Source organism: Pseudomonas sp. NFACC37-1 (assembly GCF_900101575.1).
Taxonomy (GTDB): domain Bacteria; phylum Pseudomonadota; class Gammaproteobacteria; order Pseudomonadales; family Pseudomonadaceae; genus Aquipseudomonas; species Aquipseudomonas fluorescens_AA.
In genome coordinates, this window is the sequence record NZ_FMUZ01000030.1 from 1 (window position 1) to 57,671 (window position 57,671).

Consider the following 57,671-nt stretch of genomic DNA (forward strand, 5'->3'; position numbering starts at 1 on the left):
GAACGCTGTTGGGTTTCAAACCCTCGCAGGAGCGTTTGATGGATAAATCATTCACGGCATTCTGGCAGGACCGGTCGGCGCTCATTGCCTGGGACAAAAACATGGACAGCGTTTCGGTCGGGGGAAATAGCCGCTGGCGATGCTTGGGTATCGATGACTCGACACCCCGCAATAACTCAGGATCGGAGAGCAGCTTGAAGAAAGCATGAGCATTGCTGTTCGTGGCGTGCTGGCGCATACGGTGCTGTTGATGTCGGACGATTTGGCGTCTACGATTCACTCGGGCTGTGTCCTTGCTTGATCGGTGTGTGTTCGCAACTATCACCGTAGACCAAGGCCAGCCTTTTTTCATTTTTTCGCAGTCGTATCAGCTAGTTAGCTGTTAAGTAAGTGCCATTCAAATCTGTCCTCTTTTTCAACCCCCTTTTTCACGTACCTTTTAATCATGATTCAAATGCTTAGCCGCCTGATTCAAAAGGGTCATGAACTCTTCTAACTCAAAACTCCAACTCCCGCCTTTAACAGGGGGGTAAATTTCGATCTCAACTGATCTGCCAGGCTCGCAGGTTACTTCAGCCAGCTGGTCAGTTCCCGCCCATATTTCAAATACCAAATTTTCACGATCTGGCGGGCTAGTTATCATTGAAGACAAATGATTCATGGTTTTGGTGGCTCCAATAGACCAATAAATTTCCCATTAGCATCATAACGTAGCCCCCGACCGTCGGGAGCGATTACATCCATTACCTTTCCAAATCTCCCCGTATCCTTATAGGCTACAGTTGTCGCAGGATTGCTCAGAATTTCATCAGCTATTTTTTGACCTTGAGCGTTAATTTCGGAGGGACTTCCTTTAACGCTTGGGAACGCACTGCCTTCACGGCTACCGTGTTTCTGAAGAGCTCGGCCAGCTAGCGAAAGCTGTCCAGACTTATCCGCCGGATCCAACAGTTTTCCCGCATTCGACAAATCTTCGATGCTCTTCCCTGCAAACGAGCCTTTTGCACCGCCTATACCACCGCTCTTCTCCGGCAAATCACAAGGCCCAGTGTTATGCACCCAGGTCTTGAGCTCTCCCACATAGAACGTGTGGCCGATATCGACCGTCAGGTTATATGTTTTGCCGATTGGCGCGTAAAGCTCCAAGGACTCGACTTCCGACGAGGTATTTTCTGTCTCTCCGTCGGCCAGCGATTGCAGCAAGTCGCCAGGCTTCAGGTCGATAACGGGGATGAAGTCACGTTTGGCCGGTACGTAAAACGGATGGCTTGGCGTGACCAGCAGTGTTTCGCCTTGCGCGGAGCCATCGTGACGCACGCTTTTGAGTTTGAGGCGGTAAATTGGCTGGTCGCTACGCTGGTGAGTAGCGAGGATCGCAGCCGCAAAGGGCTTGCCGCCTTTTTCCGGTTTGCTCCATACCACGTCGCCGACTTGCAACGTTTCGATGGCTCGGTCGCCCTCTGGCGTCGATACCATCGTCCCGGCGGCAAAGCAGCAGGGGCCTTTATTTCCTGCGGTTGGGTTACTCACCAGTGGGCCTTTTGACCCCTTCCCATCCGCTACCACAACGGGCGTAGGCTCTTTCGAACCTCTATTTTTCGAAAGTACCCCCGTCAACACCGAGGCCATAAACTGACCGCCGCCGATCAGGTATTTGTCCGTTTCAAACTTTGGATCGAGCGTTGTATCTTCTATCTCATCCGCGATTTCTTTCCCCATGGCTTCGCTGAATTGTTCGGTTTTCTCAAGCAGTGCTTTACCCGGCTCGGTTTCGGAGGCCGCGTTGATGACAGCCAGTTGCACGAGCCCTTTAGGGCCTTGTGCCATAGCAATGACCACGGAAATCGCTTGCTTCTCGTCCTCATGCGCAGCGGCGTACTCATTGATCCCCGAAAATGTCCGTAAGGTATCTTGGGCAAGGCTGAGCTTCTCGACATCGTCATCAGTGACAGAGGTAGGGGCGAGTTCCAAACCCGATGGGCGCTCTGCGTTAGACGAGGGCACCTGAACTTCCTTGCTTATGGCCTCGATCTGCTTCACGTCCACGCCAGCGAGCAGGCCTACCTCAGCCAGCACCCGCTCCTGGAAATTTGGATCCCCCATGGTCTTCATGGCCTGAGCACGCGTCAGACCACCGATGATCAACGCCTCCATAGTCGCTTCGGCGAAATCGACGCCCACCATCGCCGAGGCACCCGCATCCATTTTTCGCCCCAACCCTGCCTCGATCTTGTTGACCGCCGCATTGAAGTCGTTACCGGCTTGCTGGAAGTTCTGCTTGGCAGTTTCGTCGTAACTGCGGAGTTGCTTGGTCCACTCCTTGGCGGTTTCAATCGGCGTAAAGGCTGCCGTCACGGAAGACTTGGTCACGTACAGGTCTGTACGGTGTTCATCATCCCGGGTGATTTCGTAGGCTTTGTCGACGTCGCGGTTCAGACCTTTGGTCGAATCGGCTCCGGTCCCGGCGTCATTGCGCACAACGACGTCGCCCGCCCCCACTGTGGCGCGTACGAGCTGTTGGCGGTCCTTCTCATAGTTCCAGCCTTCGACACTCCAGCCGTTCTTGTCCTTTTCGCCCTTGCCGACCTGACTACTGTCCTGGGCTCCGCCGCCCCCCTTGGAGTAGCTGCCACCGACGTTCAGGTAATAGCCATGTTCCTTGTCCTTGCCAGCGATGTCGCTGAAGCCCAGCGTGCCGGTGTCGAGTTTGAGCTTGCCGGTATCCGAAGCGATAAGCGCCCCGTCGAGCTGGGTGTGGTTTTCGGTACGGATGTCGACCTTGTCCTGCCCGGTGATGCGGGTCTGTTGCTCGACCCATTCGGTCGAGCCAGTGGTCTGGCCATAGCCGACCGAACCACTGACACCCGCGCCCGGCCCCACGGTCACTGTCACGCTGAGGTCGAACTCCTTGCCTTCGACCTTGCCCGTATCAGGCACCGACGAGACATTGAGGTCGCGGCCAACCCGGCCAATGACTTCATTGCCGCGCAGGTCCGCACCGGCAATGTTCGTGTCTTTGCCGCTGGTAAAGCCCAGGCGATTACCTGCGTACAGATAGGCCTGTTGTTGCCGCTGGGCTTCACGCTCCAGGTTGCCTCTGCCCAGATTGACGCTGGCGTAGATGCCGACGCCTTCAGAGCCGACGCTGAGGCCTACCTCACCGCCGCCGCTCTTGCGGGTGTTGTCGCTGCCGCTGTCGTTCTGGGCGGCGCGAATGTTCAGGTTGTTTGCTGCGCGCAGGTCGATATCACGCTGAGCCTTGACCTGGGAGCCAATCAGGTTCAGATCATTGCTCGCCTGCAGGTTGACGTCCCGCGCCGCATCCAGGGAAGTGACCGTCGACGTTTGCTGTTCGCTGTCGCCGCTGGCAATACCATTGCTGCCACCGACGCCAAGCTTGAAGCCGCCGCTGGTTCCACCGTGGATACCGCCCCAACTTTGTCGCTCACGAGTCTCTTCGGCATAGCTGCCTTTGGCGGCATCGAGGGTGACATCGCGTCCCTTGATATTGATATCGCGACCGGAGATCAATTGGCTGCCGCTGATCTGAACATCGTTGTTGGCAGCAATGTTCAGATCGCTGCCTGCGTTCAGCGTCGACGAGCGACGGGTCTGTTCAATGACCTGCTGACTGGTGCTCTGCTTGCTGTTACCGATCTTGGCGTCGAACGTAGGGCCTGAAGCGAATTGGGAAACGCCGTCCACCGCCTTCAACGTACTGGAAGCCTTGCTGACACCATCTTCGCCCTGGCCGGCACCTTTGACGGCATCGCGGGTTCGGCCGTAGTTGTGGTTCATGCTCAGGCTGGCGCCGTTTCGTTCGCTCTCGCGTTGATGCTCGATCAGTTGCATTTCGCGGGCAGCGTCGATCTTGATATTGCGACCGGCCGTCAAGTCGATATCGTTGAACGCCTCAAGGTCTGAGCCAGTCTGAGTGATATCTCGCTTGGCGTTGACGGCCAGGTTTTGACCGACACTGATCTGGCTGGCGGCAGCGGTTTGCTGTTCCAGCCGGTTTTTCTCTTTGGTACGGTCCACGCCGGCGAAGAAATTGATGCCGTTGGCATCCGAAGACACGCCGATCCCGGCTTGTTTATTCTTTTCCCAGTCCTGCTCGGAACGGCTGTTCTGCGCGGCCAGGACATTCACATCGCGTCCGGCGTCCAGGCTGACGTTGCCGCCGGCCTTGATGCTGCTACCAATGACGTTGATGTCGCGCTCGGCCTGCAAAGCGGCGTCGCGTTCGGCCTTCACTTGGCTGCCCACGCTAGTGCTGCTTTGGGCTTCGCGTCCGGCCTTCTTGGCTGAAGCAAAGGACAGGAAACCACCCGACACCGATAACCCGTTTTTCTTCTTGTACTCCTCACTCCGGCTATAAGCCGTATCGTTGGCCGAGACGAGGTTAATGTCGCCACTGTCCTTGACCAGACCCGCACGCAGTTCCACATCATTGCCAGCAGTGGTCTCACTGGCCCGCACGCGCAAGTCGTTGCCTGCCGCGATCACCACGTCGTTGCCGGCCTCTAGCTCACTGGCTACCTGGGAGGCCGTAGTCTTCAATTCGCTCTTGCCGCTCTTGGACAAGCCGAGGAAACCCGATTTGGTTTTCTTGCTGTAGGAGCCATGCTCCTCGACACCCGATAGCACTGCCACATCCCCCGTGGCACCGACGACCAGGTCATCACCGGCCTTCAACTGACTGCCGATCACGGTGACATTACGACCGCCATCCAGCGTGACACCGCCACCGGCGGCTTGGCTGGTATTGACCGTCAGGTCCTGCCCCGCCTCCACCACGGATGCGATGTTGGTGCTGTGGTAGCTTTCCCGTTGTTCGCTTTTACTGCGGCCAAAGGAGCCTTTGCTTTTCTTCGAGTAGAACTCCGCGGCTTCGTCCGTTGCGGACAACAGGTTGATATCGCGCGTGGCATCGAGGGCAACGTCCTTGGCGCCTTTCATCTGGCTGGCCACCAGGCTCAGGTCTTGGCCCGCCTTGGCACTAAGGTCGCCTCCCGACTGGACAAGCGATGACTGCTGGCGGACCAGATCGCTGCTGCTTTTGACTTTTTTGCTTTGGGACGCGCGATGGCTTTCGTTGGCTGCGGACTCGATGGCGATATCGCGCCCGGCTGTCAGCGCCAGGCGGGTCTGGGCGATGACGTTGCTGGCAACGACCCTCAGGTCCTGCCCGGCCGTGACCTTCAGCTCGCGGTCAGCCGTCACGCTGGAACCATTCTGGGTAATGGTCAGGTCCCGGTGTTTGCTGCCCTGCGTATGGCTGTCCACCTGCTTGGCGGAGGTGAGGTTCACATCACGCATCGCCTGCAAGTTCGTGTCGTTGCCACTCTTGAGCACACCACCAACATTGGCGATATCCCGCCCAGCGCCCGCGCTCAGATCATGACTCGCCTCAATCCGCGCCGCGCTGTCGGCAAAATCACGTCGCTCGGTCTTGGAGCCGGTGCTGCTGGCATGGGTGGTGATGGTTCGTTCGTTGGTCAAATCACCGGCCACCGCCACAACACTGACATCCCGTCCAGCAATAACCCCGCCCGCCCTATTAGTCAGGTTATTACTCGCCAACGCATCCAGCCGACCACCCGCCTCCATCAGCCCGCTGTTGACCAAGCTGTCGCCAGCCGAAGCCCTCAGGTTGCTGGACGCCCGCAAGGTGCCCGCATTGTTCAGGTTTTGACCCGTGATCAGGCTGATGTCGGCGCCCTGAATCAACGCACCATTGGCCGCGAGGCGGTTGTTGGCCTGGGCCAGGTAGAGCACCGGCACCAGCAACTGCTCGTTGTTCACCGTGCGGGTTTCCATCCAGACGATGTCATGGGTCAGGGCCGCGACTTGTTCGGCGGTTAGGCTGACACCCAAGGACAGGTTCAGCGTGTCCTTGCTGGCGATGGCGTTGTTCATCAGGTACTTGAACATGCCGTCGTCGGAGGTCTGGCCGTCGAGGAGGCGCTGGCCGGTGCGGGCGATCACGGCTTGTTGGATCAGGCGTTGTTCGTAGAAGCCGTCACCCAGGCGCTTGGCGGCGATGTCGGGGTCGTAGCCCAGGTTCGTCAGCAGGTAGTCCGAGCTCATGAAGCGGCGCATGTCGGTCAGCGCCGGATTGGTCTCGATCAGGTATTTTTGCGGGTTGGCCTGGAACGAGCGGTCCGGCAGGCCGCGTACTTGGGTCAGGCCTGAGCCTTGGGTCGGCGTGGTCGAGCCTCCGCCGCTCATGCGGAACAGGCCGTTTTGCCCGGTGGGCAAATCAAAACCCGGCAAGGCCAGCGGATCGACCTGTTGCTGGGTCAGGTTCGGGGGTAGCTGCCGATTGACGCTGATGCGGGTCGAGAAGGCGTTGTCGGCCTGGGTGTCGGTGCGCGGGCCGGCACCGACATAGTTGTAGCCGCCACGCACGACGCTGTTGTCGGTGTTACCCGAAGTGCGGACATCGACTGCGCCGCCGGCCTGGATAATCGCGGCGTAGGTCTGGTTATCGGTAGTACTTGCCTGGGTGCGGAACTGCGGGAGCTCACGTTCGGTCATGCCGATGAAGCGGCTCATCGCTGCCTCGAGGCCACCCAGGTCATTGGCGTTGTAGCCTGGGCTCTGCAACCAGTATTTGTTGGTGAAGTCATTGGCGGCGGCGCGCCAGCCACCTGGGCTGCGCGTGCGCTCGGACATGAAGGTGCGCGAGGTTTCGGTCTCGCCGGTCTCGATGCCGATGTTGTCCAGGCTAACGAGGTTGGCGGTCAATGCGCCGCCGACGCCGATGCTGCTGCTCCGGTTGGTCAGAGTGTCGCCCTGGATATCCAGGTTACCGCCGGTGGTGATGCTGGAGGCGGCGCTGGCCGCGGTGACTTCGAACTTGTCGCGCTGAATGATCTGCCAGACGTGGTTCTCCTTGCCACCGCTGCAATCACCGGCGTTGACCCCTTCGATACAGGCCACTTCCCTGATCGAGGCGGTGTAGATGCCCGCGTCGTGGGCGGTCAAGACCTCACGTACGTTGTCGATCGTGCTGGCCGCCAGGCGCATGCTGCCATCGCTCTGCAGCGAGCCGGAGCTGTTGAGGATGCGGCTGGCACGGGTGCCGAGGCCGTCGCGATCGATGCTCAGATCGCCCAGGCTGTAGATATCGGCATAGCGGTTGGTCAGGCTATTGACGCGCAGGCTGGTAGCGCCGCCGCTGAAGATCAAACCGTGCTCGTTGAGCAGGTCGCCAGTCGATACGCCGAGCGCACCGGCACTGCCGAGGGTGCCGTAGTTGTTGATCGTGGCGGCAGTGACGTTCATGTCCGCCGCCGAGGTCAGGCGACCGTAGCTGTTGAGGACGCCATCGACCACGACGGTTGTGCGGCCGCCGCCGGCGATACTGCCGTTTTGCTCCAGATTGATCAGCGCGGCCTTGAGGCCCAGGGCACCAAGACTGCTCAAGCGACCGTTGCTGGCATAGGCGCCGGTCAGTTGCAGGTCGATGGCCCCATCGCTGCCGATCAGGCCGTCGACGCGCCAGTTGCTGCCACGGCCCACCATACTATCGGTACTGAGCAACTGGCCGGTGGCGGTCTGGGTCAACTGGTCGACATCCACGACCAGGTGCCCGGCCTGGATCGCCGTGCTGTTGGTCCAGCGATCAGCCGTCACCGTCAGGTTGCCGTAGGTCACCAACTGCCCGCCCGCCTGGCCCAGGTTGGCCTGGCTGATACCGAATACTCCCAGGCCGGTGTGCAACAGCTTGCCACCCGCGTTCTGAATGCTGCCGGCGTCCAGGCCCACATTTTGGCTGGTGGTTTCCAGGGTGCCGTCGTTGTTATCGAACAGGCCACCGATGTCGAACACGGTGGTGCTGTTCTTGCCCAGGGTGCGCAGTTGGCCCTTCTGGTTGCTCAGTCTCGCGGACAGAATATCCAGGCTGTCCTGGCTTTCGATAATGCCCGCGTTGTTGTTCAGCGCGCCCGAAAGGTCAAAGTCGATGCGACTGGCGCTGACCTGCCCGCCGCCGCTGTTGTCCATGTCCCGACCAATGACCTGGACCTTGCCCGTGGCGTATATCCCACCGTTGCGATTATTGATATCCGCACCCGCGTTGGTGATCACGACATCGCCGGCTTGTGCAGCGATGCGCCCGCCGTCGTTGAACAGCCCAGCCAAGGCTTGGATGCTGAGTCCTTGGGACTGGATCGTGCCGCCCCGACGGTTCACGTCATAGCCGTTTTTCAGCACACCCGTGGCCCGCGCCTCCAGCGCGGCCTTGACGCTGGACAGCACGCCGCCGCGGTTGTCCAGGTTGGTCGCGAAGACTCTCAGCTTGGCGTCCTGGGCGATGATGCTGCCACCCTGGTTATCGATATCACCTGCGACATCCACGGTCACCAGGCCCTTGCCTTGCAACGTGCCCTTGGCGTTGTTCAGGCTGGCGGCATCGAGTTCGAGCGCGCCTTCACGGCTGGCGATCAGGCCCTTTTCAGCGTTTTTCACCGAGTCGCTGGCATTGACCAGCAACTTGCCATTGGCGGCGACAGTACCTTTGTTGCTGTTGTCCAGGCTGGCGGTGCGCACGGTCACAACGCCCTGGCTGGACAATTCACCGCCCTGGTTCTTGATCGCGCCGGTGCTGGTGATGTCGAGGTTTTTACCGGTCATGACCAGACCGGTCAGGTTGTCCAGGCTGCCGAGGATCAGCGTCGCGCTGTTCAGGCTCGATAATTCACCGGCATTGTTTTCCAGGTGGCCCAGGTTGGCCGTCAGCAGGCCCTGGCTATTGATCAGGCCGCCCTGGCTGTTGAGGACCTGATCGGCGCTCAGGTGCAGTTCGGTGTTGCCGAGGATGCGGCCTTTGTTGCGGTTATCCACCACGTTACCGGTGACGGTGGTCTTGCGCTGGCCACTGAGCGTACCGCCCTGGTTGTTCAGCGCAGCACTGGTCGTGACGTTCAGGTCGCGACTGGCAATAACGGTTTTGCCGCCGTTGTTCAGTTGCTTGGCCGTGAGGGAGACATCGCCCGTGGTATTGCGGCTGTTATCGGCGTTGACGCCGGCTTCGATGATGCCGTTGTTGCTGAGCGTACCGCCGCTGTCCAGGTGAATGCTGTCGCGGGCCACCAGGTTTTTCTGGCTGGTCAGGTCGCCCTGGGTCTTAACGTCCAAGCGGCTACCAGCGTACACCTGGCCACGGGTTTCCAGGCTTTTGGCCGCGATGTCGACAGCACCGGCGGCGGCCGTCTGCGCCAAACTCAAATGCCCATTGGCATCCAGCTGAATATCCCCGCCACTGGCAACCATCTTGCCGTCCAGCTTCACCCCGACTCCGGCCTCGGTACCCACCAGCTTGATCGCCCCGGCGTACATACCACCCAAGGCCGAGGAATCGATGGCCAATTCAGGTTTGGCACTGCCGTCGTCGGCGCGGGCGGTGGCATTCAGGGTGCCTGCGTTGACGTCATTGCGCCCGGCGACGATGGTCAGGTTTTTCGCCTGAATCTCAGCGTTGATCCTGGCGCTGCGGGTGATGATTTCGAAGCGGTCGACGTTGTTCGCGTTCAAGCCCGCGCCTTCGATGGCGACGCTGCCCTGGTCCACCTGATAGCGACCCACTTGGCCGTTTTCGATGATCGGCTTGCCGGTGGTCAGGGTCGCCTTTGGAGTATTGATGAAACCGCAGCCGTTACAGCTGATGCCATAAGGGTTGGCGACGATGACGTGGGCTGACTGCCCCGCCACTTCGGTGTAGCCGCGCAGTTGACTGGGGTTGCCGCCGTTGACTTCGTTGAGGATGGTGGTGGCGGCCGTGCCCTGGAGGTTCGGGTTGCCGAGGATGATCCCACCCAGTTGCGTGGCCTGGGCCGGGTTGGTGGCGTTGTTGAGGATCACGCCGTTGCTGCCGACGTTGTAGTCCTTGAACTGGTTGTGAGACAGCCCGCTGCCGTTGGGCTTGGCGATGTTGACCACCGGCACGCCGTTGCCGGCCTGGCCGAGGCTGGTGCCCGGGGCGCTGACCACGATGCCGTCGGCCTGGGCCCACATCGGTTGCCAGAACATGACGTTGGCCAGCAGGAACGCCAGGCCACGCTTGGGCATGCCCCAGAAGGCGTCGCGGGTTTTCAGGGCAGCAGAAGGTTGGCGGGCCATGAAGGCGTGTTGGCGGTCGTCCATGATCAGGTCTCGTTACAGCAGCGTTAAATAGATACATCCAAGCGGAAGTAGATCGGCGCTTCGCGCTCGGTCAGGGCATCCGGACGTTCCAGGGAATGGGCGAAGGTGACGCTGGCGTTCAGGTGCTCACCGCGGGCGAACAGCTCCAGCGAGTTGCTCGACATGCGCCCGTGCTCGCTACCGTTGTAGCGATTACCGCGAATCACGCCCTGGTCATAACCGAGGCTGGTGCCATATTCGGCAAACACCGGGCGCAGCCACTCCATGGTCACCGGGCGGCTCCAGCGCAGGTCGTTGCGCCAGTAGCCGCCGCTGTCGCCGGACAGCGTCTGGTCCTTGTAGCCGCGAACCGACGACAGGCCGCCCAGGCTCATGCGCTGGGGGCTGAACAGCACGTCCTCGCTGCGCTGGCCGGTCATCAGGCTGCTGAAGCTGAAGGACTCGCCCCCCAGCATGAAGGGCTGCAAATAGCTGAGGGTCGCGGTGTATTTGCGGTAGCGCGCATCCGGCAACCCCGGCCCCGGCTCATGATCGCCCTGGGCATCGAGGGCACCGATACCTTGTTGCAGGCCCAGGTCGAGGTTGACGAAGGCATTGCCGATCCGCCGGCCATGGTTGATACCGAACTGCGCCTCGCTGATGCGATTGCTGCTTTCGGCGAGCTTGCTGTCTTCGATGAAGTTGTTTGTACGCAGGTACGAAAGGCCGGTGTTGAGTGAGGTCTTGCTCACGGCATCGCGATGGACCACCCGCTCCAGGCGCACCTGATGGTTCTGGCTGTCGCCACTCTGCTTGAAATTGAAGCCGTTGGCCTGGCCCAGCGCCCGGTACTCGCTCTGGCTGTAGGTGTAGCTCAGGTTCCACCAGCCAAACGGCAGGTTGTAATAGAGCATGCCATTGCGTGAGGTTTTCTGATGGTCGCTGACGGCATCGTGGCCGCCGCGCACGGCCAGTTGGTCAGCCAGGCCCAAGGGGCTGTCCCAATCCAGGGAAGCGCCCCATTGCTGCTCGCCGGTGCTTTTCTGCCCATCGTTATGCCGTGACAGGCCGGCGCGCCAGGGTTTCTGCGGGGTGTTGTCGACCCGCACTTCGCTGCCACCGATGTTTTGCCCGGGGGTCAGCGCCATTTGCGCACGGTTGGACGGCAAACGGTTCAGTTGATCGACCATCTGCTCCATCTCCCGCAGGTTGAGCAGATCGCCGGTTTTGCCGGGAAACGCCATCGCCAACTCACGATCCGACAACTGACTGTTCTCGGCACCTTTCAGGCCTTCCAGGCGGCCCTCGACCACCAACACTTGCAGGTGACCGCTGGACAGGTCCTGTTGCGGCAAATAGGCGCGACTGGTGACCAGGCCCTTCTCCAGGTAGTGGTCGGTAATGACCTTGAGCAACTGGTTAAGCTGCGGCACGCCCAGGCACTGGTTGAGGAAAGGTTTGAGCAGGCGTTGACGCTCGCCCTCGGACAACGCATCGGCGCCCTTGAGCTCGATGGTCTTGATCGGGAAGCAACGGGTATCGACTGGTGCGGTGGGCTGGGCCGGCTTCGCGTCCTTGCCGGGCAGGTCCTTGAGTTCTTCCAGGCGCCGACGCTGCTCTTCGAGCAGACGGTCCTGGCGCTCACGAATCAGGTCCGTGTCACCGGGGGTTGGCGCAGCATAAGCAAGTGTTAGCGGAGACAGGCACAGCAAAGCCAGGCACGACCTCGCCCACAGGGCGGGTGAGAACATGTTCGATCCCTCGATACAGAAATGACAGCAAGCTCGTGAGCGGACGAAGAGCCGAATGCCGGCTTACCCCCATGAAACACTCACGTTGCTGATGCGCAAAACCACGCGCACACCAGACCCTGCATATCGCTTTCGGTTCAAGAGAGCGGGAATTTCCCATTCAAAAAAGAGACGCGTCTTACAGGACGCGTCGAAAGCTCGGATTGCGCAGACGCCTACAGACACTCATCCAGGAAACTCACCACGGTTCCCATGCAAGCCATCCGCTCCTCGATATGGGGCATATGGCTGGAGTGTTCGAACAACGCCCAGCGAATGTCGGGAACATGATCCACATAGGGTTTGACCACCAACGGCGTCGCTTCATCGTATCGGCCTGAAATCAGCAGGGTCGGCACGCTGATCCGAGGCAAGCGATCGGTGATGGACCAGTCCTTCATGCTGCCGATCACATGGAATTCGGTGGGGCCATTCATGGCGTGATAAACGGTAGGATCGGCATCGATCTGGGCAAAGGTACGGGCGACTTCATCGGGCCAGGGCGTGACACGGCAGACATGACGGTCGTAGAAAACCCGAGCGGCCTCAAAATACTCGGTAGACGTCAAGGTTCCAGCCCGCTCGTGCTTGAGCAGTGTTTGCTGCACCTCTATGGGTAGAAGCTGGCGCAAGCGATTGACTTCAAGGAGCCACGTGGACATGTCCGCCGGGGAGTTGGCGACAATCAACACGCGCAAGCCCGCAGGCTGGAGCACCGCATGTTCGCTGGCCAACATGCCGCCCCAGGATTGCCCCAACAGTGCGTAATTGTCGCGAATGCCCAGATGATCCAGCAGGTTCTCCAACTCATCGAGAAAGAGCGCCACGTTCCAGAACGAGGGGTCTTTTTCCGGAAGATGGGTGGAACGCCCATTGCCCAGTTGGTCGTAATGAATCACCGGATAGCCACTGTTGGCAACATCCTTGAAGGCATCGACATAATCGTGTGTACAGCCCGGGCCGCCATGCAGGATCAGCAGCGGCGTACGGCCACTGCTGAAATCGCCAGTGATGCGATACCAGGTCTGATACGGACCAAAAGGCGCAAAGCCTTCGTGCGTTACGGGAAGATCCATTTCGTGCCGCTCCCTAGAAATCCTGTGGAACACGATACCGGGGACTGGACGGCGGAATAACTAGAGAAACAGATAGGTTTTTACCCGATTTCAGCTATCGAGCAACCGATAGTGCACCGCCCTGACCACGGCCTGGACCCGATTCCTGGCGCCGAGCTTGTGCATTGCAGAAGTCAGGTGGAGGGTGATGGTGGCCAAGGAACGATTCAGTTGCCTGGCGATGTCCGCCGCCGTCAACCCTTCAGCGGCTAATCTCAAGCACTCACGCTCGCGTTTGGTCAGGCGAACCGGGCATGCGCGGGCTTCCTTGCCGAGCAGCGGAAAAGCCGCCTCTTGCAGGGCATGGGAAATCAGACTGAAGTCACCCAGCGTTTGCCGGACATCCTGCAGGGTGCTCCCCTTCGTATCGGTGCGCAGCCCGGTCAATGTCGCAAAGCCACCTTTGGGCAAATGCATCGGCACCGTCACGCCACAGGTCATGCGCGAATCCTGCAGGTAGCTCACGACCGGTGCATGACTCTGGCCGATGAACGGCTGCAGCACCGTGTCGGCCTCCGGTCGATAGGACCAGACAAAAGGAGATATGGCATTGATTGCCAGATGCTGGACGGGGTCGATCTGGTAATAACCTTCTTCACACCAGAGCGAGTGCCAATCACGGGGGGTATTGCGCAACTTCAGCACAGTCGGGGTGATCAGTGCCCCATCATGATCCAGCGGCACCGGACTGTAGTCGTACACCAAGGCTTCAAAGCCTAACGCCTGGACCATCCCCAGGGTGTTATCCATCTGTTCGTCCAGGCTCCTGCCAGACACAAGACGGGTATTGAAGTCAGACAGCTTGGCCTGCATCCATTCAGCTCCCTTATTAATTTCAATCCTGAAATCGTGCAAGTAGAATGCCACGCCTGAGCGAGGGAATGCCAGAGATCAAACCTATAAGAATTGCTAGCTTATGGGCGCGTAGCTTCCTCGGTAAGGTTTAGCCAACGGGCGCACCTGAGCAGGAGAGCAATGATGTGGCATGAGATCGAGCCGGACCAGCGGTACGACGTGGAAGTCGATGGTCATCGTCTGGTGGCCTATGGCTTTGGCGACGGCGACGACGTGCTGTTGTGCCTCAATGGCGGCCCGGGATTGCCTTGCGATTATCTGCGTGACAGCCATGGCTGGCTCAAGGAAAAGGGCTTGCGGGTCATCGCTTTCGATCAGTTGGGTACCGGCGCCTCGGCCAGGCCTACTGACGAATCCCTGTGGGACATCACCCGCTATGTGGCGGAGGTAGAGACCGTCCGCCAAGCCCTCGACCTGGGCAAAGTGCACCTGCTGGGGCACTCCTGGGGTGGCTGGCTGGCGATCGAGTACGCCATTCATCACCCTCAATCGCTGAAAACCCTGATCCTGGAAAATACCGCCGGCGATATTCCTCATCTGTCCCTGGAACTGGAGCGTCTGCGGGCTGCCCTGGGCAGTGAGACCGTCGCGATGATGCAGCGCCATGAAGCCTTGGGCACCCTGGATCATCCGCAATACCAGGCGGCCATCACCCTGCTCAACTATCGCCATGTCTGCCGCCTGGACGAGTGGCCAGCACCGGTGACACGTTCCCTGGGCGACTGGAACATGGGGCCTTACATGACCATGCAGGGCCCCAACGAATTTCTCTATACCGGCAATCTCAAGGACTGGAATCGCATCGAGCAGATGGCCGGCTTCGAAATGCCTGTGCTGATCACCACCGGTCAACATGATGAACTGACGCCAGCCTGTGCGATGCGCATGAAAATGGCGCTCAAGGATGTACAACTGAATGTGTTCCCCAACAGCAGCCACATGCCGTTCTACGAAGAGCCCCACGCCTACTTCCCGGTCCTGCTGGACTTTCTGCACCGCCATCGGAACTAGCCCATGAACCTGGCGCGCTACCGTTTCATACTGTCGCGCCCGCTACAGCTGTTGCCGGTGCTGTTTGGCATCAGCATGATCACCTTTGTGCTCGTGCGCTCGATCCCCGGGGACCCCGCCAGGGCGCTGCTGGGCTCGCGCAGCACGCCGGAGGCGCTGATCAGGATTCGTGCCCAGTACGGTCTCGACCAGCCCTTGTGGATGCAGTACTTCTACTTTCTCAAGAACCTGCTCAAAGGCGATCTCGGCCAATCGCTGCTCTACAAAGTCGATGCCTTGAAGCTGATCAGTACCCGCATTGAGCCAACCCTGTTCCTGGTACTCGGCAGCGTACTGCTGGCGCTGCTGATTGCCGTGCCACTGGCCACGGTAGCGGCACGCAACAAGAGCGGGTGGCAGGATCATCTGATTCGCCTGTTCACCACGGCAGGGCTCGGCATGCCGGCGTTCTGGCTAGGCATCATGTTGATCCTGCTGCTCAGTGTGCAGTTGGGACTGTTCCCGGTCTCAGGCTATGGACGTACAGGGTGGGACAAACTGCATCACATGGTTTTGCCGTGCCTGACCATTGCCTTGGCACTCTCCGCCGTTCTGGTGCGCAACCTGCGCGCCAGCATGCTCATGGAGCTACAAGCCGACCATGCCACCGCCGCACGGGCCCGGGGCTTGTCCGAGCGGGCGATATTTCGCCGGCATGTGCTGCCCAACTCCCTGGTACCGGCGGTCAACCTGCTGGCGGTAAACATCGGCTGGTTGATCAGCGGCACGGTGGTCATCGAAAGTCTGTTTGCCATTCCCGGCATCGGTCAATTGCTGGTACGCGGCATCTTTACCCGCGACTACATGGTGGTCCAAGGCGTGGCCATGGTCCTGGCCCTCGCCACCGTCACGGTCAATTTCCTCGCCGATGTGCTGACCGTGATGATTGATCCGCGGGTGAACATGCGATGAGCGGCCAGACCCTCAGTCCCACCTGGCGTCTTGCGCTGCGTTTCGGCCTGCGCAACGGTCGCCTGGCCACCGTGCTAGGCCTGGCGATTCTGTTTGGCTGGCTGTTGCTCGCCCTCTTGGCCCCCTGGGTCGCGCCCTTCGATCCGATTGCCCAGAACACCGATATTCGCCTGCTGGGGCCGAGCCTGGCCCATCCGTTCGGCACGGACAATTTCGGCCGCGACGTTCTTTCCCGAGTGATCTGGGGCGCGCGCATCGACTTGCAGATCTCCGTGATCGGGGTGGTTTTCCCGTTCTTGATCGGCACTTGCGTCGGCGCCTTGGCCGGCTATATCGGTGGCCGGTTCGACACGATCTGCATGCGCCTGATCGATATTATCCTGGCCTTCCCCTTCCTGGTGCTGATGTTGGCAATCATGGCCATCCTCGGCCCCGGCCTGGGCAGCTTTTATATTGCGATGGCCCTGGTGGGTTGGGTGTCCTATGCACGGCTGATCCGTTCGCAGATCCTGGTGCTCAAGCAAAGCGATTTCGCCTTGGCGGCCAAAAGCCTGGGCTTCGGCCACGGACGCATACTGTTTCGGCACCTGTTGCCCAATGCCATGTTCGGTTCGATCGTGTTTTCCATGTCCGACGCGGTACTGGTATTGCTCAATGGGGCGGCGGTCAGCTATCTCGGCCTGGGGGTCCAGCCACCCACCGCCGAGTGGGGCACGATGGTCGCCGAAGGCCAGAGTTTCATCACCAACGCCTGGTGGATCTGCACCTTCCCGGGACTGGCGATCGTCACCTTGGCCATGGGCTTCAGCCTGCTGGCCGACGGTGTCGCCGAGCACCTCGGAGAACGCCCATGAGCACACCGGTGTTGCACGTCGAGGACCTCAGCGTGATCGCCGGCCACGGTGAGGGCGAAGTCACGCTGGTGGATCGCGTGTCATTTGACTTGGCCGAAGGCGAAATCCTCGGTCTGGTGGGTGAAAGCGGTTCAGGCAAGACGATGGCCTGCCGGGCCTTGATGCGCTTGCTGCCCTCTGCAAACCTGCGGGTCCAGGGCAAGGCCGTGCGCCTTGCCGGCAAGGAGCTGCTGACACTGGATGAAGCCGACATGCGAGGCATACGGGGTCGGCGATTAGGGATGATTTTTCAGAATCCCGGTAGTCATCTTGACCCGTTGATGCGTATTGGCGAACAGATCGGCGAGGGCATACGCCTGCATCAGGGGGCGTCCAAGCGTGAAGCACGGGCGAAGGCCATTGATGTGTTACGCCAGGTGGGCATTCCCGATCCGCTAACGCGGGTCGACAGTTATCCCCATGAGTTTTCCGGTGGCATGCGTCAACGCGCCATGATCGCTGTGGCATTGGGTTGCAACCCCCAGGTGCTGATCGCCGATGAGCCGACCACCGCCCTGGATGTCACGGTACAGGCACAGATCCTGCGCCTGCTCCTGGATTTGCGCGACCAACGTGGGCTGTCCATCATCATGATCACCCACGACCTGGGGATCGTCGCCCAGACCTGTGATTCCATCGCGGTGATGTACGCCGGCCGGCTCTGCGAACACGGCAACAAGCTTGATCTGCTGGCTCACCCACTACATCCCTATACGGCGGCCCTGATCGACTGCCAACCGGCTACCAGCGCCGGCCATGCCATGCTCAAAACCATCGCCGGCCAGCCGCCTCTGCTGAATGCGCTGCCCACCGGTTGCCGCTTCAATCCTCGCTGCCTTCAACAGGGCAGCCAGTGCACGCGGCTGTTGCCACAGATGCAAGTCACGACAGAAGCACACCGAGTCGCCTGCCATTACCCGCTGCCTGTGGGAGCTTCGTCATGACCCTGTTGCACGTGAAAGATCTGCAGGTGCGCTTCGCCGCCCCCGGCAGTGGTCCGTTCGGAATCAACAGGCAATGGGTGAGCGCCGTCAACGGCGTGTCGCTGAGTCTGGCCGCCGGAGAGGTGCTTGGGTTGGTGGGGGAGTCGGGCAGCGGCAAGAGCACCCTGGGTCGGGCCATCTTGCGCCTCACTGAGGTCAGCGCCGGACAGATCCTGTTCGATGGCGTGGATATGGCTCAAGGCAAGCGGATCGACATCGAGCGACTGCGCCACGAAACCGCGATGATTTTCCAGGATCCTTATACCGCCCTCAATCCACGGATGAGCATTGGCGACACCCTGGCTGAAGTGCTGCGAGTGCGCTGTGCGATTCCTGCATCGCTGATTCGCCAGCGGGTCGATGAACTGCTGAACCTGGTCGGCCTGCGACCGGAGCTGGCCCACCGCAAACCGGGCTCGTTGAGTGGCGGTCAATGCCAACGTGTGGGGATCGCTCGGGCACTGGCCATCGAGCCACGGTTGATCATCGCCGATGAATGCGTGGCCGCGCTGGACGTTTCCATCCAGGGACAGATCATCAACCTGCTGCTGGAGCTGCGACAGCGCATGAACCTGGCGATTCTGTTCATTGCCCACGACCTGGCGATCGTTCGGCGGCTCTGTGATCGGGTCGCCGTGATGTACCTCGGCGAGATCGTCGAGCAAGGCCCCACGGAAGCCGTGTTCAGCAGCCCGCGGCATCCTTATACCGTCGCGCTGATCCAGTCCATTCCACACATCGACCCGACTCGACCGTTGCTGAGCGCCCCCCTGCCTGGCGAGCCACCCAGCCCCCTGAACCTTCCATCCGGCTGCGTTTTTCACCCGCGCTGCCGGTATGCACAACCCATCTGCGCGAAAACGCCGCCCCCCAGCCATGACATCAATGGACATCGTTATAGCTGTGTGCTCGGAGAGCCATTGCTCTAAAAAACATTCATCAATAGGGAGTTTGACCATGCGATCGAAACACTTGAAGTTGCTGACCGCCGCGACGTTGACCGTTTGCACACTGGCGGCCGGTGTCGCCCAGGCAGCAGGCGTGCTGACCATCGGTTGCCGTGAAGAAAGTACGACGTTCGACCCGATCAAAAGCGCGCAGAACCGTGATAACTGGGTGTTCTCCAATGTCTACGACGTATTGGTGCGCGTCGACAACACCGGCACCAAGCTGGTACCGGGGTTGGCCGAGAGCTGGCAGGTTTCCGACGATGGCATGACCTATACCTTCAAGCTACGTTCGGCCAAGTTCTCCGACGGCTCAGCGATTACCGCCAGCGATGCAGCGTTCAGTCTGTTGCGCATCCGCGACAACAAAGGGTCGCTGTGGAGCGACTCCTACAAGATTATCGACAAGGCCCAGGCAACCGACCCGCAGACACTGGTGGTGACACTCACAAGCCCTTCAGTGCCCTTCCTCGCGCAGTTGGCGTTGCCCAACGTCTCCATCCTGTCGCAAAAGGCCATGGAGAAAATGGGTGAAGAAGCCTATGCCCAGGACCCCGTTGCTTCTGGCGCCTTTATCGTCAAGGAGTGGCTACGCGGTGATCGCGTGGTGCTGGAGAAGAACCCCCACTTCTGGCAGGCCGACAAGGTGAGCCTGGATGGCGTGGAATGGATCTCCATCCCGGATGACAATACGCGGATGTTGAAGGTACAGGCCGGTGAACTGGATTCGGCGATCTTCGTGCCCTTCTCCCGCGTCGAAACCCTGAAGAAAGATCCCAACCTGATCGTACACATGGATCCCTCCACCCGTGAGGATCATCTGCTGATCAACCATGAGCACGGCCTGCTGGGCAAGCCAGAAGTACGTCAGGCCCTAGACCTTGCGATCAACAAAAAATCCCTGGTCGATACCGTGACGTTCGGCCATGGCCAGGTGGCTTATTCCTACATTCCTAAAGGAGCGCTTTATCACAATGCCGATAATCTGCAGCGCCCGTACGACCCGGAAAAAGCCAAAAAAATGCTGGCCGATGCAGGCGCCTCAGGCCTGAAGCTCAACTATGTGGTCAATGCGGGCAATGAAGCTGACGAGCAGATCGCCGTGCTGGTCCAGCAACAGCTCGCAGCAGTCGGCGTGACAGCCACCTTGCAGAAAGTCGACCCAACCCAGAGTTGGCAGATGCTGATCGACGGCGACTACGATCTGTCCGTGATGTACTGGACCAACGACATCCTCGACCCGGACCAGAAGACCACCTTCGTGCTGGGACATGACACCAACATGAATTACATGACCCGCTACAAGAACGACAAGGTCAAGGATCTGGTCGCGGCCGCGCGGGTAGAAGTGGACCCGACCAAGCGCAAGCAGATGTATACCGACCTTCAGGCAATCGCCAAGCAGGACGTCAACTGGATCGATCTCTACTACAGCCCGTACATCAATATTTCGCGCAAGAACATCGAGCACTTCCAACAAAACCCACTGGGACGCTTCTCTCTTGAGGAAACAGTGAAGCGCTAGCGAGTAGTGGCAACGCCTTGATCACGAATCGAGGCTTGCCACTTGATGGCCAAGCAACATCGGCCGCTCCCCGGTCATCTCACACAGCAACGCTGTGACGGCGTTCCCTTCAACCGTGCCATGGTCTTGCAGAAAGCCCGCCACGGCGCTGACCGCCGGCCAGTAACGGTGCACCAGGCAACTGCAACGAGCGATGGCCTGGGCTTGGGCGTCGAGCAGCTTGCGCGGTGGCAGCAGGCTGATCAGTTCGTGCCCCCGGTCCAGGTCACCCCGGCCGCTGCCCCTGAACAGCCGGTCGGACCTGCGGTGCCGGTAGACCGCTTCGGCCACAGGCCCGGCGAAGCAATGGAGCAGGTCACGCTCGATGGCATCGATCATCGAGGGCAGGTATTCAGCGATCCCCGGCGCGTCGAAGGCCGGGCGCGAAACGAGGTAGTCGGCTTCGACCAACCCTTCTGCGTATTGCGGGTTGCCGTGCAGGTCGAACAGCGGCCCCGCCCAGGCTTCGACCTTGGTACGCACGGTGATGCGCTTTATCGGTAGGCCATTCCACCAAAAGGCCAGGGCATGACCCGCTTCGTGGAAGGCCGTGCTGCACGGGCATTTGTTCATGATGGGGTCCGTCACGGCAGGCGCCGTTCATATCATCTGCCTCCCCCCCGGGCGCCGATAAAAGATTGTCCCTATCGACCGTTAATACTGCGCCTATTAGCTATCTGCCAAAGGAGGACTAGCCTGAATTCAGGCTGGTGCAATCCGGCCCGTGAAACCTGACAAGAGATACGAAGCGTTCAGAAACGTACTGGGCTTGCCGTGGGCCACCGTACTGGCAATTAGATGTTGCCGCGTAGCCAAACATGATCAGTTGAGCGAACTGTGAGCCCTGCGCCCTGTGTCATTTATTTCGCCTGTCGCTATTCGAAGCCCGCCGGGCTGGATAGCTGGATGAATACGACCAAAGGTAGCTTCTCATGGCAAACGAATCGAAATGCCCGTTCAATCACGCCGCTGGCGGTGGCACGACGAACCGCGACTGGTGGCCGAACCAACTGAATCTGAAGATCCTGCACCAGCACTCCTCGCTGTCCGACCCAATGGGCGAGGACTTCAACTATGCCGAAGCGTTCAAGCGCCTGGACTTCCAGGCCTTGAAACAAGACCTGAATGCGCTGATGACCGACTCGCAAGACTGGTGGCCGGCGGACTTCGGCCACTATGGGCCGCTCTTTGTCCGCATGGCCTGGCACAGTGCAGGCACCTACCGCACCGGTGATGGGCGCGGTGGGGCGGGTTCCGGCCAGCAGCGGTTTGCACCGCTCAACAGTTGGCCCGACAACGTCAGCCTCGACAAGGCGCGTCGGCTGCTGTGGCCGATCAAGCAGAAGTATGGTCGCAACATCTCCTGGGCCGACCTGATCGTCCTTACCGGCAACGTCGCGCTGGAGTCCATGGGCTTCAAGACCTTCGGCTTTTCCGGTGGTCGCGCCGATGTCTGGGAGCCGGATGAAGACGTCTACTGGGGTTCCGAAAACAAATGGCTGGGGGGCGATGTTCGCTACGGCAAGCCCGACAAAGCCGCCATGCAGGATCCCGGCGAAGGCCAATTGGTGGCCGAACCTGGCAACGAAGAAAGCCGCACTGACGAAGGACGTAACCTGGAGAACCCACTGGCCGCCGTGCAGATGGGGCTGATCTACGTCAACCCGGAAGGCCCCGAGGGCCAGCCGGACCCGGTCGCCGCCGGGCTGGATATTCGCGAAACCTTCGCCCGCATGGCGATGGACGACGAAGAAACCGTGGCACTGATTGCCGGCGGCCACGCCTTCGGCAAGACCCACGGCGCCGGGCCTGCGGACAATGTCGGCGCCGAGCCCGAAGCCGCTGGCCTGGAGCTGCAAGGCCTGGGCTGGAAGAGCACCTTCGGCACCGGCAAGGGGCCCGATACCATCACCAGTGGCCTGGAAGTCACCTGGACCACCACGCCCACTCGCTGGAGCAACAATTACCTGGAAAACCTGTTCGGCTTCGAATGGGAACTGACCAAGAGCCCGGCAGGCGCGCATCAATGGACACCGAAAAACGGCGCAGGCGCGGGCATCATCCCCGATGCCCATGACCCGGCCAAACGGCGTAATCCAACGATGCTGACCACCGACCTGGCCCTGCGCTTCGACCCGATCTACGAAAAAATCTCCCGGCGTTTCCTGGAAAACCCGGAGCAGTTGTCCGACGCCTTTGCCCGCGCCTGGTTCAAGCTGATCCACCGCGACATGGGCCCGCTCTCACGCTACCTCGGCCCGGAACTGCCCAATGAAGAACTGCTGTGGCAAGACCCTATCCCGGCGGTCGACCATCCGCTGGTCAACGACAGCGACATCGCCACCCTCAAAGGCAAGCTGCTGGCCTCGGGCCTCACGGTTTCACAACTGGTGTCCACGGCGTGGGCCGCGGCTTCCACCTTCCGTGGTTCCGACAAACGCGGCGGTGCCAACGGTGGCCGCCTGCGCCTGGCCCCGCAGAAGGATTGGCCAGCCAACCAGCCAGAACAACTGGCCCAAGTGCTGGCGACCCTGGAAAGGGTTCGGAGCGAGTTCAACGCCGCCCAAGCCGACGGCAAGAAAATCTCCCTGGCGGACCTGATCGTGCTGGCCGGCAGCGCCGGTATTGAACAGGCCGCGAAAAATGCCGGGCTCAGCGTGACGGTACCCTTCACGCCAGGACGCATGGACGCGAGCCAGGAGCAGACCGACGTCGAGTCGTTCGGTTTTCTCGAACCCATTGCCGATGGTTTCCGCAACTACCTCAAGGGCCGGTACCGCGTGTCCGCCGAGGCGCTGCTGATCGACAAGGCACAACTGCTGACCCTCACTGCCCCGCAAATGACGGCACTGATTGGCGGCCTGCGAGTGCTGGATACCAACGTCGGCCACACTGCCCACGGTGTCTTTACCCAACGGCCAGGGACGTTGAGCAACGACTTTTTCGTCAACCTGCTCGACATGGGCGTGGAATGGAAAGCCCTTTCCGACACCCAGGAAACCTTCGAAGCTCGCGACCGCAAGACCGGCCAGGTCAAATGGACCGGCACTCGCGTTGACCTGGTCTTCGGCTCCAACGCGCAGCTGCGGGCCCTGGCCGAAGTCTATGCCAGCCCGGATGCCCAGGAGCAGTTCGTCAAGGACTTCATCGCGGCGTGGGTCAAGGTGATGAACCTGGATCGGTTCGATCTGCGGTGAGAGGCGTCCAAACCCATGAGGTCGTGCAGGGAAGCGACCTCATGAACTTTTCTTCACCCCACGCCTGCCTGTGATTGGGTAAAGTCCCCTCGCTCATTCAAGAAACTAAGGTTTTAGCCCGCGCTCCCAGCGGGCTTTTTTTTGCCTGGCGTTCAGGCTGACGAAGCGCGTTGCCCAACGCAGGCTGCTCCAAGGCCGCTCGCCCATAAAACAGCAACGCCATCAGCCAACAACTCAACCAGACGAAAATCCCCGCCCAGAACGTGTGGGACATGTAGTGCCACCCCTGCAGGACCCGGGTCGTGCCGTAGACAAACCCCAGGGCCAGCGCCCCATACATCAAGGCTTTCGAATGACGCCAGCGATAGCGGCGGGCGACGAAATACAGCGCCAGCATCGTGAAGCCGCCGGACGCATGGCCGCCGGGCCAGCAACGACCGTCACCGGCGACGTTCAGCAGGTCGAAATTCTGGAACCATTCCTTGTGCTCGATCTTGCCGGCGTACTGGGTGGTTTCCACTGGGCAGTACACGCTGGTGTGGCCCTTGAGGTAATGGATCACCCCGGTGCTGAGGGAAAAGGCGAAGACCACGTAGAGAAAGTCGCGACGGTGCTTGTGGGCAAAACGCAGTGGCTTGCTCAGTCGGGTCTTATCCAGCAGGCGAAGCAGCCCAGGGTGTTTTTCCGGTTTGAAGATCGGCCAGAAAAACGCCAACAGCGCCCCTACTATGGCCGCCTCGCCGGTCCAGTTCGGGATGACCCTCGCCCACTTGTGGGTGATTTGCTCGAACAGCCGCACGTGCTCTAACGGAAAGACCTGATGTAGCGGATCGTAGAAAAGATCGCTGATGGCGATGTCGATGCGGGTCAGGTCGAACAGCAGGAACACCACAGCGGCACAGACCAGGGGAACTCCGAGGTTGAGGCCGTAGAAACGGGCGCGAGCAGACGTCAGCATGAGCGGTCCTAATCGTGGGAAAAGTTACTGAAACGCCACCGAGTGCCAGTCAGAGGCCTCGATAAACCCAAGCAAGCGTGGCGCTTGGGGCTGGGCGGTGGAAACGAACAGCGAAGCACCATAGCCGAACGCCGAAGTCGGGCGCTGGAGCGCGGTTTCCATGGCCTGCATGCATTCGCTATGGGTGACCAGAATCAGGTTGCGCCCCGCCACCTTGTGGGCCAGGGCATTACGCAGCAGGTCATGCCGGCAATTGATCAGCCAATCGTCACCGGTGCCCACCTTGTTGAACATGTACCCTGCCGTCTGGGCCGCACGCACCAGCGGGCTGTTGTAGAGGTCGACGTTGTCCAGGCCCAGTTGTTCGAACCGGGCACCGAGGCCCACCGCAACGGCACGGGCGCGGTCCGTGATGCCCTCGCGGTCATTCAGGCACGCGGCCTTGGAGTGGTCGCAGCGCTCGACATGGCGCACCAGCACGATCATCTCGCCCTTGGCCCAGCCATCGGCCAAGCCACGGGCACCGGCGATATTGCCATGGGCCAGGTCCGGCACCGCTGCCGGGCTCAGCAGCCAGAAGGTCAACGGGATCACCAGCAGCGCCGAAGCCAGCACGACCAGGGTATTTTGGTAACGGGCAAACCAGCGCGTATCGATCGAGCGCGTCAGGCCGAAAAGGCTCAGTCTCAGTTCCACATCAAGCCGCCCCGACGGCATCCACCCAGTCATTCGAAGGCGCGACAGTAGAGAGGCCGACGTAGGCAGGCAGTGAAACCGATGTGAAAAAAAGCTTCAGATCCAGGCCCCCCCGCCGATACAGCCCTGCTACATGTTCTTGCTGGCTCTTAAAAACAACAATCTTCCAGCCAATCGATGATCAAGCAGCACAACGTTCCTGGAGGAATTTGATGAATAGCTGGTTTGGCAACATTAGCGTCAACATGAAATTGGGCCTGGGCTTCGGCCTGGTGCTGGTCCTGACCTGCCTGCTGGCCCTGACCAGTTGGACCAGCCTGGGCGGTCTGATCCAGCGCAGCAACTGGATGAGCGACATCACTCAGCTCAACGCCAGCCTGACCAAACTGCGCGTCAGCCGCCTGCAATACATGCTGACCAATGGCGACGAAACCGCCGCACAAAATGTGCAGACCACCCTCGATGGTTTCGTGGCACAACAAAACGCCCTGCTCAGCAGTTTCAAGAGCCCGGCAAACGTCAAGCTGCTCAAGGAGCAGAGCGCGGTCATCGGTGCCTATCAGGTGTCCTTGAACAAAATGCGCAGCGCCTATCGCGCCGGGAACAGCGCCCGCGATGTCATGGGCGCGAACGCCGACGTCGCCTACAAACTGATCGAGGACCTCGACGCCGACGTGCGGCAAATGGCCCTCAGCGATGAACGTTTCACCCAGTTCCAGGCCATCACCGAGGCCAAACAGGCCTTCATGCTGGCCCGCTATGAAGTGCGCGGCTACACCGCCAACAGCAACGCCGACACCGAACGCAAGGCCATCGCCCAACTGGACGCCGCCATCGCTTCGCTCAAGCCGCTGAATGAACATTTCTCCAGCAGCCGCCAGGATGAACTGCGCCAGCTGGAAAACGCCCTGACCCAGTACCGCAGCGCCGTGCAGGCCTTCAAGCTGGCCACCGCCGATGTGGTCCAGGCCCGCAAGGAAATGACCGACCAGGGCGCGACCATCGTGGCCTTGAGCGAGCAGCTGTACCAGATCCAACTCGACCGCCGCGACGCTGAAAGCGCCGAGGCCCGCACCCTGCAACTGATCAGCACCTTGCTGGCGTTGCTGATGGGCGTCATTGCCGCCGTGATCATCACGCGCCAGATCACCGGCCCGCTGCGCGAAACCCTGGCCGTGGTCGAACGCATTGCCAGTGGCGACCTGTCGCAGAATGTCATCGTCACCCGCCGTGACGAACTGGGCGTGCTGCAACAAGGCATCGCACGCATGGGCGTGACCCTGCGCGACCTGATCAGCGGCATCCGCGATGGCGTGACCCAGATCGCCAGCGCCGCCGAAGAATTGTCCGCCGTGACCGAGCAGACCAGCGCCGGGGTCAACAGCCAGAAAGTCGAGACCGACCAGGTCGCCACTGCCATGCACGAGATGACCGCCACGGTCCAGGAAGTCGCGCGCAACGCCGAAGAGGCCTCCCAGGCAGCCGCCGCCGCGGATGGCGAGGCCCGCGCCGGCGACCAGGTGGTCAGCGAAGCCATCGCCCAGATCGAACGCCTGGCCAGCGAAGTGGTGCGTTCCACCGACGCCATGACCGTGCTGCAACAGGAAAGCGACAAGATCGGCAGCGTCATGGACGTGATCAAGGCCGTGGCCGAGCAGACCAACCTGTTGGCGCTCAACGCCGCCATCGAAGCGGCCCGCGCCGGTGAAGCCGGACGTGGTTTCGCCGTGGTGGCCGACGAAGTCCGTGGCCTGGCCCAGCGCACGCAGAAATCCACCGAGGAAATCGAAGGCCTGGTGGCCGGCCTGCAGAACGGTACCCAGCAAGTGGCCGCCGTGATGAACAACAGCCGCAGCCTCACCGACAGCAGCGTGGCCCTGACACGCAAGGCTGGGGAGTCCCTGGGAAACATCACCCGCACGGTGTCGAACATCCAGTCGATGAACCAGCAGATCGCCGCCGCTGCCGAGCAGCAAAGCGCCGTGGCCGAGGAGATCAGCCGCAGCATCATCAACGTGCGCGACGTCTCCGAACAGACCGCCGCCGCCAGCGAAGAAACCGCCGCTTCCAGCGTGGAACTGGCGCGGCTGGGTAGTCAATTGCAGATGATGGTGAGCCACTTCAGGGTTTGATCATGGACAACGCCCGGTTCCGATGGGATACGGGCGTTATGGATGAAGCCCCTTCAAGCGTTCCAGGGGTTGATGACTTCAACCCCTGAGCACTCAAAGTCTCGGGTATTGCGAGTTGCAATCAGCGCCCCATGAGTACGGCAAATAGCGGCAATCTGTGCATCAGCCATGCCGGCCGTCCTCCCCTTCGCCTCGCATGACGCAACGAGGGTCGCGTACTCAACCGCCGCATGGGCATCGAAAGGCAGGATCCTGCCAGCAAAATCCTCTTCGAACATTGCCATTGCATGGGCTTCAAGCTTTTGCTTGCGCTTGCCGGAAGGCAGCCGGGCGACACCATGAAGAATTTCCGCCACGGTGACAGCGCAAATGACCAGTTCCATTGCAGGCTGCAAATCAACCCAGGCCAGGACACTGGCGTTCGGCTCTGCACGCATGAACTCTGAAATCACGTTGGTATCGAGCACTATCATTCAGATAAATCCGCCGCATTGGCCCTTTCGTCACGCGCAGGCAGATCCAGCTCCACACCGCCCAGGGCACTGAATCTGTTTCGGATACGACTCCCCAATCCACCTTCAGGGCTCACTCTTGCCAAGGCACGCCCTAAAATCAGCCGGGCCTCTTCCTCCATGGAGTGGCCGTTATGGGCTGCCGCGATACGCAGTTGTTCCTTTATCTGATCGTCCAGGTTTCGAATAGTGAGGCTGGCCATAAAACACCTGCAATCAATGAAATCATTGATTGCAAGCTAGTTTAAAGCGCTCAACTTGTCCAGCGGCCACTCACCCGCCCCCGGGGCCACCGTAATTAAAAACCGCCCCACGCATCGCCCTTTCGTACACATCTTCCCCTGACGTCCTACCGTTTTTTTTTGCGCGCTCCTGTACGGTTTTCTCCCGAAACGCACATTCCGTTCGAACAGGAGATAGACCCCACATGGACGTTAGCAACGACTCGCTGCTACACAGGCTCGTCGCCTTCCCTGCCGGCAAGTACACTGCAAAAACCAAATTCAGAACAGCTCTGCAGCGCATGGGTGTGACGTCGGTGTTCGACATCGTGCGCATGGACAAAACGCAGTTCACCCTCGAACTCGCCCAACACAGCGACGTGGATGCAGGACGGGTGTACGACAGCGCTGTGAGTTATGCCGGACAAATCAGCCGCCTGTACCAAGAGCACCGCGTATCCCCCAGGAAGGACACCCAGCCAAGTTTCCGGCACAGCCTGGATTCGGATTCAACGTCAGCGTCCGCCGGTTATCAGGCACTCTTCGAAGAAAACTGGGATCAGTTCTGTGACGAAGGCGACATCGCCGCCATCGACTCACCGGTGGCGTATCTGCGCGCCCTGTACCTGTTCGCCCGGCAATTGGAGCAGCTACCAGCCCCTGCACAAGCGGCCAGGATCACCCTGGAGGAGCGGCGCCCGGACCTCGGCAAGCTGATGCTCGATCGACAGAGCGCCTTCGCCACGCGCCCGATGCTCGACATCATCAACGACACCCTGCGCAGCAACATCGCGGCGCACCTGGCCAGTACCGGCAGGGACGAGACCGTCCAGCAGGTGCTGGCCAGCGAACACTACCCCTTCTCGCTGCCCTATGACCTGCATCACCACCAATGTCTGCTTGGCTTGGGCGCAGGCAAACCCGCGCTGGGCGAGCTGAACTATCGGATCAGCCTGCAATTGCCATTTTCACGAGGCCCTTCGGCGTACGGGCGCGTCACGACGTCTCATGTCGATGCCCAAAAGCTGTTGTCCGGTCTCAGCCCGGAACAACAGAACCTGCTGCTCGCGCCAAGCGCTTCAAGCGCCAGGCCTGACGCGCTGAAGAAAAGCTATGGCACCCAGGACATCACACGCCTGGGTCAGCTCGATTTTTTCCAGGAACGCACCGGGCTGACGACGGACCAGGTGGAACAACTCCTGGCGCAAGGCCGCTACAGCCCTCGCAGCTCGATCAACAGCCCGGACGCCACGCAGAGCGTTTATGGCGCCAGCTATATCAACGGGTCGGAGCGGGCGGACGCCCTGCGCATCGAAACCCAAGGGGCGTCGCGCGTCTTCCTGCACTATTCCGATGAACGTTTCGATCGTCTCCAGCGCATGATCCGCCTGCATCGCTGGACCGGTATCCCCGTGGCCGAACTGGACACACTGATCATCAACGCCCTGCGATCCGAGGGAAGCGACACACTCAGCGCCAACACGTTGCGCACCCTTGGCGTCTACCGGTACCTGAACCAACGTCATGGCATCGCACCTGAAGAGTTTGCTTCTTTGCTGCACGACATGCCGGTTGAAGCCTGCGGGGAACGAGTCCCGTTGTTCGATCAGGTGTTCAATCGCACTCGCTTGCTTGAAAACCCCGTGTGGCAATACCCCAAGAAGCCACTGGCCATCACCGACCAGCAAACCTTCAGCTACTTGAGTGCCGGCCTCGGATTGCCCATGACCCAGGACGCGTTGCTGCTGCTTGCGCAACGAAGCGAGCAATACCTGCCGGGACTGGAACACGACCTGCCTACGGTTTCATCCCTCTACCGCCAGGCCCGCATCGCCCGGATGCTGGACCTATCGCCGCTGGAGTGCACCGAGCTGGCCCGGCTACTGGGAGGGGACGATTACGGCAAGGCGCTGGTGACCGGGCGACTGTCTCCCCCGGCATCCTCGGCACCCGACATTCTCGACGTGCTGATGGCCTTGGATTGGGCCGTCGACTGGCTCAGGCAAAACGGGCTCGATGTGCTGCAGTGGTGTCGTCTGTTCGCTGAACCAGAAGCGGGCTTGCCACTGAACCAGAACCAGGAACAACGCCTGGCGAGACTTCGAGAGGACACCGAGCACGTCCCTCAGCACCTGGTTGAAACCCTCCTGCATGACATGGCCGACCTTTCCAGCGAGCTCGTTCCCCAGGTGATGCAAATGGCCGGTACCGATGCCGAGGCGCTTGTCGCGGCCATCATGGCTGCCCCGGGCATCATGCCGCAGGCGCTGGCAAAGGTACTTCGTACCGCCGAGGCTTGCCAACACCTGCACCTGAGCAGCAGCACGCTGAACGCCTTGATGGAAAACCCGACATGGCTGGCCTCGAACGCTTCCAGAGCCCTCACCCCGCAGACGCTGTATCTGCTCGAGCGTTTCAGTCATTGCGCCCGTCACCAGGCGCAGTCCGAAGAAAACCTGCTGCACTACCTGCACGTCGCCAACCAGGACGACCAACAGGCGGAAAAAGAAGCCAACAGCCTGCTGGCCGGCCTCCTGAACTGGAACAGCGAAGAAGTGCAACGCCTCACGGCGCAATTGGAACCACGACGCGCGACGTCAATGGAAGCGCTGGACTGGGTCATCCGCTGCCAGGCGTGCTGCGTCAGCACAGGGTTGTCGGCAGAGCAACTGCTCAAGGCAACCGCACTGAATACCCACAGCCCTGTTTCGGATTGGAAAACCGTCGGCGAAGCGCTGATCGCGGCCCGCCATTGACCACCCTACTTCAATATTCAAGGATCGAATATGACCGTTGCCCTGAAAAAGCAGCTCGATGAAAGCCTGCGCGATGCCCTGCTGGCGCTTTACCTGAACAAGGTCGCGCCCGACCAGGCCACGACGAAAACACGCCAGTTCAAGACAGCCCGGGACCTCTACGAATACTGGCTGCTCGACGTACTGGTCAGCCAGGACGTGCCCACCACGCCCGTGGCCTGCGCCATTGCCAGCCTGCAGCAGTACATCAACCGCATCCTGATGAACCTGGAGCCCGGTTACGACCCGGCCAGTATCGGCGCCGAGCGTCAGAAAACATGGCGCGATGAGATGCACCAGTACCCCACCTGGGCCGCCCATCAAAAATTGCTGTACTTCCCCGCGACTTATCTCGACCCCGCCCTGAGGGCTGATAAAAGCGAGAATTTCCGTCAACTGGAAAACGAGCTCAGCCAGAACCAGATTCAACCCGATGCCGTTCAAACGGCGGTCATGGCCTACCTGACCCGCTTCGAAGAAGTCGCCAACCTGAACATTCTCAACGGCTACATCGACGGCTCGGACTTTGCCAACAGTACCTATTACTTCATCGCCAAATCCCGCTCCGAAAACAGCTACTTCTGGCGCTCGTTGAACATGGCCCAGCGACCACTCGACAGCACGCCACCGCCACCACCGGCCATCGCGCCCAAGCGGGACCAGCCGGATCCGTTCGCCTGGTCGGACTGGGAAAAAGCCGATGTACCCATTCCGGAAAATGCGGCCGAGCACTCGATTCGGCCGGTCTGGTTCAACAATCGGCTGTTCGTGACCTGGGCCGAATGCATCCACCAGGATCCCTCCGCTTCAAGCAACGCCCCTTCGCAGGCCAACACCACACCATCGGGCAAGATTCACCCACTCTTGCGCTTGAGCTATTGCTTCAAGAAACAGGACGGCAACTGGAGCACTCCGCGGGTGGCGTTGCAAGGCTATTGCGAGGATGAGGTGCTTGGCAGCAAGGACGTGAACGCGATCAAGGCATTGATACGCACCGTTGCGGTACAGCACAGCAATGGTTCGCAAGACGTCCTGTTTCTGGCCCTGTATGGTTATGAATCCCGGCCTGCGTCGGGCGTCACCAGCGACAACAACCTCGTCTTCAGCAGAACGACTTGCATCGACAAGCACCTCAGCCTTGAACCGGTTCGCTCAGCGGACTCTGCCACCGAGAAAGCATTCTTGGACGCTGCCGTCCAACGCATCCAAGCCAAAACCTCCACAGACCTCGAACTCGCAGAAGCCGCCCCGCCCAGCGACATGGCCTCTGGCATGTCGGATTTCGAAAGCGCCTATCGCGATCGGATCAAGCTGCGCTACACCAGGCACGGATCCAGGCTCACACTGCACATGACGGCAAACATCGGCATTACCGGCGTAGGATTCATAAGTCACCTGCCGCGTAACACAATGCAGTTGAGGGTGCATAACACCTCCACCGCTGTACCTCACCTTCATTTCACTTTGGTATTCCCTGCTCAAAGCCTGCCGCAAACCCCCTACATGAGGCTCAATGGAGGTTCGAGATTTTATCTCATCAACCCCCCGGTCCCTCTCGACCGAAGCTTCACGCTGTCCTTCAGGCACACGCTTGACGCACTGAGAGACAGTGAACGCTCGCCCACCGTCACGCTATCCCGCGAGACCAACCTTGAAGGTAAATTCATTTCCACGGATGCCGTAAGGCGAATGCTCGAGGCGAGCCGGCGTGAGAATACAAGCTCCTCCACCACCGCATCGGAAACCATTACCCTGCAAGCGGCGCACGCCAAACCTTTTGACGTGGGGCCCCTCGCCGTTCTCCGCGATGAACCGCTGAACAAGCAATATGTCGTCTTCCGGCAACCACCCACCTTAGCGGACCGGCCCCTGACCTACGACGACCTGACCGTCGTGGCCGAGTCCATACCCGCGGAGCACCTGGCGCAGTCCTTCGATTTCGAGTGGCCCGGTAACGATCCCGGTCACGACCGCACCACCCTTCTTCTCGGGGTAGCGTTCGTCCATCCCCTCGAACCGGCAACGAAGCTCTATTCCGTCCTCAAGGCTATTACGCTGAAACTCCCTTTAAAGCCTCAGCAACCTCCGACCATTACCCACGTCACGACATCCGGCCTGGGAACCACCCAATTCATCGACTTCGCCAAGTCCGCTATCAAGAACAGTGACGGCAAAAACCGATTGCGCCCGCCCATCCGGTTGAACACCGCATTCGCCGCCGAACTGATCCGCCGCACTGAAAACAGTCTGGATGAACTGTTCGACTGGACGGCACAACACCTGCAGGAACCCTCGATGCCCAGTGACTTGACCAGCGTCATGGATTTCCATGGCGCCTATGGTCGTTACTTCACCGAGTTGTTCCTCTATCTACCCTGGCTGGTCGCCCATCGCTTGAACGCCGAGCATCGGTATGAGGAAGCTGAACACTGGCTCAACTATGTCTTCGACCCGGGTCGCAAGAAGACCGAATGCTGGAGAAGCGTCCCTTTGCTCGACGGTGACATGCCTTCGTATTCCCACCAGGCCCCCCACGATCCCCATCAGATTGCCCGCAGTCATCCCGTGCACTTTCGCAAGGCCCTGTACTTCCTGTACCTCGACATCCTGATCAACCGAGGCGATGCCGCGTACCGCGAGATGACCCCTGACGGGCTCAGCGAGGCAAAGCTGTGGTACGTGCGGGTGCTGGACCTGCTGGGGCCACGCCCGGTCGTCCAACCGGCCGATCCCTGGACTGCCATCAGCTTGAAAGCGCTGAGCGACACCGCCGATGACAGTCTGCGCACCTTCGAATACGCCGTGACCGGCTTGACCGACAATCACACACTGGCCCTTCGCGAAGGCAGCTCGCGGCTGACCCTGCCGGCGATCGACAGCCCGTACTTGCATTTGCCGTTCAATCCGCAACTGCTCAGGTGCTGGGACCTGGCTGAAAGTCGCCTGTACAACCTGCGACATAACCTCGACATGGCCGGCAAGCCGCTGCACTTGCCGATCATCGCGGCGCCACTGGACCCGCGCACCCTCTCTAGCGCCAATGCCCTGAGTCTCTCTGACAGCCCGTCGACAGGCCTGCCGAGCGTCACCATTCCCCACTATCGTTTCACCGTCATGCACCGCCATGCCCAGAACGCCGTGGAGAGCCTCAGCCAATTCGGCACCCTGCTGCTGTCGCTGATCGAGCGCAAGGAACAGGCCCAGTTGCAAGAGCTGCAACAACAGCAAGCCTGGAACCTGGCGAAAATTTCCGTCGACCTGCAGCGCCAGGCCTTGAATATCGAGCGCCAAAGCCGCCAGGCGCTGCTGGCCAGCAAGGCTATTGTCCAGGGTCGTGCCAGCCATTACAAAAAACTGCTGGAGGACAACCTGAGTGACTCCGAGAAAAATGCAGGTTCCCTCTACGTAGCCAGCGCAGCTTCAGAGCTCGCGGCAATGACCTGTCAGATCGCGGCAGGCGGACTGATGACGCTGCCCAACGTCTTTGGCTTCAGCAACGGTGGCAGCCGGTGGGAAGGACCAATGCTCGCGGCCTCCGCCGCGGCCCATAGCGCCGCTATCATCAGCCGCACCGCGGCGGACCAGTACGACCGCCTGGCATCGTTCAATCGACGTAGACAGGAATGGATCCAGGCGTACGATCAGTCACAACTGGAACTGGCCCAGATCGACGCACAACTGGCGCAATTCACCGAGCAGCAAACCGCCACTCGCCTGCAACTGCGGCTGGCCGAATCGACCCTGGGCCAAGCCAAGGCCCACTACGACTTCCTCAGTAAACGCTTTACCAAGGCGCAACTGTATCAATGGCTCAACAGCCAGTTGGCCGCGCTGTATCGCCAGGCCTACGACGCGACATTGAGCCTGTGCCTGGCGGCCGAAGCCTGTTGGCAATATGAGATCGCCGACTTCGATACGCGCTTCATTCAACCTGGCGCCTGGCATGCGACCTATCGCGGGCTTGGGGCGGGCGAACTGCTGAAGCTCAACCTGCTGAAAATGCACGCCGGGTACCTGCAACGTCACGAGCGGGAGCTGGAGATCCGCAAGACAATATCGTTGCGACAACTCAAGGGCAAAACCGCTGCCAGCTCTCTCAACAAGGACTGGGCGCAATTGCACGCCGACCTGAAACAGGGCGGATGCGAATTCGAGCTGACCCATCAATTGTTCGAAGACGACTACAAGGACCAGCGACATTATCTGCGACGCATCAAAACCATCAGCGTGACCTTGCCCACCGTGGTGGGGCCTTATGAAAACATTCGAGCCACGCTGACCCAGACCGCCAGCACGGTGTTCCTGTCGCCGGACGATCGAGGCCGGGCCATGGAAAGCTGGCGCGCCAACCAGCAGATCGCCCTTTCTACGGGGGTCGACGACAACGGTCTGTTCACCCTGAGCTTCAACGATGATCGCTACCTGCCGTTCGAATACACCGGTGCGATTTCCAAGTGGCAGTTGACCTTCCCGAACCCCGAGGCCCAAAAAGACCTGTTGGAGTCGCTGACCGACGTCATCGTGCACGTGAGCTATACCGCCAGGGTCGGTGGAGGTGTGCAATGAATGAACACGCCCCGCTGCCTGTCACCGCACCGTCCCTGCCCAAGGGGGGCGGCGCCATTCAAAGCATTGGCAAAGGATCGAGCCCCGTCGGTGCCCACGGTACGGCCTCCTATGAGATTGCCCTGCCCATTTCGCCTGGGCGTGGCTTTGCGCCTCCCTTGACCCTGAGCTATCTCAGCTCGCTCGGCAACGGGGTGTTCGGCATCGGCTGGGGACTGTCATTGCCCAGCGTGACGCGACGCACCAGCAAGGGTGTACCGGCGTACACCGAGGATGACGAGATCGTCGGCCCCAGCGGGGTGGGGTGGCTACCGGAGCGCGATGCACGAGACGTCATCGCCGCCACCCGCATCGACCACTACAACGGCCTGGACCTGGGTACGCGCTATACCGTCACCCAATACTTTCCCAGGGTCGAAAGCCACTTCGACCGAATCGAGCATTGGTCCTCGCAAGACGATAAAGCCGGTTTCTGGCTGGTACACAGTGCCGACGGCAGCCTCCACCTGTTTGGCAAGCACCCGTCAGCACGGCGCGCCGATCCCCAGGACACGAGCCGTATCGGCGAATGGCTGCTGGAGGAGAGCCTGAACGCCCACGGTGAGCACATCCTCTACCAATACAAGACAGACACCACGGCCCAACGCTATCTGAGCCAGGTCAGCTATGGCAATTTCAAGGCTGACCCACACCTATACGGGTGGACAGCGGATCGACTCGCGAACGTGCAATGGCACTTCGAATTGGTGTTCGACTACGGCGAACGAACCACCGCCCACACAGAAAAACCCTCGTATGAGGGCCAGCAGTGGCAAGCCCGAAGCGATGCTTTTTCCAGTTTCGCCTACGGTTTTGAGTTGCGCACCGAACGGCTGTGTCGCCAGGTCCTGATGTATCACCGTTTCCCCGAGGAGTTGGGCACGGTCCCCATCCTCGTGCGGCGCCTGCTATTGGATTACCGCCAGACACCCCTGGGTTACCAACACTTGAGCGCCGCCCATGACCAAGCGTTCGGCGAAGGTGAAGCGGCCGAAAGCCGACCGCCTCTCGAATTCAGCTACAGCGCCTTCCAGCTTGCGCCTGAACCCCGCGCCTGGCGGCGCTTCCAGGACATGCCAGGGCTCAACGACGGCCATGCCTATCAACTGGTGGACCTGTACGGCGAAGGCCTGCCGGGGGTGCTCCATCGAACCGACAACGGCTGGCATTACCGCGAGCCCGTGCGGGCCAATACCAAAGGCAACGACGTGACCTACGGGCCGTGGCGAACGCTGCCCCACATCCCGGCGACCGACACGGCCACACCGGTGCACCAGGCCCTGAGCGACCTCACGGGTGATGGTCGTTTGGATTGGCTCGTCGCCCAGCCGCAAGTGAGCGGCTTTTTCGCCCTCGATGCCGAACGAAGCTGGTCGGGCTTCGCCACGTTCAATGCACTTGCGCCAGAGTTTTTCAGTCCCCAAGGGCAGTTGGCCGACCTGATGGGTGCCGGGCTCGGCGACCTGGCTGTGATCGGCCCGCGCAGTGTTCGCCTGTACGCCAACCAGCGGGAACACGGCTTTTCGCCTCCCGTGGAAGTCCCTCGCGAGGAAAACGAAGACGCCCTGCCCTTATTCAGCGCCTCAGCCGGTGAACTGGTGGCCTTCAGCGATGTACTGGGCAGCGGCCAGCAGCACCTGGTGCGCATTCGTCACAACGAAGTGAAGTGCTGGCCCAACCTCGGCCGTGGGCGTTTCGGCAACGCCAGGGTGCTGGACTTCCCCGGGCTGGCCTACGACAGCTTCGACGCCGCGCGTATCCGCCTGGCGGACCTGGATGGCTCCGGCGCTGTGGACCTGATCTATCTGCAAGCGGACCAAGCCCTGATTTTCATGAACCGCTGCGGCCATGGTTTCAGCCCCGCGGTCGCCCTGCCCTGGCCGGAAGGCCTGCGCTACGATCCTCTGTGCCAGGTCAGCATCGCCGACCTGCAAGGGCTCGGTTGTTCCAGCCTGATCCTGAGCACACCGCACATGACACCGCGGCATTGGCGCTACGACTTCGTCAGCGCCAAACCGTACCTGCTCACCGGCATCCACAACAACATGGGCGCCGACCAGCGCATCCACTACCGCAGCTCGGCCCAGGAATGGCTGGATGAAAAACTGCAGCGGATGACGGACGGCAAGCCCCTCACCTGTCGCTTGCCCTTGGCCCTGCAGCTGGTTTGCGCTCAGACCCAAGTGGATGAAATAACCGGCAATCGACTGACCCAGGCATTCTCCTATCGCCAGGGTTACTACGACGGCATCGAACGTGAGTTTCGGGGCTTTGGACTGTTGCTGCAAACCGACACTGAAGCGAGCCCCGGCGACACAGACGTCCAGGCCTTCACCGCCACATGCCTGAAAAAGACCTGGTTTCATACCGGGCGAAGGGTGAACCTGCCACGCAATGGCTACAGCCGCGCAGACAAGCAAGCCGTGCCACTGGGCAAGACCTTGCTGTGCCACCGGCCGCCAGAGTCGTTGCAGGATCGCATCATTGCCTCGCCAGATGCGGCGACCGAACTGGAAATGTCCCGCGCCCTGTGTGGCCGGGTATTGCGCAGCGAGGTCTTCGGCATCGACAGACCGTTGAAAACCACCCGTCTGTATTCGGTGGAGGAAAACCGTTATGGGCTGCGCCTGCTGCAAGCGCCTGACAGCGTTCGCCGGCAGGCCCGAATGTTGCCCCTGCTGCTGGAGTCCATCCGCTACCAGTACGAAGGCATTGTCGATGACCCGCAATGCCGGCACACCCTGAACCTGCAACACGACCGGTACGGCGCACTGACCCACAGCGTGGACATCCACTACGCCCGACGAAAAACCGCCAGCGATACACCACCGTTCAGCGACGCCGACCCGCAACAGTGGTGGCGCGATGCGCATGACCCGGCGCAGCAGCTCTACTACCTGAACGAAACCCGTGCCGAATTCATCCACTTGCAGGCGCCCCAGCAATGGCGACTCGGCCTGCCTTATCGCCAGCGCACCCAAGCGTTGCAACGGCCCAAGCGCCCTGAAGACGAGGGGTTGAGCCCACGGGACCTGTCGTTCGAAACGCTCAGCGAACTCACGAAACAAACCGCCTGGAAAACCCAAGGCGTGCTGACCAGCTTATCCGTGCAGCGCTACAGACACGCGTCGAGCGCAGCGACCCTGCCGGACGGCGTCGCGGATTTTCAGGCCCTGGTCGACCATCTGGAAAGCGCCGAACTGGATGAAAACGCCCTGGGCGCCTTCCAATTACTGCCACAGGACAGCCGCCCCAAAGGAAAACTATTGGAGCGAATGGGTTATCACCGAATGAGCGATTTTCTTCTCGACACCTCGCCGGAGAAAAAACTCTGGTCCGTCAAAAGCGCTTTCACCACCTACGCGCCATTGGCGGGTTTCTACAAAACCAGAAGCGTACAACCGAGCGAAAGCCAAGGCGTGTACGAGATAGGCCATGACCCATACGCTTGTGTTGTCACCACCTTCAAACTGCCCGACGGCTGCACCACCCAGGCGTTCTACGATTACCGTTCACTCCAGCCCCTGCGCATCATCGACCCCAACGGTAACGTACAAGAAGGCCTGTTCGATGCGTTCGGCCAAGTATCGGCGACCTCTTTCCATGGTGACGAGCATCACACACCCGTGGGTTTCAAGCCGCTCGCACAGTTCAAACGGCCACCGTTCAGCAGCCCCGCGGCCGCCATCAGCCAAAGTGGGGACGCTCTGCAAGACGCCGCCATGACCCTCTATTACGCGCCCTTCAGTTGGATGGGGCGTGTATCGAAGGTTGCCCGGGCGGACAGCGACTGGCTGGCACGTTGCGTGGGTAACGGCGACCTGCTGCCCAGCGGCCATATCCGCGCATCGGCCCGAGCCCGCCTGGCGGAGCTTCAGACCTACTCCGCCGACGATCTCAAGCTGAAAAACGAAATCGAAGCCGCGCCCCGTGAACCGATACACATCGCCACGCTGGTGGCCGACCGCTACCCGGATGACCCCCGAAGACAAATCCGCATCGCCGTCAGTGGCTTCGATGGTTTCGGGCGCCCCCTGCAAAGCAAGCAACTCGTCGAACCGGGCCAGGCTTACGTCGTCGACGCCAAGGGCGACCTGACGCTGACGGACAAAAAGCCCAAGGAGCAGATCGCAGCCAGGCGCTGGCGTGTCAGCGAACGGGTGGAATACAACAGCAAGGGCCTGGCGGTGCGTATCTACCGCCCATATTTCGCCGACCGGCACAGCCACATCAACGATGCGTCCTTGCGCCAGTCCGGGCATTTCGACCAACACTTCTACGACCCACTCGGACGCCCCAGCCACGTGTTGCTCGCCAGGCAAAATGGCCTCGCCTATCTGCGCCGGCATACACGCCATCCCTGGTACACCGTGGACGAGGACGAGAATGACACGCTGCAGGAAGTCCTGTCCGAACACGCCACCACGGCCGGAGGTGGCGCATGAACCCACGCCTTCATCACAAGACGCCCACGATCAACGCTCTCGACGGCCGTGGCCTGCCCGTGCGGCAAATCGCTTACTACCGCCGCGACGCCCAGGCCCCCTCCCAGGCGCGCATTGCCCAGCAAGACTATGACGCGGCGGGACGAGCGGTGGCGCAGCGTGATCCTCGACTGTTTGCCATGGCGACCGGCGGGGCAAACCTGCGGACGGTCTTCAGTTTGTCCGGCAAGACACTGTTGCTCGACAGTATCGATGCCGGGTGGCGCGTGTACCTGCCTGGCGATGCCGGGCAGCTATCGCACTGCTGGGATCAGCGAGGCACCTATTGGCGAACTACCTACGACACGCAACTGCGCATGACGGCTGTCCATGAGCAAGCGGCAGGCGACGTGTCGCGCAGGGTCGAATGCCGGCACTACGGCGACAGTTCGCCGGAGTCCGCGGTGCATAACCGCTGCGGTGCGCTGACCCGTCACGATGACAGCGCCGGCACCCTACTGATCCACGGCTATGGGCTTTGCGCCAAACCTCTCAGCCAGACCCGGCACCTGCTGGCCACCGCCGAACGCCTGGACTGGCCAGCGCAGGAGATAGACCGCGATCGCTTGCTGGAACAGGGGAACGGCTACACCACGAGCTGGCGCTACGACGCCCTCGCCGAGCTCATCCAGCAGACCGATGCCGCCCAGCACCAGCAGCGCTACTCGTTCGATGTCGCCGGTCAGCTCAAGTCCGTGGGCCTGCAGATAAGCAACACGGCGACCGAAAAAGTCATCATGAGCGATCTGGTCTATAACGCGTCCGGCCAGATCGAGTCCCAGACGGCCGGCAACGGGGTCGTCAGTCGCGCCGTGTACGATCCGGCCAACGGTAGACTGACCAAACTGCTCACGTCGCGGGCGGCCAGCACCTTGCAGGACCTGCGCTACACCTACGACCCGGTGGGCAACGTGACGCACCTCGAGGACAAGGCCCAACCGGTGCAGTTCGGCAATAACCAGCGGGTCGAAGCCGCCAGCACGTTCGCCTACGACAGCCTTTACCAATTGATCAGTGCGACGGGCCGCGAGGCCGCCGGATTGACCAGCCCCCCGGACCTTCCAGCCCTCGGCAAAACACCCATCGACCCCAGTCAGCTGTTCAACTTCACCGAACATTACGAGTACGACGCCGGCGGCAATCTGATTGAGTTGCGCCATCGTCGCGACGGCAACCACTACACCCGGACCCTGAACGTGGCCGCCGCGAGCAATCGCCTGCGCGCCTGGAACAAAGGCCAATCGACGCCCGACGTGGCAGTGGACTTCGATGCCAACGGCAACCAGCAAACGCTTGCCCCGGGCCAGGCGCTGACATGGAACCTGCGCAACCAGCTCGACGGCGTGGTGTTGGTGCGGCGTGAAAACGCTGCCGATGACATCGAGCGCTATCGCTACGACAGCGGCGGCCAACGGGTACGCAAGCTCCAGACAACCCTGGGCGCAACACGGGTTCACACTCGGGAAGTCCGTTATCTCCCGGGCCTCGAAATTCGCACGCGCGATAATGAACGCCTGGAAGTCATCACCCTGCAAGCCGGTCGCTACAACGTGCGCTACCTGCACTGGACCGAAGGCCGACCGTCCGGTATCGCCGCCAACCAGATTCGCTATGGCCTTGGTGACCACCTGGGCTCCAGCTCACTGGAACTCGACGACCAGGGCGGCCTGATCAGCCAGGAAAGCTACCTGCCCTACGGCGCAACCGCTTGGCAGGCCTCCCGCTCGGCCGTGGAAGCCGACTACCGGACCCTTCGCTACTCCGGCAAGGAACGCGATGCCAGTGGCCTGTATTACTACGGGCAGCGGTACTACGCGCCGTGGTTGCAACGCTGGATCAGCCCCGACCCGGCAGGGGCGGTCGATGGCTTGAACCTGTATGGCATGGTGGGAAACAACCCCCTCAGGTTTGTCGACCGCCAAGGGTGGATGAAGGAGGATTTCATCCAATGGATGAAAGAGGATGGCCACGCCCGTTCCCTGAAAATGATGCAGCCGCCACCGACGAAACAGGCTAAAAAACGTGCCGGCACTCATCAGGAAGGTCCTCCAGACCCCGACGCCAGCCCCAGTTTCAGCAAAACCAAACGCAAGGAGCTGGTCGTTCACTCCCATGGCTTAGTCGAGGGCTTGGGTGTGGGCCTCAACGAGTTCTACAACCTCACCGGGCCCAAATCCGGCCCGGAGGGATACCGCGGCGTAGACAAGGCCTATGACGGTACCGCCCAAAGCGAAAGTTTCTACCTGAACTTCGGAAGCTACAGGATCGGCAATACCCACGATTACCTGGCCGACCTGGCCGAACGATACAGCGCGACGAAAAACGACCCGATCCATAAAATCGAACTGGATCTTGACGAGTTAAAGAGCGAGCCGACGCTGAGCAGGACCGTCGAGGACGTCCATGAACTGCAGCCATACACCCAGAACCTCATCGCCACGCACATCGAGAAATCCGGCAACATCATTCCCATACGCACCGGGGGGCCAGGGGCTCATGGAGAAGTCCGCCTGATCAACTCGGTCGTTGCGCTCTACCCGGGTCAAGCTGAAATGAAGCTGTCGAACACGCAACTGTTCACCCACAAGATAACCGGCGTGGACGAACCGAAACCTTTCATTGCCTGTTTCAATTGCAGCGGCATTATCCCGGAAAGCGTCAGTATCCAGACGGGGCGCCACGCTATGGACTATGCGAAATACAACGAGCATGTCTTGGGTATCAATCGTGCTCCGCGCCCTGGTCTCAGTTCCTGATTGCACCTGGCCAACTCAAACCCGCTCGGATCCTGCCAGGCCTGGGGGATCCGAGCGGGGGCGCCTCTCAGACAGTGATCGCATTGGTAAACACCAACCGGTTCCCAAACGGATCGACCACCGTCATGTCCTGGCTCCCCCAGGGCATGGCCTGGATCTGGGGGTGGGCGTAGCGATGCGCCTTGTCCTGCAATTGCTGTTGGAACGCTTCCAGCTCATCGGTCTCGATCCGCAGGGCCGAGCCCGGCGTGCAATCGCCATGGTGCTCGCTCAGGTGCAACACGCAGTCGCCACGGGAGACCTGCAAGTACAACGGGAAGTTATCACCGAAGCGATGTTGCCAGTCGACGGTAAAGCCCAGGAAGTCGACATAAAACGCCAACGCCTTGGTTTCATCGAAGATCCGCAGGATCGGGGTGGTTTTACCGAAGCTCATGGGTTGCTCCCTGGCTGAAAAGACCCAGTTTAGTGGGTTGACCCCAATGCTTCGGCCTTGGGTCCGGCTTCTTTAGTGTCGCAGTGCCATTATTGTGACGCCAATTTACCCAACATCAGCCGCTTACACGCCATTCGCTGGACCAAACCCCTGGCGCAGATCGCCCTCCCGCGCCAGAAATCGCCCTTCCCGGCGCCCGTTTGCCTGCCCTTCGTGGTAGCTCAAGACACCATTGACCCAAACGCCATCAATCCCTTCGGCAGCCCGTTGCGGCTGGTTGAAATCGGCTACGTCGCGAATGGTGTGTGGGTTGAACAGCACCAGGTCCGCCCAATGGCCTTCACGGATTTCACCACGGTCCTTCAAGCCGAAGCGCGCCGCCGACAGACCGGTCATCTTGTGCACGGCGGTGTGCAACGCAAACAGCCCGACGTCACGACTGAAATGGCCCAGCACTCGTGGGAATGCGCCCCACAAGCGCGGATGGGGAAACGGGTCTTCGGGCAATCCGTCGGAGCCGACCATGGACAGCGGATGGGCGAGGATTCGGCGGACGTCGCCCTCATCCATGCCGTAGTACACCGCACCGGCCGGTTGCAGGCGCCGCGCCGCCTCCAACAGCGACACCTCCCAGTCGCTGGCGATGTCGGTCAGCTCGCGCCCGCCCATTGACGGGTGGGGTGTCGACCAGGTGATGGTGATGCGATGGGCATCGGTCACTTGCTTGAGATCCAGGGTCGAGGAACTGGCCGCGTAGGGATAGCAGTCGCAACCGACCGGATGGGTTTTCGCCGCGTTCTCCAAGGCCGCGAGTACCTGCGGGCTGCGTCCCCAGTTACCGGCCCCGGCACACTTGAGGTGGGAAATGATCACCGGGCTCTGCGCATGACGGCCGATCTGGAACGCCTCGTCCATGGCCTCGAGCACCGGCTCGAACTCGCTGCGCAGGTGGGTGGTGTAGACCGCGCCAAAGGCCTTCAACTCTTCGGTCAATTGCATGACTTCGTCGGTGGACGCCGAAAATGCGTTGGCATAGGCCAGGCCGGTGGACAAACCCAGTGCACCGGCCTCCAGGCTTTCACGCAATTGCCGACGCATGGCAGTGATTTCTCCCAGCGAGGCAGTGCGCAACAAATCATCCATGTGATTGCTGCGCAACGCCGTATGCCCGACCAACGCGGCCACATTGACCGCCGGTTTCGCCGCCTCTACCGCCCCCCGATAATCCCCGAAGCGTGGGTAGGCGAAGGCCTGGGCCGTGCCGAGCAGGTTCATCGGGTCCGGCGGATCGCCCCGCAGGCTCACCGGCGAAGCGCTGATACCGCAGTTGCCGACGATCACCGTGGTCACGCCCTGGCTGAGCTTGGGCAGCATCTGCGGTTGGCGAATCACCACGGTGTCGTCATGGGTGTGCACATCGATGAACCCCGGCGCCAGCACACGGCCGGCGGCGTCGATGTCTTCAAGCGCCCGGGCATCGCCCAGGTCGCCGATGCGTTCGATGCGCTCGGCGCGAATGCCGACGTCGGCGTGGTAACCGGGGCTGTCGCTGCCGTCGATGACCAGCGCATTGCGGATAAGCGTGTCGTACAGCATGTCAGTCTCCCAGCGGCAAGTGATCGTCGCCGCCGCGGTAATCGTCCAGGGCGAGTTTGACTCGCCGCAGGCGCTCTTGATTGTCTTCGGGATGGGCCAGCGCCAGCTCGGTGGCGAGCACGTCGATGGCCAGCAGCATGCCGTAGCGCGCCGCCGTGGGTTTGTAGATGAACGAGGTTTCGGCGCCTTGCAGGGGCAGCACGCAGTCGGCCAGTTGAGCCAGTGGCGAGTCGGCGCGGGTGACGGCCAGGATCGCCGCGCCGTAGCTGCGGGCCAATTCAACGGCACTCAACAGCTCCGGCGTGATACCGGTCAGTGAACAGGCGATGACCAGATGCTGGTCGCTCAGCGAAGTGGCAGTGATGCGCATCATCACCGGGTCGCGACAGGCGGCAATCGGGTAGCCGAAACGCACCAGCCGCACCTGCAACTCCTCGCCGCACAGCGCCGACCAGCCACCGAGGCCGAACGCATGGATCATCCGTGCCTTGCCGATCATCCGCACGGCATCGCCGAACCGCGACTCTTCGAATGCCGACAGATGCTGGCGCAGAGTCGCTTCGATATCGCCGACGATCTGTCCATAAAACGCCGATTGCTCCGGCGCCCCGGCGGGGTCGAGGAAACGGCTGCCGACACCGCTGGCCTGGGCCAGTTGCAGGCGCAGGTCGCGCAGATCGCGGCACCCGACGGTACGGGCGAAGCGCGACAGGGTAGCGCTGCTGACTTCCGCCCGTTGGGCCAGTTCATCGAGGCTGGCGGAAGCGGCGAAGCCGACGTCTTCGAGCATCAGCCGGGCGATTCTTCCTTCGCCGGCGCTGAAGGAGTCCTGGCGGGAACGGATCTGGTAGAGAATGTCCATGGCGGCTCCTGTTGGGGTGCGTTGCGCTCAAAGCAAGCGCGAAAGCCCGAGGGTCAAGGCGAACGCGACCACGGAAATCAGCGTTTCGAGCACCGTCCAGGTCTTGAAGGTTTGCGTGACGGTCATATTGAAGTATTCCTTGATCAGCCAGAAACCGCCGTCGTTGACGTGGGAAAAGATAACCGACCCGGCCCCAGTCGCCAGCACCAGCAGCTCGGGATGGGGATAACCCAGGCCAATCGCCACGGGCGCGACGATGCCCGAGGCCGTGGTCATCGCCACCGTGGCCGATCCGGTGGCAACGCGCATCAGTGCGGCGAACAGCCAACCCATCACCAGCGGTGACAACTGGAACTCCTGGGCCAGGCCGACAATCTGTTGCGTGACCCCGGCGTCCACCAGGATCCGGTTCAAACCACCGCCGGCACCCACCAGCAAGGTGATGCTGGCGGTCGGCGCCAGGCACTCGTTGGTGAACTTGAGGATCGATTCACGGTTGAAGCCCTGGGCCAGGCCGAGGGTCCAGAAGCTCAGGATGGTCGCCAGCAACAAGGCGATCACCGAGTTGCCGATGAACAGCAGGAACTGGTTGAAACCGCTGCCCGGCGTGGAGATCAGGTTGGCCCAGCCGCCGATCAACATCAGGATCACCGGCAGCAGAATGGTCCCCAGGGTCACGCCGAAACCCGGCAGCCTGGCGCGCGGCTCGCGGTCGAGGAATTGTCGCTCCAGCGGGTTCTCGGCCGGTAGTTGGATGCGCGGCACGATGAATTTGGCGTACAGCGGGCCGGCGATGATCGCGGTGGGAATGCCGATCAGGATCGCGTACAGCAAGGTCTGGCCCACCGAGGCCTGGAACGCCTGCACTGCCAGCATCGCTGCCGGATGGGGCGGCACCAGGGCATGGACCACCGAAAGCCCGGCGACCATCGGCAGCCCCACCATCAGGATCGACACGCCCACCCTCCGGGCGATGGTGAAGGCGATGGGCACCAGCAGCACAAAGCCGACTTCGAAGAACAACGGCAAGCCCACCAGGAAGGCAATGCACACCATCGCCCAGTGGGCGTTGCGCTCGCCGAAGCGTTCGATCAGCGTCTGCGCCATCCGCTCCGCCCCGCCGGACTCGGCCATCATCTTGCCGAGCATCGTGCCCAAGGCCACCACCAGCGCAATGTGCCCCAGCGTCTTGCCGACACCCGCCTCGTACGCCCCCACCACACCCGACGGCGGCATCCCGGCCAGCAATGCCAGGCCAATGGAGACCAGAGTAATCACGATGAACGGATTGAGCCGATAACGGGCGATCAGAACGATCAGCGCAATGATGGCGATGGCCGCGTAGACCAGTAGCCAATAACCGAAAGCAGGGGCCATGCGTTACTCCTCGAATGGGGTCACGTCGATGTGTTGTGAAACTCATAAATCATTTCGACGAGGAATCTTCAAACCCACTGAAAGTAATTTTCGCCCACAGGCAAGAAATGTCGCTGACGGACATCGCGATGCAGCCGCTATGAAAATCCCGCGCCGGACTTTCATGCACCACCATTCTCTTGTGGCGAGGGGATTTATCCCCGTTGGGCTGCGCAGCAGCCCCAAACCAGGCAACTCGTGTGCCAGCAAGATTGAGCCTAATGCCTTAGGGCTACGGTGCAGCCCGAGGGGATTTATCCCCTCACCACAGACGGCTGGCCGCCCCGCACTCAATTCCGTACCATCCGCACCTGTTTTTGCACCACTCCCCGGCAGCCGACGCTCCAACGGCGCCCAGTCAGGTAAATCATGAAATCAGCCCGTCTTCGCGCCGACACCCTCGCCGGCCTCACCACCTCTTTCGCCTTGCTCCCCGAGTGCATCGCCTTCGCCCTGGTGGCCCACCTCAACCCGCTGATGGGGTTGTACGGTGCGTTCATCCTCTGCACGCTGACCGCGTTGTTCGGCGGTCGCCCCGGGATGGTGTCGGGGGCGGCGGGGTCCATGGCGGTGGTGATCATCGCGCTGGTGGTGCAGCACGGCGTGCAGTACCTGTTGGCGACCGTGCTGCTGGGCGGGCTGATCATGATGGCGTTCGGGTTGTTGCGCCTGGGCAAACTGGTGCGCATGGTGCCGCACCCGGTGATGCTCGGCTTCGTCAACGGCCTGGCGATCGTCATTGCCCTGGCCCAACTGGAACACTTCAAGAATGGCGAGGCTTGGCTGAGCGGCCCGCCGCTGTACCTGATGGCCGGCCTGGTGGCGCTGACCATGGCCATCGTCTACCTGCTGCCGCGCCTGACCCGCAGCGTGCCGCCGGCGCTGGTGGCCATCCTCGGTGTTGGCCTGGCGGTGGACCTGCTCGGCCTGCCGACCCGAACGCTGGGCGACATGGCTCACATCGCTGGCGGCTTGCCGACCTTTGCCCTGCCGGACATTCCCTGGAACCTGCAGACCCTGCAAATCGTCGCACCCTATGCGGTGATCATGGCGATGGTCGGCTTGCTGGAAACCCTGCTGACCTTGAACCTGACCGATGAAATCACCGAGAGCCGCGGTTATCCGGACCGTGAGTGCGTGGCGTTGGGCGCGGCCAACATGGCCTCCGGCTTGCTCGGCGGCATGGGCGGTTGCGCCATGATCGGCCAGACGATGATCAACCTCAGCTCGGGCGGACGCGGACGGTTATCGGGCGTGGTGGCCGGAGTGATGGTGTTGCTGTTCGTGTTGTTCCTGTCGCCGCTGATCGAGCGCATCCCGCTGGCGGCACTGGTGGGGGTGATGTTCGTGGTGTCCCAGCAGACATTCGCCTGGGCCTCGTTGCGGGTGGTCAACAAAGTGCCGGCCAACGATGTGCTGGTCATCATCGCGGTGACGGTGATCACGGTGTTCACCGACCTGGCCGTGGCCGTGCTCTGCGGGATCATCATCGCCGCGCTCAACTTCGCCTGGCAACAAGCCCGGGAGCTGTACGCCGACACCCACGAGGAGGCCGACGGCAGCAAGCTTTATCGCTTGCACGGCACGCTGTTCTTCGCCTCGTCGACGCCGTTCCTCAACCAGTTCGACCCGGCCAACGACCCGGCCCTGGTGACCCTCGATTGCCGTCACTTGCGCTTCGTCGACTACTCGGCCGTCGCCGCACTCAAGACCCTGCGCGAGCGCTACAGCAAAGCGGGCAAGCACCTGCGGGTGTTTCACCTGTCCGAGCGTTGCAAGCAAATGCTCAAGCGCGCGGGCGTGCAGCACGACTGAAAAGTATCAGGTCCGCATGTGACCTTGTGGGAGCGGGCTTGCTCGCGAAAGCGGCATGTCAGGCAGTCTTTGTATCGACTGACACACCGCCTTCGCGAGCAAGCCCGCTCCCACAGGTCTTATGTTTTACGGATGGCTTTGAGGGTACTCACACCATCCCATCAAGAATCCACTCCACCACCGACGTCCGCTTCGGCGTCCAGCCCAGCAGCTCACGGGCGTTCGTGCCTCGCACACGGCTGTTGGAACCCAAGCCATAGTTGGCCATTTCGTAGCCCCATTCGGCCTCGGCTTCGGCCAGCGGCCAATCTTGCGGCGCGCCCAGCTTCAGCGCTCGGGCCATGGCAGTGGTCATGTCGATGAACGAGGCCTCGCCGCTCTCAACGAAATAGAACGTGCCGGGTACGTTACGGGTCAGGGCCAGTTTGTACAGCTCGACCACGTCTTCGATGTGCACATTGGACCAGATGTTCTGCCCCGGTCCCACATGCCGCACCACCCCACTTTTACGCGCCTGCTTGAGCAGCCGTGGCAACTGCACACTGTCACGCTTGACCCCCAGGCTGTGGCCGTAGATCAAGGTGTTGCAGATCACCGCCGAGTTCACGCCTTGCTGGGCGGCGTCCAGGACAAGATTGTCGATGGCGACACGGGCCGCTTTGTCGACAGTGGGTGGCGGCAGATGGCCTTCCCGGTAGATGTCATCGCTGTGACGACCACCGGAAGCATCGCCGACAATGCTCGAACCGCTGGTGTGCAGCAGCACTTTGTTCGAGCCTTCGAGCCCCTTGATCAGGGCTTCGACCGCACCCCGATGATCGCTGCTGGCGGCGTTGATCACAGCGTCGGCGGCACGGGCCTGTTCGGTGAGCAGCGCGCTGTCCTCAAGGGTGCCGATGACCGGCTCGATGCCCAGCGCAGTGAGTTCGCTCGCCTGTTCGGCACTGCGCACCAGACCGCGAACCTGATGCCCGGCGCGTACCAGGCCGGAAGCGATGGAACCGCCGATAAAACCGGCAGCGCCGGTGATGAATACGTTCATGGGAAACTCCTTGGCAACCTGAGTGATGGGACGAGTATCGAGGACCGGTCCTTGCCGAAACAGTCCACATTGCCCAAATCACTCTTGCCTTGAAGTCACGAATCAGCCCTTGAAATCCCGCGCGGCGTAGTCGGCGAGCTTGCCCTGGATGAAGTCCAGGAAGCACTGGATCCGCAGGGCCAGTTGCGAGTTGCGGTAGTACACCGCATTGATCGGCTGGCGGTATCCGCTGTTGGCATCGGCCAGCAGCACCTTCAGCCGACCGGCCTGGATGTCTTCGCGGGTCATGAAGTCTGACAGGCAGGCAATGCCCTGCCCTTGCAGCGCCAGGTGCCGCACGGTCTCGCCGCTGGACGCGCTGATGGCGGCCTGGATCGGCCAGCGATCACCGTGCCGGTGGCGCAGCGGCCATTGATTGAGTCCCTCGTTCTGGGCAAACCCCAGCAACGCGTGCTCCGCCAGTTCGGCGACACTTGTGGGTGTGCCGTGCCGCTTCAGATAGGCCGGGCTGGCGAGGATGTGCAACGGGCTGCAGCCCAGGGCGCGGGCGTGGAGCGTCGAGTCGATGAGGGTGCCGATGCGGATGGCGATGTCGGTGCTTTGCTCCAGCAGGTCGATGATCAGGTCGTTGCTGTTGAGTTCGAGTTGGATGTCCGGGTAAAGCCTGCGGAACTCGTCAATGTGCGGGACGATGGCGTGCAGCATGAACGGCGAGGCCGCGTTGATCCGCAAGCGTCCCGCGGGATTTTTCTGGCGGGACGACAGGCGTTCTTCCAGTTCATCCATCTGGTCGAGGATGCCTTTGGCCTGTTCGAAGAAATACTTGCCCTCCTCGGTCAGGTCCATGCGCCGCGTGGTGCGGTTGATCAGCGTGATGTCGAGCTTGGCCTCCAACCGCGACAGCGTGCGGCTGACCGCCGATGGCGTCTGCCCGACCTGTTCGGCGGCGGCGGAGATCGATCCGCACTCGATCACGCAGACGAAAATCTGCAACTCGTCGGATCTGGCTTTCACGTATCCCCCTGTCGATTGATCTTTGTGGCGAGGGGATTTATCCCCGCTGGGCCGCGAAGCGGACCTTAGCCAACGACGCGATGTACCTGAGCAATCGTGTCGTCATGCCTCGGCGTCTGCTTCGCAGACGAGCGGGGATAAATCCCCTCGCCACAGATCCACCACGCCCCGGACCCTACAGATAGTAACGGGGTACGTCGCAAAAAGGTCACGCCTTGAGGCCGAACACCTCGATCAAATGCCGCTCATACCGCGCCACATCCTCTTCGATGTTCGGGCGCTTCATCACGTCCACGCACAGGAAGGTTGGCAGGCCGGTCATGCCGAGGAACTGATTGGCCTTGTGGAACGGGAAGTACACCGCGTCCACGCCCTTGGCTTCGAAGAAGTCGGTCGGATCGTCGAAGGCTTGCTGCGGGGCGTTCCAGGTCAGGGACAGCATGTACTGCTTGTCTTGGATCAGGCCGCCGCTGCCATATTTCTGCGAGGCATCGGAACGGGTCCGACCGTCGCTGGCATAGAGGCTGCCGTGGCCTTCGGTGAAGACTTCATCGATGTATTTCTTCACGGTCCACGGTGCGCCCATCCACCAGCCTGGCATCTGGTAAATGATCACGTCGGCCCAGAGGAACTTGGCGACTTCCTCCTGGACGTCGTAGCCACCGTCGATGAAGGTGGTTTTCACATCGAAACCGCCACGGTCCAACACGCTGAGCGCCGTGTCGTGGAGGGTGGCGTTGTAGCGACCGTCGGAGTGGGCGAATTGTTTGCCGCCGTTGAGCAACAGGACTTTTTTCATGGGGAGCCTCATCGGGTTCCACGGCGTGGGCCGTTGGAGGGCCGCTGCATGGAAAGGTTGAAAATGATGGCGGCAGAGTACCGACGAGCTTCGCGCGGAATAAGCACCGCAACGGCAAAACTGATTTGACCTATACGCAAGAATGGAAGTCCGATTGTTGCCGTAAGCTCCGACACCTCTTTTACTTCAGGAGCCATCTCGATGAGCGAACTGCACGGTTTCATCCTGCATGCCAAGACCCGCCCGGAAAAAGCCGAAGCCTTCGAAGCGCTGTTTCGCGCCTACGTCGAGCCAAGCCGTGCCGAGCCCGGCTGCATCGAATACCACATGCTGCGGGACCAGCAGGATCCAACGCTGTTTATCTTCTATGAGATCTGGGCCTCCCAGGCGCACCTGGAGGTGCACTCGAACCTGCCGCACATGCGGCAATTCTTCGAGCAACGCATGGAGTATCTGGAGCGCGACTTCGACATCCGCCGCGTCGACATGCTCAGCCCGTCCTCGGCTAGCCGCTGATCAGCAGATGGCCGCCGAGCACGCCGAGGCCGATGAAAAATGCCCGTTTGAACAACACGGCGCTGATCCGCTGGCGCAACCATTGCCCCAGCCACATCCCCAGCAGCGCCGGTACCAGCGCCAGTAACGAAGCGCTCAATTCGCCGCCGCCCAGTTCGCCGCGCCACAACAGGCCGGCGGCCAGGGCCAGAGTAGAAACGGTGAATGACAGGCCCAGGGCTTGCACCAGTTCATCCCTGCTCAAGCCCAGCGCTTGCAGATAGGGCACCGCCGGAATAACGAACACACCGGTGGCGGAGGTGATGAGGCCGGTCAGCAGCCCACAAAGCGGAGCGATCCACGATTCAGCATCGGAACCAACCCGCAGCGTTGGCAGCAACAGCCCGCTCAACGCATACAGCAACAACGCCCCGCCCAAGGCCCGCACGACCCAAGCCCCGCCCGTCATACCGAGCCACAGCGTACCGAGCCCGGTGCCCATGAAAATCGCCAGCAGCAGCGGCCACAGGCGCCGGATCAAGGCTTGCAGATGACCGCCGAACGCCAACTGCCAGAGATTGGTCAAGGTCGCCGGGATAATCAGCAACGCCGCAGCCTGCGCCGGAGCCATAGCCAGCCCGAGCAAACCCATGGAGATGGTCGGCAGCCCCAGGCCGATCACACCCTTGATGGTGCCGGCCAGCAGAAAGGTGGCGATGACCAGCAGGGAAAGGGCCAGGCCGAGATTTTGATAGAAAGCGATGAGTGTGTTCATGGGGATATCGTGCGCCCCGGGACTTGGCTTGAAAATCTGCCATATACTGAGGGTGCCTCTCTTTTGGCAAGAGGCTGTAAATTTGCTGATGCTGCCGACGCCATCGCGAGCAAGCTCGCTCCCACAGGGGGATTGCATTTCAAACTGTGGGAGCGAGCTTGCTCGCGATGACGATGTACCAGACACCAGACAAACCCGGCACAGGGATCACCTGCCCATGCACTTCGACCTCACCGACCTGCGCCTCTACCTGAACATCCTCGACACCGGCAACATCACCGCCGGTGCGGCCCGCAGCCATTTGTCCCTGGCCGCGGCCAGTGCGCGGGTCCGGGCCATGGAAGCTTCCCTGGGCATCGACCTGCTTGAGCGCGGACGGCGTGGCGTAACCCCAACGCCGGCTGGCAGGGCCCTGGCCGAGCACGCCCGAGTCCTGTTGCAACAGGCCGAACGCCTGCAACAGGACCTGGCCGAATACGCCAAGGGCGTCAAAGGCCGGGTGCGATTGTTGTGCAACACCAGCGCCATGACCGAGTACCTGCCCGAACTGCTGGCCGGTTTTCTCAAGACCCATCCCAACCTCGACATCGACCTGCAGGAATTACCCAGCTCACGGATCACCCATGCGCTGCGCCAGGGCGCGGCGGACCTGGGGATCGTTTCCGACACGGTGGACACCCACGGCCTTCAGGCCTGGCCATTTCGCGACGACCCACTGGTCTTGATCCTACCGACCGGGCACCCACTGGCTGACGGCCGAGCCGTGCGTTTCAGCGAGACCCTCAGCCACGACTATGTCGGCCTGAACGCCTCCAGTGCCCTGGCGATTCACTTGGAAGAACAGGCCCTGCACATCGGCTCGCGCATGCTAATCCGCATTCGCGCCGATGGTTTCGACGGCATGATTCGCATGGTGGCCCATGGTGCAGGCATTGCCATCGTGCCGAAGGCGGCCATCGACCGGCGCCCACCCGAGCCTTCGTATCACTGCGTCCCGCTGCAAGAGGCCTGGACCCACCGGACGCTGCTGCTGTGCGCCCGCAACTTCGACGGTTTGCCGGCCTACACCAGCGCCCTGGCTCGACATCTGGCCGATTGATGCGCGCTTCTGGATAGCTCGATGTCGACCACAGGCATCTATCCGCCCAGGCCACGCGTTAGGGTGCCTGTTCTCTTCCGCCCTTTCGGAGTTCACATGACCGCCCCCATCACCGTCCTGCGCGACACCCATCCGCTGCCCGTACTCGATGCCTGCAAATGGGAAAAACTCGAAGGCGACCCGCACACCGTCAACCTCAACGCCTACACCAGCGAAGACGGCAGCAAGATCATGGGCACCTGGATCTGCACACCCGGCAAGTGGTATGTGGAATACGTGAAGTGGGAGTACTGCCATTTCCAGGAAGGCTACTGCATCATCACCCCTGAGGGCCTGGAGCCGATCCATCTGCGCGCCGGTGACATCTTCGTCATCGAGCCAGGCATGAAAGGCACGTGGGAAGTGGTCGAGACCGTGCGCAAATATTTCGTCTTCGCCTGACGAACGCGCTTGACCGATACGCTGTGCTCAAAGGCGCGCCTGGAGCACAGCGCAGCATGATCGCCCGTTATGCCGTCACGTCGACGGTGCTGATTTTACCGCTGCGATACGCCTCGAATATCTGATGCAGGCTTGATCGGGCATCGCCTTTCGCAGTGAAAATGCCGCCACACCCCCGATTGGCCGCTGCATAACTTTCATCCTCCATCAATATCTGGTGCGCCTGCTTCAGGTTCCAGAACGGCACGCCGGCAAACAGGTGGTGCGTCAGATGATAGTTATCGCCATGCATGCCGATAAACAACCGCTCGACCGGCGTGGGAAAACGATTGCGCGTCAACTGCACCTCATCCTTGTACACCCCGAACATGCCGAAGTGCTCGGAAATCTCGGAGAGCCAGCCAATCACCTGGAACACCGTGAAGTAAGGAACCAACCAGAACAGGACATAAGCCCACGGGCCGACAAAGTAATTGAAGAGCAACAACATGGCGCCATGAACCGCCAGAAGTTTCAAGCCCTGTAACGGATTGGCCAGGATGTCCCCCGCCCGGTTCTTGACCAGATAAAGGAAGTACTTGTAGGTGTTGACCAGCGTCACGCTCCTGAACAAATGACGGAACAGGAAGTCCAGACGGTCCTGAGCCTCGTACAAACCCGACTCGATATAGAAACGATGGTCGGGATCCTTCAGCTTGTCGCCCAGATGGTGATGGTGCATCTGCACATGGGATCGACGATAGGCTTCATAGTCCTGGAAGATGGGGTAGGCCAACAAATACTCACCGACCCATTTGTTAAGCGCCTTGCTTTGAGCCAACGTCATATGCGCCGCTTCGTGCAAAAGCGAGGCAAGTGCCCGCTGCCGAGAGCCAATGAACAACAGTGCCAGCGGATAAAGCACGTTATAGCGATTGGCTAGAAATATCGCCGAGGCAATGACCAGAAGATCCGCACCCAAGGCAATCAGCCAGTGCCAATTGTCTTTTTTGTACAAAGGCCGCAGACGCAGCCTGAGTGCAGCAGAAGGATTGAACCTGTTCACATCGTTCATCGGAATTCCCTTTCGTAACTCGAAGTGATGAATACAGGCGCGAAACGCCTGCGCAGCCTTAATGGTTCCCCAGTCAAAACAATTAGTGCAGTTCCACTGCCGCAGACGGTCACTTGTCAGGCACACCACGCACATTCCATTGCGACAAACCGCACGACATAGACTTTTTATTTACAGGCTATTGGTTGCCTCATTGATCATTTACAACTCGGACAGCAACGCGATGAACTCATCCACGTCTTGAGCGTTGTTCCTCCCATTGATGGAAACGCGCACAAAACGCTCATGCCCCTGCGCCAACATGAAGTACGGCGTATGGGATGCATATCCCGGCCAAGCGTTGATACCTCGGGCGCGCAGATAACTGACGAGTTCTGTCGCCGAACAACGCTCATGGGTGAAAGCGATGATGCCCTGACGGTGAGTGCCCGGAGCAATCAAGTTGACGCCGGGGGTCTCTGCCAGACGCCGGAGCAATTCGTGATAGAGCTCGGACTCCGCCCCGTAGGCGCTCGACAAGCGCTCTTTGATCGCCTGGTTCAAGCCCACTACGGCCGCGTTGTTGCGCTCGGCATATTCAAAACAGCGGGCATCTCCCAGCCCTCGCGTGACGGCGCCGCGGACATCGACCGTGGCCCGGCCCAGGTCAGTGAAACGAGGCTTCGCGGTGGCCAGGAAGCGCTCGGACAGGTAGGCAAACCCTGTTCCCCTTGGCCCACACAGGAACTTTCTACCGGCAGCCGTCAACACATCGCAGCCGGCGGCGCGCACGTCCAGCGCCAGCATGCCCGCCGATTGACAGGCATCGACAAAGTACCAGGCCGAGTGGTCGCGCAGGATATCGCCCACCGCCTCGATGTCATTCACGATGCCGCAGCACGAAGGGACATGGACGATCGAGACCAACTTGACCTCGGCGCTCATGTGCCGGGCCAGCCATTGCAGGTCGAGGTTGCCATCGGCCAGCAGCGGCATCACTTCAACCACCACCCCATGCAGGCGCTGCAATGTTGCAAGTGCGATCAGGTTGCCCGCGTATTCGTAGGGCGTGACCAGAACGCGCGCGCCTTCGGACCAGGTCAATGCCTCCAGCGCAGTCACCCACGCCTTGGTCGCCCCATCGAAAAGCGCCACGTTACGCGCATCGGTGTCCAGCAACCGGGCAATGTTTTCATAGACCTCAACGTCCAGCACAGGAGCGTAATTCAGTTCGGTTTCATAAGCCCCCGCCTCGAACTCGTCCTGCAGATAACGTTGCATCAGCTTCAGCGTCTCGGCAGACATAAGCCCCGAACCCGCCGTATTGAAGTGAATCATCAATCACCTCTCACGCCTTGAACCCAGGAAATAAAACAGACTGGCCACGACCACGCACATGGATAACAGGTAGAACACCGCCCAAGGTGCAAAGAGCGACAGGGCAACTCCGCATAGCACCGGCCCCAGCGCGGCCCCCAGGTTGGACAGGTTTTGCGCACCGTAGTACACGCCGCGCATATCCTCCGGGGCGATGTAATCGATGAACAGGTATTCCACCGGGATAATGATGATTTCACCCACGGTAAAAACGATCATGGCCAATACCCAGGCCAGCGGAGTCTGTGCGTAACAAAACCCCATCAGGCCAACCACGAAAAACAACATGCCCAGCATCAGCATCCGGAACAGATTGTTCTGGTTGATCCTGGAGCCGACCAGGTATTGCAAACCAATCACCACGCAAGCATTGGTGGTGACCAGGTAGTTGATGATCTTGTAGGTGTTCTCCGGCGTGCTGGTCACGATCAGGTATTGCGACAAATAGGCCGTGAACTGACCGAACACGACAGCACTGAGAACGCCCCCGATCGTAAAACACACCAGCTTGTAGTTACGCACCAAATGGACCAGCACGCGGGCAAAATCATGATTTGGCCGCTCTACGCCTTCTCCACGAGGAAGCCGCGCCCCCATCCCGCTGTACAACACGACAAAAGCCACCCCGATCAAGGCCGAGACCGCAAACGGCAGGCCGGGACTGATTTTCGCGCACAGCACACCCAGGAAAGGACCGATGGCGTAACCGACGTTGGTCAGCGTGTACTTCATGGAAAACACGCTCGCCCGCTTGTCCACCGTCACCAGGAGACCTATGCCTGATTTCACCGCGATGTCGATCACCGCATAGGCGAGGTTGACCACCACGATAGCGATGATGAACGGCACCAGGCTGGCCACCTGATAAGCCACGGCAA

At 60.9% G+C, this 57,671-nt stretch carries 37 protein-coding genes and 2 pseudogenes (1 of these 39 running past the window's edge); 17 read left to right on the plus strand and 22 right to left on the minus strand.

From position 1 onward, the window contains the following. From BLP82_RS23710 to BLP82_RS23735, 6 genes and pseudogenes are all read right to left on the minus strand, one after another. Positions 1-280, minus strand: a pseudogene (locus tag BLP82_RS23710) (IS4 family transposase); the annotation flags it as partial. Positions 281-439: 159 nt separating this feature from the next. After that, positions 440-661: a hypothetical protein gene (locus tag BLP82_RS23715; RefSeq protein ID WP_218189437.1), complete on the minus strand. Its 222-nt coding sequence runs from the start codon at positions 659-661 to the stop codon at positions 440-442. Further along, positions 658-10,149 carry a hemagglutinin repeat-containing protein gene (locus tag BLP82_RS23720; protein ID WP_092173699.1) on the minus strand — a complete coding sequence of 3,164 codons (9,492 nt, stop codon included), beginning with the start codon at positions 10,147-10,149 and terminating at the stop codon, positions 658-660. Before BLP82_RS23720 ends, BLP82_RS23715 begins: the two co-directional genes overlap by 4 nt. 23 nt (positions 10,150-10,172) lie before the next feature. Beyond that, positions 10,173-11,879: a ShlB/FhaC/HecB family hemolysin secretion/activation protein gene (locus tag BLP82_RS23725; protein WP_092173703.1), complete on the minus strand. Its 1,707-nt coding sequence runs from the start codon at positions 11,877-11,879 to the stop codon at positions 10,173-10,175. Positions 11,880-12,094: 215 nt separating this feature from the next. Then, positions 12,095-12,994 (minus strand): proline iminopeptidase-family hydrolase, encoded by a 900-nt coding sequence (locus BLP82_RS23730; protein WP_092173708.1) that lies wholly within the window; start codon positions 12,992-12,994, stop codon positions 12,095-12,097. Positions 12,995-13,084: 90 nt separating this feature from the next. After that, positions 13,085-13,846, minus strand: coding sequence for a LuxR family transcriptional regulator (locus BLP82_RS23735; RefSeq protein WP_092173711.1), 762 nt, complete (start codon positions 13,844-13,846; stop codon positions 13,085-13,087). A gap of 165 nt (positions 13,847-14,011) precedes the next feature. Here BLP82_RS23735 and BLP82_RS23740 point away from each other — a divergent pair, with 165 nt between their 5' ends. From BLP82_RS23740 to BLP82_RS23765, 6 genes are read left to right on the plus strand one after another with little or no spacing between them, the layout of a single operon-like run. After that, positions 14,012-14,899, plus strand: coding sequence for a proline iminopeptidase-family hydrolase (locus tag BLP82_RS23740; protein ID WP_092173716.1), 888 nt, complete (start codon positions 14,012-14,014; stop codon positions 14,897-14,899). 3 nt (positions 14,900-14,902) lie between these two features. Beyond that, a complete protein-coding gene (locus BLP82_RS23745; RefSeq protein ID WP_092173720.1) occupies positions 14,903-15,850 on the plus strand; it encodes an ABC transporter permease in 948 nt (315 codons plus the stop codon). Beyond that, positions 15,847-16,704 (plus strand): ABC transporter permease, encoded by an 858-nt coding sequence (locus BLP82_RS23750; RefSeq protein ID WP_092173723.1) that lies wholly within the window; start codon positions 15,847-15,849, stop codon positions 16,702-16,704. Before BLP82_RS23745 ends, BLP82_RS23750 begins: the two co-directional genes overlap by 4 nt. Then, positions 16,701-17,687, plus strand: coding sequence for an ABC transporter ATP-binding protein (locus tag BLP82_RS23755; RefSeq protein ID WP_092173727.1), 987 nt, complete (start codon positions 16,701-16,703; stop codon positions 17,685-17,687). The genes BLP82_RS23750 and BLP82_RS23755 overlap by 4 nt, the downstream gene beginning before the upstream one ends. After that, on the plus strand, positions 17,684-18,655 hold the full coding sequence (locus tag BLP82_RS23760) for an ABC transporter ATP-binding protein (RefSeq protein WP_092173732.1): 972 nt from the start codon (positions 17,684-17,686) through the stop codon (positions 18,653-18,655). The genes BLP82_RS23755 and BLP82_RS23760 overlap by 4 nt, the downstream gene beginning before the upstream one ends. A gap of 28 nt (positions 18,656-18,683) precedes the next feature. Continuing rightward, positions 18,684-20,198 (plus strand): ABC transporter substrate-binding protein, encoded by a 1,515-nt coding sequence (locus BLP82_RS23765; RefSeq protein ID WP_092173737.1) that lies wholly within the window; start codon positions 18,684-18,686, stop codon positions 20,196-20,198. 21 nt (positions 20,199-20,219) lie between these two features. Here the strand turns inward: BLP82_RS23765 and BLP82_RS23770 are convergent, their stop codons facing one another. Next, a complete protein-coding gene (locus BLP82_RS23770) occupies positions 20,220-20,810 on the minus strand; it encodes a hypothetical protein (protein WP_092173741.1) in 591 nt (196 codons plus the stop codon). A gap of 359 nt (positions 20,811-21,169) precedes the next feature. On the opposite strand from BLP82_RS23770, the gene katG reads away from it, so the two are divergent. Continuing rightward, positions 21,170-23,434, plus strand: a complete 2,265-nt coding sequence (gene katG / locus BLP82_RS23775; RefSeq protein WP_092173745.1) for a catalase/peroxidase HPI — start codon at positions 21,170-21,172, stop codon at positions 23,432-23,434. 97 nt (positions 23,435-23,531) lie between these two features. On the opposite strand, the gene BLP82_RS23780 is transcribed toward katG, so the two are convergent. After that, entirely contained in the window at positions 23,532-24,392 is an 861-nt protein-coding gene (locus tag BLP82_RS23780) for a phosphatase PAP2 family protein (protein ID WP_092173748.1), read from the minus strand. A gap of 24 nt (positions 24,393-24,416) precedes the next feature. Then, positions 24,417-25,088, minus strand: a complete 672-nt coding sequence (locus BLP82_RS23785) for a lipopolysaccharide core heptose(II)-phosphate phosphatase PmrG (protein ID WP_092173866.1) — start codon at positions 25,086-25,088, stop codon at positions 24,417-24,419. A gap of 347 nt (positions 25,089-25,435) precedes the next feature. On the opposite strand from BLP82_RS23785, the pseudogene BLP82_RS32155 reads away from it, so the two are divergent. Both BLP82_RS32155 and BLP82_RS32160 read left to right on the plus strand, forming a co-directional pair. Next, positions 25,436-26,314, plus strand: a pseudogene (locus BLP82_RS32155) (methyl-accepting chemotaxis protein); the annotation flags it as partial. A 201-nt stretch (positions 26,315-26,515) separates the two neighbouring features. Beyond that, complete coding sequence (locus BLP82_RS32160; RefSeq protein WP_371128544.1) at positions 26,516-27,220, plus strand: methyl-accepting chemotaxis protein; 705 nt, start codon at positions 26,516-26,518, stop codon at positions 27,218-27,220. A gap of 53 nt (positions 27,221-27,273) precedes the next feature. On the opposite strand, the gene BLP82_RS23795 is transcribed toward BLP82_RS32160, so the two are convergent. Further along, positions 27,274-27,693 (minus strand): type II toxin-antitoxin system VapC family toxin, encoded by a 420-nt coding sequence (locus BLP82_RS23795; RefSeq protein ID WP_092173755.1) that lies wholly within the window; start codon positions 27,691-27,693, stop codon positions 27,274-27,276. Then, positions 27,690-27,935, minus strand: a complete 246-nt coding sequence (locus BLP82_RS23800; protein WP_092173759.1) for a FitA-like ribbon-helix-helix domain-containing protein — start codon at positions 27,933-27,935, stop codon at positions 27,690-27,692. The genes BLP82_RS23795 and BLP82_RS23800 overlap by 4 nt, the downstream gene beginning before the upstream one ends. 224 nt (positions 27,936-28,159) lie before the next feature. On the opposite strand from BLP82_RS23800, the gene BLP82_RS23805 reads away from it, so the two are divergent. From BLP82_RS23805 to BLP82_RS23820, 4 genes are read left to right on the plus strand one after another with little or no spacing between them, the layout of a single operon-like run. Then, positions 28,160-30,709: a Tc toxin subunit A gene (locus BLP82_RS23805; RefSeq protein ID WP_092173763.1), complete on the plus strand. Its 2,550-nt coding sequence runs from the start codon at positions 28,160-28,162 to the stop codon at positions 30,707-30,709. 30 nt (positions 30,710-30,739) lie between these two features. Then, the gene (locus BLP82_RS23810; RefSeq protein ID WP_092173766.1) at positions 30,740-35,314 is read left to right on the plus strand and encodes a Tc toxin subunit A-related protein; all 4,575 of its coding nucleotides are present in this window, start codon (positions 30,740-30,742) and stop codon (positions 35,312-35,314) included. Further along, positions 35,311-39,798 carry a SpvB/TcaC N-terminal domain-containing protein gene (locus BLP82_RS23815; protein WP_092173769.1) on the plus strand — a complete coding sequence of 1,496 codons (4,488 nt, stop codon included), beginning with the start codon at positions 35,311-35,313 and terminating at the stop codon, positions 39,796-39,798. Before BLP82_RS23810 ends, BLP82_RS23815 begins: the two co-directional genes overlap by 4 nt. Further along, positions 39,795-42,593 (plus strand): RHS repeat-associated core domain-containing protein, encoded by a 2,799-nt coding sequence (locus BLP82_RS23820; protein ID WP_092173772.1) that lies wholly within the window; start codon positions 39,795-39,797, stop codon positions 42,591-42,593. Before BLP82_RS23815 ends, BLP82_RS23820 begins: the two co-directional genes overlap by 4 nt. A gap of 67 nt (positions 42,594-42,660) precedes the next feature. Here the strand turns inward: BLP82_RS23820 and BLP82_RS23825 are convergent, their stop codons facing one another. From BLP82_RS23825 to BLP82_RS23840, 4 genes are all read right to left on the minus strand, one after another. Further along, the gene (locus BLP82_RS23825; protein WP_092173777.1) at positions 42,661-43,029 is read right to left on the minus strand and encodes a glyoxalase superfamily protein; all 369 of its coding nucleotides are present in this window, start codon (positions 43,027-43,029) and stop codon (positions 42,661-42,663) included. A gap of 123 nt (positions 43,030-43,152) precedes the next feature. Next, complete coding sequence (locus BLP82_RS23830) at positions 43,153-44,625, minus strand: N-acyl-D-amino-acid deacylase family protein (protein WP_092173782.1); 1,473 nt, start codon at positions 44,623-44,625, stop codon at positions 43,153-43,155. Position 44,626: 1 nt separating this feature from the next. Further along, positions 44,627-45,487: a MurR/RpiR family transcriptional regulator gene (locus BLP82_RS23835; protein ID WP_072411014.1), complete on the minus strand. Its 861-nt coding sequence runs from the start codon at positions 45,485-45,487 to the stop codon at positions 44,627-44,629. 27 nt (positions 45,488-45,514) lie between these two features. Further along, the gene (locus tag BLP82_RS23840; protein WP_072411012.1) at positions 45,515-46,864 is read right to left on the minus strand and encodes a GntT/GntP/DsdX family permease; all 1,350 of its coding nucleotides are present in this window, start codon (positions 46,862-46,864) and stop codon (positions 45,515-45,517) included. A 408-nt stretch (positions 46,865-47,272) separates the two neighbouring features. Between BLP82_RS23840 and BLP82_RS23845 the strand changes: the two genes are divergently transcribed. Beyond that, positions 47,273-48,718, plus strand: a complete 1,446-nt coding sequence (locus BLP82_RS23845) for a SulP family inorganic anion transporter (RefSeq protein WP_092173787.1) — start codon at positions 47,273-47,275, stop codon at positions 48,716-48,718. A gap of 148 nt (positions 48,719-48,866) precedes the next feature. On the opposite strand, the gene BLP82_RS23850 is transcribed toward BLP82_RS23845, so the two are convergent. The 3 genes from BLP82_RS23850 to BLP82_RS23860 all read right to left on the minus strand — a co-directional run bounded on the left by BLP82_RS23850 (position 48,867) and on the right by BLP82_RS23860 (position 51,573). Further along, entirely contained in the window at positions 48,867-49,760 is an 894-nt protein-coding gene (locus BLP82_RS23850) for an NAD-dependent epimerase/dehydratase family protein (protein WP_092173790.1), read from the minus strand. A 102-nt stretch (positions 49,761-49,862) separates the two neighbouring features. Next, positions 49,863-50,774, minus strand: coding sequence for a LysR family transcriptional regulator (locus tag BLP82_RS23855; protein WP_092173794.1), 912 nt, complete (start codon positions 50,772-50,774; stop codon positions 49,863-49,865). A gap of 208 nt (positions 50,775-50,982) precedes the next feature. Further along, complete coding sequence (locus tag BLP82_RS23860) at positions 50,983-51,573, minus strand: NADPH:quinone oxidoreductase MdaB (protein ID WP_092173797.1); 591 nt, start codon at positions 51,571-51,573, stop codon at positions 50,983-50,985. A 201-nt stretch (positions 51,574-51,774) separates the two neighbouring features. Here BLP82_RS23860 and BLP82_RS23865 point away from each other — a divergent pair, with 201 nt between their 5' ends. Then, positions 51,775-52,089, plus strand: coding sequence for a putative quinol monooxygenase (locus tag BLP82_RS23865; RefSeq protein WP_092173801.1), 315 nt, complete (start codon positions 51,775-51,777; stop codon positions 52,087-52,089). Here the strand turns inward: BLP82_RS23865 and BLP82_RS23870 are convergent. Next, positions 52,079-52,843: a sulfite exporter TauE/SafE family protein gene (locus tag BLP82_RS23870; RefSeq protein WP_092173806.1), complete on the minus strand. Its 765-nt coding sequence runs from the start codon at positions 52,841-52,843 to the stop codon at positions 52,079-52,081. The two genes, BLP82_RS23865 and BLP82_RS23870, sit on opposite strands and share 11 nt — an antisense overlap. 217 nt (positions 52,844-53,060) lie before the next feature. On the opposite strand from BLP82_RS23870, the gene BLP82_RS23875 reads away from it, so the two are divergent. Both BLP82_RS23875 and BLP82_RS23880 read left to right on the plus strand, forming a co-directional pair. Beyond that, positions 53,061-53,942 carry a LysR substrate-binding domain-containing protein gene (locus tag BLP82_RS23875; protein ID WP_092173811.1) on the plus strand — a complete coding sequence of 294 codons (882 nt, stop codon included), beginning with the start codon at positions 53,061-53,063 and terminating at the stop codon, positions 53,940-53,942. 96 nt (positions 53,943-54,038) lie between these two features. Then, complete coding sequence (locus BLP82_RS23880) at positions 54,039-54,383, plus strand: cupin domain-containing protein (protein ID WP_060739285.1); 345 nt, start codon at positions 54,039-54,041, stop codon at positions 54,381-54,383. A gap of 67 nt (positions 54,384-54,450) precedes the next feature. Here the strand turns inward: BLP82_RS23880 and gntB are convergent, their stop codons facing one another. From gntB to BLP82_RS23895, 3 genes are all read right to left on the minus strand, one after another. Then, positions 54,451-55,437, minus strand: coding sequence for a guanitoxin biosynthesis L-arginine gamma (S) hydroxylase (gene gntB / locus BLP82_RS23885; protein WP_092173814.1), 987 nt, complete (start codon positions 55,435-55,437; stop codon positions 54,451-54,453). Between the two features lie 201 nt (positions 55,438-55,638). After that, the gene (locus tag BLP82_RS23890; protein ID WP_092173818.1) at positions 55,639-56,754 is read right to left on the minus strand and encodes an aminotransferase class V-fold PLP-dependent enzyme; all 1,116 of its coding nucleotides are present in this window, start codon (positions 56,752-56,754) and stop codon (positions 55,639-55,641) included. 3 nt (positions 56,755-56,757) lie between these two features. Then, a protein-coding gene (locus BLP82_RS23895) for an MFS transporter (RefSeq protein WP_371914146.1) crosses the window boundary here: on the minus strand, positions 56,758-57,671 show its 3' portion. The gene runs 268 nt beyond the window's last position; only the last 914 of its 1,182 coding nucleotides appear in the window; the start codon falls outside the window, past its right edge; it ends in the stop codon at positions 56,758-56,760.

Bases quoted from the DNA above. Each gene is read 5' to 3' on its own strand.
- BLP82_RS23830 (WP_092173782.1), bottom strand. From the start codon at position 44,625: ATGCTGTACGACACGCTTATCCGCAATGCGCTGGTCATCGACGGCAGC.
- BLP82_RS23880 (WP_060739285.1), top strand. From the start codon at position 54,039: ATGACCGCCCCCATCACCGTCCTGCGCGACACCCATCCGCTGCCCGTA.
- BLP82_RS23730 (WP_092173708.1), bottom strand. From the start codon at position 12,994: ATGGATCTTCCCGTAACGCACGAAGGCTTTGCGCCTTTTGGTCCGTAT.
- BLP82_RS23870 (WP_092173806.1), bottom strand. From the start codon at position 52,843: ATGAACACACTCATCGCTTTCTATCAAAATCTCGGCCTGGCCCTTTCC.
- BLP82_RS23800 (WP_092173759.1), bottom strand. From the start codon at position 27,935: ATGGCCAGCCTCACTATTCGAAACCTGGACGATCAGATAAAGGAACAA.
- katG (WP_092173745.1), top strand. From the start codon at position 21,170: ATGGCAAACGAATCGAAATGCCCGTTCAATCACGCCGCTGGCGGTGGC.
- BLP82_RS23835 (WP_072411014.1), bottom strand. From the start codon at position 45,487: ATGGACATTCTCTACCAGATCCGTTCCCGCCAGGACTCCTTCAGCGCC.
- BLP82_RS23805 (WP_092173763.1), top strand. From the start codon at position 28,160: ATGGACGTTAGCAACGACTCGCTGCTACACAGGCTCGTCGCCTTCCCT.
- BLP82_RS23735 (WP_092173711.1), bottom strand. From the start codon at position 13,846: ATGCAGGCCAAGCTGTCTGACTTCAATACCCGTCTTGTGTCTGGCAGG.
- BLP82_RS23865 (WP_092173801.1), top strand. From the start codon at position 51,775: ATGAGCGAACTGCACGGTTTCATCCTGCATGCCAAGACCCGCCCGGAA.
- BLP82_RS23715 (WP_218189437.1), bottom strand. From the start codon at position 661: ATGAATCATTTGTCTTCAATGATAACTAGCCCGCCAGATCGTGAAAAT.
- BLP82_RS23765 (WP_092173737.1), top strand. From the start codon at position 18,684: ATGCGATCGAAACACTTGAAGTTGCTGACCGCCGCGACGTTGACCGTT.
- BLP82_RS23820 (WP_092173772.1), top strand. From the start codon at position 39,795: ATGAACCCACGCCTTCATCACAAGACGCCCACGATCAACGCTCTCGAC.
- BLP82_RS23845 (WP_092173787.1), top strand. From the start codon at position 47,273: ATGAAATCAGCCCGTCTTCGCGCCGACACCCTCGCCGGCCTCACCACC.
- BLP82_RS23720 (WP_092173699.1), bottom strand. From the start codon at position 10,149: ATGGACGACCGCCAACACGCCTTCATGGCCCGCCAACCTTCTGCTGCC.
- BLP82_RS23850 (WP_092173790.1), bottom strand. From the start codon at position 49,760: ATGAACGTATTCATCACCGGCGCTGCCGGTTTTATCGGCGGTTCCATC.
- BLP82_RS23860 (WP_092173797.1), bottom strand. From the start codon at position 51,573: ATGAAAAAAGTCCTGTTGCTCAACGGCGGCAAACAATTCGCCCACTCC.
- BLP82_RS23770 (WP_092173741.1), bottom strand. From the start codon at position 20,810: ATGAACAAATGCCCGTGCAGCACGGCCTTCCACGAAGCGGGTCATGCC.
- BLP82_RS23840 (WP_072411012.1), bottom strand. From the start codon at position 46,864: ATGGCCCCTGCTTTCGGTTATTGGCTACTGGTCTACGCGGCCATCGCC.
- BLP82_RS23780 (WP_092173748.1), bottom strand. From the start codon at position 24,392: ATGCTGACGTCTGCTCGCGCCCGTTTCTACGGCCTCAACCTCGGAGTT.
- BLP82_RS23745 (WP_092173720.1), top strand. From the start codon at position 14,903: ATGAACCTGGCGCGCTACCGTTTCATACTGTCGCGCCCGCTACAGCTG.
- BLP82_RS23825 (WP_092173777.1), bottom strand. From the start codon at position 43,029: ATGAGCTTCGGTAAAACCACCCCGATCCTGCGGATCTTCGATGAAACC.
- BLP82_RS23725 (WP_092173703.1), bottom strand. From the start codon at position 11,879: ATGTTCTCACCCGCCCTGTGGGCGAGGTCGTGCCTGGCTTTGCTGTGC.
- BLP82_RS23795 (WP_092173755.1), bottom strand. From the start codon at position 27,693: ATGATAGTGCTCGATACCAACGTGATTTCAGAGTTCATGCGTGCAGAG.
- BLP82_RS32160 (WP_371128544.1), top strand. From the start codon at position 26,516: ATGACCGCCACGGTCCAGGAAGTCGCGCGCAACGCCGAAGAGGCCTCC.
- BLP82_RS23740 (WP_092173716.1), top strand. From the start codon at position 14,012: ATGTGGCATGAGATCGAGCCGGACCAGCGGTACGACGTGGAAGTCGAT.
- BLP82_RS23810 (WP_092173766.1), top strand. From the start codon at position 30,740: ATGACCGTTGCCCTGAAAAAGCAGCTCGATGAAAGCCTGCGCGATGCC.
- BLP82_RS23750 (WP_092173723.1), top strand. From the start codon at position 15,847: ATGAGCGGCCAGACCCTCAGTCCCACCTGGCGTCTTGCGCTGCGTTTC.
- BLP82_RS23875 (WP_092173811.1), top strand. From the start codon at position 53,061: ATGCACTTCGACCTCACCGACCTGCGCCTCTACCTGAACATCCTCGAC.
- BLP82_RS23890 (WP_092173818.1), bottom strand. From the start codon at position 56,754: ATGATTCACTTCAATACGGCGGGTTCGGGGCTTATGTCTGCCGAGACG.
- BLP82_RS23760 (WP_092173732.1), top strand. From the start codon at position 17,684: ATGACCCTGTTGCACGTGAAAGATCTGCAGGTGCGCTTCGCCGCCCCC.
- gntB (WP_092173814.1), bottom strand. From the start codon at position 55,437: ATGAACGATGTGAACAGGTTCAATCCTTCTGCTGCACTCAGGCTGCGT.
- BLP82_RS23755 (WP_092173727.1), top strand. From the start codon at position 16,701: ATGAGCACACCGGTGTTGCACGTCGAGGACCTCAGCGTGATCGCCGGC.
- BLP82_RS23815 (WP_092173769.1), top strand. From the start codon at position 35,311: ATGAATGAACACGCCCCGCTGCCTGTCACCGCACCGTCCCTGCCCAAG.